The sequence below is a fragment of the Streptomyces sp. AC602_WCS936 genome (assembly GCF_019049125.1).
Classification (GTDB): Bacteria; Actinomycetota; Actinomycetes; order Streptomycetales; family Streptomycetaceae; genus Streptomyces.
Genome location: NZ_JAGMUF010000035.1, coordinates 134,272 through 179,903 on the forward strand (window position 1 = coordinate 134,272; position 45,632 = coordinate 179,903).

Annotated in this window: 41 protein-coding genes and 1 pseudogene (1 of these 42 running past the window's edge); 25 read left to right on the forward strand and 17 right to left on the reverse strand. The window is 72.5% G+C overall.

Annotated elements, in window-relative coordinates; translation table 11 throughout:
• The 8 genes from KUM03_RS13895 to KUM03_RS13930 form a co-directional block, all read left to right on the forward strand.
• On the forward strand, positions 1 to 1,070 hold the 3' portion of the coding sequence (locus tag KUM03_RS13895) for an L-aspartate oxidase (RefSeq protein WP_217247881.1). Its footprint begins 664 nt before the window's first position; only the last 1,070 of its 1,734 coding nucleotides appear in the window; its start codon lies off the left edge, out of view; the stop codon is at positions 1,068 to 1,070.
• A gap of 5 nt (positions 1,071 to 1,075) precedes the next feature.
• Entirely contained in the window at positions 1,076 to 2,056 is a 981-nt protein-coding gene (nadC, locus tag KUM03_RS13900) for a carboxylating nicotinate-nucleotide diphosphorylase (protein ID WP_217248086.1), read from the forward strand.
• Between the two features lie 5 nt (positions 2,057 to 2,061).
• Entirely contained in the window at positions 2,062 to 2,859 is a 798-nt protein-coding gene (locus KUM03_RS13905) for a type III pantothenate kinase (RefSeq protein WP_217247883.1), read from the forward strand.
• 483 nt (positions 2,860 to 3,342) lie between these two features.
• On the forward strand, positions 3,343 to 3,972 hold the full coding sequence (locus KUM03_RS13910; protein WP_254399298.1) for a hypothetical protein: 630 nt from the start codon (positions 3,343 to 3,345) through the stop codon (positions 3,970 to 3,972).
• 23 nt (positions 3,973 to 3,995) lie between these two features.
• On the forward strand, positions 3,996 to 4,175 hold the full coding sequence (locus tag KUM03_RS13915) for a hypothetical protein (RefSeq protein WP_053134922.1): 180 nt from the start codon (positions 3,996 to 3,998) through the stop codon (positions 4,173 to 4,175).
• A 175-nt stretch (positions 4,176 to 4,350) separates the two neighbouring features.
• Positions 4,351 to 4,785 (forward strand): BlaI/MecI/CopY family transcriptional regulator, encoded by a 435-nt coding sequence (locus KUM03_RS13920; protein WP_073726721.1) that lies wholly within the window; start codon positions 4,351 to 4,353, stop codon positions 4,783 to 4,785.
• Between the two features lie 9 nt (positions 4,786 to 4,794).
• Positions 4,795 to 5,304 carry an amino-acid N-acetyltransferase gene (locus KUM03_RS13925; protein ID WP_217247885.1) on the forward strand — a complete coding sequence of 170 codons (510 nt, stop codon included), beginning with the start codon at positions 4,795 to 4,797 and terminating at the stop codon, positions 5,302 to 5,304.
• Between the two features lie 280 nt (positions 5,305 to 5,584).
• Positions 5,585 to 5,920, forward strand: a complete 336-nt coding sequence (locus KUM03_RS13930; RefSeq protein ID WP_217247887.1) for an Lsr2 family protein — start codon at positions 5,585 to 5,587, stop codon at positions 5,918 to 5,920.
• A 20-nt stretch (positions 5,921 to 5,940) separates the two neighbouring features.
• Here KUM03_RS13930 and KUM03_RS13935 read toward each other — a convergent pair whose 3' ends face one another.
• Entirely contained in the window at positions 5,941 to 6,729 is a 789-nt protein-coding gene (locus KUM03_RS13935) for an SCO3374 family protein (RefSeq protein WP_217247890.1), read from the reverse strand.
• A gap of 430 nt (positions 6,730 to 7,159) precedes the next feature.
• Between KUM03_RS13935 and KUM03_RS13940 the strand changes: the two genes are divergently transcribed.
• Positions 7,160 to 9,685, forward strand: coding sequence for an ATP-dependent Clp protease ATP-binding subunit (locus KUM03_RS13940; protein ID WP_217247904.1), 2,526 nt, complete (start codon positions 7,160 to 7,162; stop codon positions 9,683 to 9,685).
• Between the two features lie 73 nt (positions 9,686 to 9,758).
• On the opposite strand, the gene KUM03_RS13945 is transcribed toward KUM03_RS13940, so the two are convergent.
• The 3 genes from KUM03_RS13945 to KUM03_RS13955 all read right to left on the reverse strand — a co-directional run bounded on the left by KUM03_RS13945 (position 9,759) and on the right by KUM03_RS13955 (position 15,802).
• A complete protein-coding gene (locus KUM03_RS13945) occupies positions 9,759 to 10,424 on the reverse strand; it encodes an HAD family acid phosphatase (RefSeq protein WP_217247912.1) in 666 nt (221 codons plus the stop codon).
• A gap of 134 nt (positions 10,425 to 10,558) precedes the next feature.
• Positions 10,559 to 13,117 (reverse strand): NACHT domain-containing NTPase, encoded by a 2,559-nt coding sequence (locus KUM03_RS13950; protein ID WP_217247932.1) that lies wholly within the window; start codon positions 13,115 to 13,117, stop codon positions 10,559 to 10,561.
• 9 nt (positions 13,118 to 13,126) lie between these two features.
• The gene (locus KUM03_RS13955; protein ID WP_217247935.1) at positions 13,127 to 15,802 is read right to left on the reverse strand and encodes an NACHT domain-containing NTPase; all 2,676 of its coding nucleotides are present in this window, start codon (positions 15,800 to 15,802) and stop codon (positions 13,127 to 13,129) included.
• A 399-nt stretch (positions 15,803 to 16,201) separates the two neighbouring features.
• Between KUM03_RS13955 and KUM03_RS13960 the strand changes: the two genes are divergently transcribed.
• Complete coding sequence (locus KUM03_RS13960; RefSeq protein ID WP_217247937.1) at positions 16,202 to 16,879, forward strand: M23 family metallopeptidase; 678 nt, start codon at positions 16,202 to 16,204, stop codon at positions 16,877 to 16,879.
• Between the two features lie 19 nt (positions 16,880 to 16,898).
• Here the strand turns inward: KUM03_RS13960 and KUM03_RS13965 are convergent, their stop codons facing one another.
• Positions 16,899 to 17,498 carry a TetR/AcrR family transcriptional regulator gene (locus KUM03_RS13965; protein WP_198941353.1) on the reverse strand — a complete coding sequence of 200 codons (600 nt, stop codon included), beginning with the start codon at positions 17,496 to 17,498 and terminating at the stop codon, positions 16,899 to 16,901.
• 146 nt (positions 17,499 to 17,644) lie between these two features.
• Between KUM03_RS13965 and KUM03_RS13970 the strand changes: the two genes are divergently transcribed.
• Positions 17,645 to 19,246, forward strand: a complete 1,602-nt coding sequence (locus tag KUM03_RS13970; RefSeq protein ID WP_217247939.1) for an MDR family MFS transporter — start codon at positions 17,645 to 17,647, stop codon at positions 19,244 to 19,246.
• Positions 19,247 to 19,315: 69 nt separating this feature from the next.
• Here the strand turns inward: KUM03_RS13970 and KUM03_RS13975 are convergent, their stop codons facing one another.
• Together KUM03_RS13975 and KUM03_RS13980 are read right to left on the reverse strand one after the other, a co-directional pair.
• A complete protein-coding gene (locus tag KUM03_RS13975; protein ID WP_217247941.1) occupies positions 19,316 to 20,083 on the reverse strand; it encodes a methyltransferase domain-containing protein in 768 nt (255 codons plus the stop codon).
• 50 nt (positions 20,084 to 20,133) lie between these two features.
• Positions 20,134 to 20,550 (reverse strand): ATP-binding protein, encoded by a 417-nt coding sequence (locus tag KUM03_RS13980; RefSeq protein WP_374225307.1) that lies wholly within the window; start codon positions 20,548 to 20,550, stop codon positions 20,134 to 20,136.
• Positions 20,551 to 20,649: 99 nt separating this feature from the next.
• On the opposite strand from KUM03_RS13980, the gene KUM03_RS13985 reads away from it, so the two are divergent.
• From KUM03_RS13985 to KUM03_RS13995, 3 genes and pseudogenes are all read left to right on the forward strand, one after another.
• On the forward strand, positions 20,650 to 21,498 hold the full coding sequence (locus tag KUM03_RS13985) for a helix-turn-helix transcriptional regulator (protein WP_217247949.1): 849 nt from the start codon (positions 20,650 to 20,652) through the stop codon (positions 21,496 to 21,498).
• Positions 21,458 to 21,727 (forward strand): DUF397 domain-containing protein, encoded by a 270-nt coding sequence (locus KUM03_RS13990; RefSeq protein ID WP_217247951.1) that lies wholly within the window; start codon positions 21,458 to 21,460, stop codon positions 21,725 to 21,727. The genes KUM03_RS13985 and KUM03_RS13990 overlap by 41 nt, the downstream gene beginning before the upstream one ends.
• Before the next feature lie 249 nt (positions 21,728 to 21,976).
• Positions 21,977 to 22,102: pseudogene (locus KUM03_RS13995) on the forward strand (VOC family protein); the annotation flags it as partial.
• Here the strand turns inward: KUM03_RS13995 and cseC are convergent.
• The 5 genes from cseC to KUM03_RS14020 all read right to left on the reverse strand — a co-directional run bounded on the left by cseC (position 22,099) and on the right by KUM03_RS14020 (position 26,653).
• Complete coding sequence (gene cseC, locus KUM03_RS14000; RefSeq protein ID WP_217247954.1) at positions 22,099 to 23,469, reverse strand: two-component system sensor histidine kinase CseC; 1,371 nt, start codon at positions 23,467 to 23,469, stop codon at positions 22,099 to 22,101. The pseudogene KUM03_RS13995 and the gene cseC sit on opposite strands and share 4 nt — an antisense overlap.
• Positions 23,470 to 23,493: 24 nt before the next feature.
• Positions 23,494 to 24,201: a two-component system response regulator CseB gene (cseB, locus tag KUM03_RS14005; protein WP_217248004.1), complete on the reverse strand. Its 708-nt coding sequence runs from the start codon at positions 24,199 to 24,201 to the stop codon at positions 23,494 to 23,496.
• A 122-nt stretch (positions 24,202 to 24,323) separates the two neighbouring features.
• Entirely contained in the window at positions 24,324 to 24,989 is a 666-nt protein-coding gene (locus tag KUM03_RS14010; RefSeq protein ID WP_217248006.1) for a hypothetical protein, read from the reverse strand.
• On the reverse strand, positions 24,977 to 25,510 hold the full coding sequence (locus tag KUM03_RS14015; RefSeq protein ID WP_043371941.1) for a SigE family RNA polymerase sigma factor: 534 nt from the start codon (positions 25,508 to 25,510) through the stop codon (positions 24,977 to 24,979). Before KUM03_RS14015 ends, KUM03_RS14010 begins: the two co-directional genes overlap by 13 nt.
• Before the next feature lie 168 nt (positions 25,511 to 25,678).
• Positions 25,679 to 26,653, reverse strand: coding sequence for an A/G-specific adenine glycosylase (locus tag KUM03_RS14020; RefSeq protein ID WP_217248008.1), 975 nt, complete (start codon positions 26,651 to 26,653; stop codon positions 25,679 to 25,681).
• Positions 26,654 to 26,772: 119 nt separating this feature from the next.
• On the opposite strand from KUM03_RS14020, the gene KUM03_RS14025 reads away from it, so the two are divergent.
• Complete coding sequence (locus tag KUM03_RS14025) at positions 26,773 to 28,515, forward strand: sensor histidine kinase (RefSeq protein ID WP_217248010.1); 1,743 nt, start codon at positions 26,773 to 26,775, stop codon at positions 28,513 to 28,515.
• On the forward strand, positions 28,512 to 29,177 hold the full coding sequence (locus KUM03_RS14030; RefSeq protein WP_217248012.1) for a response regulator transcription factor: 666 nt from the start codon (positions 28,512 to 28,514) through the stop codon (positions 29,175 to 29,177). The genes KUM03_RS14025 and KUM03_RS14030 overlap by 4 nt, the downstream gene beginning before the upstream one ends.
• A gap of 6 nt (positions 29,178 to 29,183) precedes the next feature.
• Here the strand turns inward: KUM03_RS14030 and KUM03_RS14035 are convergent, their stop codons facing one another.
• Positions 29,184 to 29,822 (reverse strand): phosphatase PAP2 family protein, encoded by a 639-nt coding sequence (locus KUM03_RS14035; protein WP_217248014.1) that lies wholly within the window; start codon positions 29,820 to 29,822, stop codon positions 29,184 to 29,186.
• A 175-nt stretch (positions 29,823 to 29,997) separates the two neighbouring features.
• On the opposite strand from KUM03_RS14035, the gene KUM03_RS14040 reads away from it, so the two are divergent.
• Positions 29,998 to 30,852 carry a hypothetical protein gene (locus tag KUM03_RS14040; protein WP_217248016.1) on the forward strand — a complete coding sequence of 285 codons (855 nt, stop codon included), beginning with the start codon at positions 29,998 to 30,000 and terminating at the stop codon, positions 30,850 to 30,852.
• Between the two features lie 31 nt (positions 30,853 to 30,883).
• Here KUM03_RS14040 and disA read toward each other — a convergent pair whose 3' ends face one another.
• Together disA and radA are read right to left on the reverse strand one after the other, a co-directional pair.
• Entirely contained in the window at positions 30,884 to 32,008 is a 1,125-nt protein-coding gene (disA, locus tag KUM03_RS14045) for a DNA integrity scanning diadenylate cyclase DisA (RefSeq protein WP_217248019.1), read from the reverse strand.
• 81 nt (positions 32,009 to 32,089) lie between these two features.
• Entirely contained in the window at positions 32,090 to 33,499 is a 1,410-nt protein-coding gene (gene radA / locus KUM03_RS14050; RefSeq protein ID WP_217248033.1) for a DNA repair protein RadA, read from the reverse strand.
• Between the two features lie 203 nt (positions 33,500 to 33,702).
• Here radA and KUM03_RS14055 point away from each other — a divergent pair, with 203 nt between their 5' ends.
• Positions 33,703 to 35,490: a hypothetical protein gene (locus KUM03_RS14055; protein WP_217248036.1), complete on the forward strand. Its 1,788-nt coding sequence runs from the start codon at positions 33,703 to 33,705 to the stop codon at positions 35,488 to 35,490.
• Between the two features lie 26 nt (positions 35,491 to 35,516).
• Here the strand turns inward: KUM03_RS14055 and KUM03_RS14060 are convergent, their stop codons facing one another.
• A complete protein-coding gene (locus KUM03_RS14060) occupies positions 35,517 to 36,347 on the reverse strand; it encodes a hypothetical protein (RefSeq protein ID WP_217248038.1) in 831 nt (276 codons plus the stop codon).
• Positions 36,348 to 36,418: 71 nt separating this feature from the next.
• On the opposite strand from KUM03_RS14060, the gene KUM03_RS14065 reads away from it, so the two are divergent.
• The 4 genes from KUM03_RS14065 (at position 36,419) to ilvD (ending at position 40,899) form a co-directional block, all read left to right on the forward strand.
• On the forward strand, positions 36,419 to 37,351 hold the full coding sequence (locus tag KUM03_RS14065) for a Ppx/GppA phosphatase family protein (protein ID WP_217248040.1): 933 nt from the start codon (positions 36,419 to 36,421) through the stop codon (positions 37,349 to 37,351).
• Between the two features lie 129 nt (positions 37,352 to 37,480).
• Positions 37,481 to 38,317 (forward strand): sugar phosphate isomerase/epimerase, encoded by an 837-nt coding sequence (locus KUM03_RS14070; protein ID WP_217248042.1) that lies wholly within the window; start codon positions 37,481 to 37,483, stop codon positions 38,315 to 38,317.
• Positions 38,314 to 38,925, forward strand: a complete 612-nt coding sequence (locus KUM03_RS14075; RefSeq protein WP_217248044.1) for a TetR family transcriptional regulator — start codon at positions 38,314 to 38,316, stop codon at positions 38,923 to 38,925. Before KUM03_RS14070 ends, KUM03_RS14075 begins: the two co-directional genes overlap by 4 nt.
• A 120-nt stretch (positions 38,926 to 39,045) precedes the next feature.
• Positions 39,046 to 40,899, forward strand: a complete 1,854-nt coding sequence (gene ilvD, locus KUM03_RS14080) for a dihydroxy-acid dehydratase (RefSeq protein ID WP_217248046.1) — start codon at positions 39,046 to 39,048, stop codon at positions 40,897 to 40,899.
• Between the two features lie 37 nt (positions 40,900 to 40,936).
• On the opposite strand, the gene KUM03_RS14085 is transcribed toward ilvD, so the two are convergent.
• Positions 40,937 to 43,204 (reverse strand): serine/threonine-protein kinase, encoded by a 2,268-nt coding sequence (locus KUM03_RS14085; RefSeq protein WP_217248048.1) that lies wholly within the window; start codon positions 43,202 to 43,204, stop codon positions 40,937 to 40,939.
• 201 nt (positions 43,205 to 43,405) lie between these two features.
• On the opposite strand from KUM03_RS14085, the gene KUM03_RS14090 reads away from it, so the two are divergent.
• From KUM03_RS14090 to KUM03_RS14100, 3 genes are all read left to right on the forward strand, one after another.
• A complete protein-coding gene (locus KUM03_RS14090) occupies positions 43,406 to 43,732 on the forward strand; it encodes an SH3 domain-containing protein (RefSeq protein ID WP_217248050.1) in 327 nt (108 codons plus the stop codon).
• Between the two features lie 152 nt (positions 43,733 to 43,884).
• Positions 43,885 to 44,550 (forward strand): DUF4232 domain-containing protein, encoded by a 666-nt coding sequence (locus tag KUM03_RS14095; protein ID WP_217248052.1) that lies wholly within the window; start codon positions 43,885 to 43,887, stop codon positions 44,548 to 44,550.
• Positions 44,551 to 44,591: 41 nt separating this feature from the next.
• Positions 44,592 to 45,095 carry an EamA/RhaT family transporter gene (locus tag KUM03_RS14100; RefSeq protein ID WP_217248054.1) on the forward strand — a complete coding sequence of 168 codons (504 nt, stop codon included), beginning with the start codon at positions 44,592 to 44,594 and terminating at the stop codon, positions 45,093 to 45,095.
• Positions 45,096 to 45,632 lie beyond the last annotated feature (537 nt).

Genomic DNA, 45,632 nt, shown 5'->3' on the forward strand with positions numbered 1-45,632 from the left:
CCGTCTCCACGGGCGACGGCGTGGCACTCGCCCTCCGCGCGGGCGCCGAGGTCAGCGACCTGGAGTTCGTCCAGTTCCACCCCACGGTCCTCTTCCTGGGACCGGACGCCGAGGGCCAGCAGCCCCTGGTCTCGGAGGCGGTACGCGGCGAGGGCGCCCACCTGGTGGACGCCGACGGCGTGCGCTTCATGCGGGGACAGCACGAACTCGCGGAACTCGCCCCCCGGGACATCGTCGCCAAGGGCATCACGCGCCGCATGCAGCAGCAGAACGCCGAGCACATGTACCTGGACGCCCGCCACTTCGGCGCCGAGATGTGGGAGAAGCGCTTCCCCACGATCCTCGCCGCCTGCCGCGCACACGGCATCGACCCGGTCACCGAGCCGATCCCGGTCGCCCCGGCCGCCCACTACGCCTCCGGCGGCGTCCGCACCGACGCCTCGGGCCGCACCACGGTCCCCGGCCTGTACGCGTGCGGCGAGGTGGCCTGCACGGGCGTGCACGGAGCCAACCGCCTGGCCTCCAACTCGCTCCTCGAAGGACTGGTCTACGCGGAGCGCATCGCCGCCGACATAGCGACGGCCCACGCGGAAGGCACCCTGCACGCGCGCGTACCGGCCGCCCTGCCGCACCGCGAACAGCCCGAGCACCCCCTCCTCCCGCCCGAGTCCCGCCTCGCCGTCCAGCGGATCATGACCGAGGGCGCCGGCGTGCTGCGCTCGGCGGAATCGCTCACCCGCGCGGCGGACCGGCTCCACCACCTCCACACCGAGGCCCGCGAGGCCCTGCACGAGCACGGCAAGACGTCCGAACCGGGTGTGGACACGTGGGAGGCCACCAACCTCCTGTGCGTGGCCCGCGTTCTGGTGGCGGCGGCGGCCCGGCGCGAGGAGACCCGCGGCTGCCACTGGCGCGAGGACCGGGCCGACCGCGACGACACGACGTGGCGCCGGCACATCGTCGTACGCCTGAACCCGGACCGCACCCTCGCCGTGCACACCACGGACACGCCAGAATTCCCCCCGACGAATCCCTCTCCCCAGCCGACGCAGCGTCCCCAGGAGCAGTGACAGCAGTGAACACCCCCGACCTTCCCCTCGCCTCCGGCGGAGGCTGCGGCGACGGCTGCGCCTGCGGCGCGGACACCGACGAAGACACCTACATGGAGTGCGGCCTCGACCCGGCCCTGGCGGCACTCCTCCTGGACTCCGGCCTCGACCCCGTCGAGATCGAGGACCTGGCGAACCTGGCGATCCAGGAGGACCTGGCGGGCGGCGTGGACGTCACGACGGTCGCGACCATCCCCGAGGACGCCGTGGCGACCGCCGACTTCACGGCCCGCGAGCCCGGCGTCGTGGCGGGCCTCAGGGTCGCCGAGGCGGTCCTCTCGGTCGTCTGCACGGACGAGTTCGAGGTGGAACGCCACGTGGAGGACGGCGACCGCGTCGCCGAAGGCGACAAGCTCCTCTCCGTCACCACCCGCACCCGCGACATCCTCACCGCCGAGCGCAGCGCGCTGAACCTCATGTGCCGCCTGTCCGGCATCGCGACCGCCACGCGCGCGTGGGCGGACGTCCTGGACGACACGAAGGCGAAGGTCCGCGACACCCGCAAGACGACTCCCGGCCTGCGCAGCCTGGAGAAGTTCGCGGTCCGCTGCGGAGGCGGCGTCAACCACCGCATGTCCCTCTCGGACGCGGCCCTGGTCAAGGACAACCACGTGATCGCGGCCGGCGGTGTGGCAGCGGCCTTCGAAGCCGTCCGCGAACGCTTCCCGGACGTCCCCATCGAGGTCGAGGTCGACACCCTGCACCAGCTCCGCGAGGTCCTCGACGCGGGCGCCGACCTGATCCTCCTGGACAACTTCACCCCGTCCGAGTGCGAGGAGGCGGTCGCCCTGGTCGGCGGCCGGGCCGCCCTGGAGGCGTCGGGCCGCCTGACCCTCGACAACGCCAAGGCGTACGCGACCACGGGCGTCGACTACCTGGCCGTGGGAGCCCTCACCCACAGCTCCCGCATCCTGGACATCGGCCTGGACCTGCGAGCGGCGGAGTAGAAGCCATGCTGCTGACGATCGACGTAGGCAACACGCACACCGTCCTGGGCCTCTTCGACGGCGAGGACATCGTCGAGCACTGGCGCATCTCCACGGACTCGCGCCGCACGGCCGACGAGCTGGCGGTCCTCCTCCAGGGCCTGATGGGCATGCACCCGCTTCTCGGCGACGAACTGGGCGACGGCATCGACGGCATCGCCATCTGCGCGACGGTCCCCTCGGTCCTGCACGAACTCCGCGAGGTGACGCGCCGCTACTACGGCGACGTCCCCGCCGTCCTCGTCGAACCGGGCGTCAAGACGGGCGTGCCCATCCTCACCGACCACCCCAAGGAGGTCGGCGCCGACCGCATCATCAACGCGGTGGCGGCCGTCGAGCTCTACGGAGGCCCGGCGATCGTCGTGGACTTCGGCACGGCGACGACCTTCGACGCGGTCAGCGCGCGTGGGGAGTACGTCGGCGGGGTCATCGCCCCCGGCATCGAGATCTCGGTCGAGGCACTCGGCGTCAAGGGTGCCCAGCTCCGCAAGATCGAGGTGGCGCGTCCCCGCAGCGTGATCGGCAAGAACACGGTCGAGGCGATGCAGTCCGGGATCGTCTACGGCTTCGCCGGCCAGGTCGACGGCGTCGTCAACCGCATGGCCCGCGAGCTGGCCGACGACCCCGACGACGTCACGGTCATCGCGACGGGCGGTCTGGCGCCGATGGTGCTGGGCGAGTCCTCGGTCATCGACGAACACGAGCCGTGGCTGACCCTGATGGGACTCCGCCTGGTGTACGAGCGGAACGTGTCCCGCCTGTAGCGGGTGACCCGGGGTGCGTGCGGGTGGGCTCCGCGCCCGGCGTCCACAGGTCACCGGCGTGGGGTGGGCGTCGGGGGTGGGTCGCGCGGCCCGGCGCTGACGGGGTGCCGCCTGCGCCCACCCGTGCCGCCCCAGCGGCACGACTGCCCGCAGCTGGGCGGGATGGCGTGGCACCCGCGCACCCGCGCACCCGCGCGGACGGTTGGCCGCGTACGGCGGGAAGGGGACGTGTCGGGGGGTGTCCGCCCGCAGCGGTTGGCGCGTCCGCGCCGTTCACCCCAGTAGCCGACCGATTCCGCGCCGTTCCGAGGACGGACACCCCCCGGCGCGGCCCCGACCCACAGACCACACACCGCGCGCTACCCGCACCCCCACCAACCAGGCACCCCGCACCACCGCCGGAGGCCTACGCAACCGAGTGGCCCCCACGCCACACCCCACCCCCTATGCCGAGTTTGTCTGATTAGCGCGTATCGTCACCGCATGCCCACGCCCTACGGACCCCGCGGCGGCATGGCGTTCGGTGCTCAGGAGCTGCGTGTGCTCCGGCGCGCCCTCGCCCTCGCCCTCAAGCCCAGCCACGTCTCGGCACAGGAGGCGCAGGACTGCCTCCACCTCGCAGAGTCGCTCGACGAGGCGATGCGGGAGAGCGCCAGGCTGCGCGCCTTCCTGGTGGCCGACCTCGCCCGGTACCGCGCCGCCCTCCCCGGCACCGCCACCGGCTACCTCGCGCTCCTGGAAGAGGCCCTGGCCGCCGGACACCGCCCGGACGCGGACGACCTGGCCGCCCTCGGCGCCCTGCGCGGCAACCCGGCCGCAGCCGCCCTCCTGGCCCGCTGCGCGCCCCCGGCGCCCCCCGCCCCCAAGGTCACCCTCCCGGCCGCGCGCACGCGCACCGGCACCCGTCTCCTCCTCGCCCTCCCCGGCGGCCGGCAGTCCGACAAGAAGCCCGAGCAGGACCCGTCCCGGAAGCCCGCACAGCAGCCCACCCCGAAGCCGGCCACCCCCAAACGCCCCGTCCCCACCCCGGGCGAGGTGTTCCCCCGCCGCAAGCCCGCCCCGCCCGAGCCGGAGTCCGAGTCCGCGTCCCGGCACCACCTCGCCGCCGGCTGAGACGGCCTGGCTACCCTGGATCCATGGACTACGTCTCCGCGCTCCTGCCCCCGGCCGTCATGGCCGTGTTCTTCATCGGCGTGATCAGGGTGATCGTGAAGACCCAGGGCGGCGCCAACAAGGCCAAGGAGGACGCGGCCGTCGACGCCGCCCTCGCGCGAGCGGAGGGCGCCCGCCAGCCGTCCGCCCACCCCGAGGCCTGACCGGCGGCGCCACCCGGATCGATCCGCCCCGGCACCACTCCGCCCCACGGGCGTACGACTCCCCGCACCCACCATGAGGAGTCGTACGCCCTTTTCGCGCCCGTTCGACACCGAACGCGCACGTACGGCACGTTCCGGCACGCCATCGCCGGGATCTCCCACTATCGTTCGAAGCGTGCCTCGCCCATTGGGAGAACTCGAAGACGCGGTCATGACGAGGGTGTGGAAGTGGAATCGCCCCGTGACCGTTCGAGAAGTCCTGGAAGATCTGCAACAGGAACGGTCCATCGCCTACACCACGGTGATGACCGTTTTGGACAATCTCCATCAGAAGGGCTGGGTGCGCCGCGAAGCGGAAGGCCGGGCCTATCGATATGAGGCGGTCTCCACCCGCGCCGCCTACGCCGCCGCGCTGATGAACGACGCATGGTCCCAGAGCGACAACCCGGCCGCCGCCCTCATCGCCTTCTTCGGCATGATGAGCGAGGAACAGCGCCAGGCACTGAGAGACGCCATCCGCATCGTGCAGGGTCCGGATACCCCGCCCGATACCCGACCGGATACTCCCGCTCCCAACCCCGGTTCGGTACCGGACGCCGGCGAGCGATAGCGTCCCCACATGCCAAAAGCCATCACCGTCCGGCGGGCCCGCACCAGCGATGTCCCGGACGTGCGCCGGCTCCTCGACGCGTACGTTCGTGACCGCATCCTGCTCGACAAAGCGATGGTGACGCTTTACGAGAGCATCCAGGAGTTCTGGGTCGCGGAACGGGACGACAACGCCGAGGTGGTCGGCTGCGGCGCCCTGCATGTCATGTGGGAAGACCTCGCGGAAGTGCGGACTCTCGCGGTGAAGCCCGGCCTGAAGGGCTTCGGCGTCGGACACCGGTTGCTGGAGAAGTTGCTGGACACGGCGCGCTGGCTCGGTGTTCGCCGCGTTTTCTGCCTGACCTTCGAAGTGGACTTCTTCGGCAAGCACGGCTTCGTCGAGATCGGGGAGACGCCCGTCGACACGGATGTCTACGCGGAGCTGCTGCGTTCCTATGACGAGGGCGTTGCGGAGTTCCTGGGTCTCGAACGAGTGAAACCGAACACCCTGGGCAACAGCCGGATGCTTCTGCATCTGTGATCGCCGGGCACCGACAGGCTGTCACGGGCTTCGACGGGCTTCGACAGGCATCCTTCGCCAGGTTTATTCCACCGCTGCACCGTGCGCGGGTTCCCTATGTCCGAAACGCGCATCTTTCCGTCCCGGAGGCGGGCAACCGGTCTCCGCCGGGGGTTTGTGTTTTCCCGGCAAAAGCGGTTTGCTTTCCGACGTACTGCAGTACTGCATATAACAAGGGACGGCGATACGGCGGACGCCGGCGGACGTCCGGTCCCTCAAGTTATCGATGAAAGGAAATCCGGTGGCACAGAAGGTTCAGGTCCTTCTTGTCGACGACCTCGACGGTGGCGAGGCAGACGAGACCGTGACGTTCGCGCTGGACGGCAAGACGTACGAGATCGATCTCACCACCTCCAACGCGGACAAGCTCCGCGGTCTTCTCGAGCCTTACGTGAAGGGCGGGCGTCGCACCGGGGGCCGTGCTTCCGGCGGGCGCGGCAAGGCGCGTGCCTCTTCGGGCGGCAGCCAGGACACCGCGGCGATCCGCGCCTGGGCGAAGGAGAACGGCTACGAGGTCAACGACCGCGGCCGTGTCCCCGCGATCATCCGCGAGGCGTACGAGAAGGCCAACGGCTGATCACCCGGCCGCGCCACACGTCACGGGCTCAGCGCCCGGGGCGGCGAGAGGCGGACCCGGTGGCATTCCGTCGCCAGGGTGTGCACCAGCCGGGCGAGATCGGGGGCGGACCCGACGCCGCCCACGGCCGACAGTGTCGGCAGCGAGGCCTCGACCTCGCACCCCTGCTCCGGGGGCCGCAGCCAGACGGCGGCCCCTCGCCGGAGCCGACCGTCGCGGTCCGGGGGACGCGGCGGCGGGAGCACCGAGCCGGAAGCAGGGGCCGGGGCAGGGGACACGCGGTCCAGGAGGCTGCCCGGACCGCCGGTGCCGCCCTGACCGCCCGCGCCGCCCTGACCGCCCGCGCCGCCCTCCCCGATACAGTCGGCCATCGGCCCCGGCGGCGCGTCGACCAGGCCACCCGCTCCGACCGCCGTCAGGTCCAGCGGCAGGGACCCCCACTCCAGCCACTCCAGCAGCCCGGGCAGCTCGTCCGCGCCGCCCGCGGCCACGAGCAGCAGCATCCGCTCACCCCGCAGGGCCACCGGGAACCCGGGCCGCCGCGGGCCGGTGCCACGGCGTCCGAGCCGTTCCAGCGCCGCGTGACCGGCCTTTGCCGGGACGTCCAGGACGTCGAAGCGGACTCCCGTACGCAGCCGGAGCGGCGCCCCGGGGGCCGTCGGCCAGCCGAGCACGCTCTCGTACCACCACCGCACCCGTTCCCAGGAGCCGGCCGCTTCGACCGGCCGGCGGGGAACGGGCACGCCGGGGGCGGCGACGGACGCATCGCGGACTGCCGGTACCGGAACCGGGGGCGGGACGCCAACCATGCCAAGTGCAACAGTCGAAAGAACCCCCGAGTTACGCTGGGTGGCGAAACGGACGCACAGAGTGCTGGAAAGGGGGGCGTGCGGGGGTGCGGGGAGGCGCAAGGTTGTTCGCCCATAGCGGAGGGAACCGGTGCGCGCGGCATGGAGTGTCAGTCCCAGCGGGTAAGACATCCCTAGTGGGAGGGGGCGACGAGCGGATCGGGCCGCCTCACGTTCGCCATCGGCGTAGTGGCGAGTGGGGTAAGTGCCTGGCCTGCGGGAACATCGTCTCGCACCATCGGGTTGTGGCAGATGTCGGCGTCTGGGGTCAGGAGGCCATCGACGGTGTCGGCAGTTGGAATGAGCGGTCCCCGCTTGCGGGACTAAGCTGCGGAAGGACAGGGAGGGGAAGTTCCCCTTACTGCCTGACCGCTCTGAGGAGCGATTAACGATGTTCGAGAGGTTCACCGACCGCGCGCGGCGGGTTGTCGTCCTGGCTCAGGAAGAAGCCCGGATGCTCAACCACAACTACATCGGCACCGAGCACATCCTCCTGGGCCTGATCCACGAGGGTGAGGGTGTCGCCGCCAAGGCCCTTGAGAGCCTCGGGATTTCGCTCGAGGCGGTCCGCCAGCAGGTGGAGGAGATCATCGGGCAGGGCCAGCAGGCCCCGTCGGGTCACATCCCCTTCACCCCCCGTGCCAAGAAGGTCCTGGAGCTGTCGCTCCGCGAGGCCCTCCAGCTGGGTCACAACTACATCGGCACGGAGCACATCCTGCTCGGCCTGATCCGTGAGGGCGAGGGCGTCGCCGCCCAGGTCCTGGTCAAGCTGGGCGCCGATCTGAACCGGGTGCGGCAGCAGGTGATCCAGCTGCTCTCCGGATACCAGGGCAAGGAGACCGCCACCGCCGGCGGTCCTGCGGAGGGCACGCCTTCCACGTCCCTGGTCCTCGACCAGTTCGGCCGGAACCTCACCCAGGCCGCTCGTGAGTCCAAGCTCGACCCGGTCATCGGGCGCGAGAAGGAGATCGAGCGGGTCATGCAGGTGCTGTCCCGCCGTACCAAGAACAACCCGGTGCTGATCGGTGAGCCCGGCGTCGGCAAGACCGCCGTCGTCGAGGGCCTCGCGCAGGCCATCGTCAAGGGCGAGGTGCCCGAGACCCTCAAGGACAAGCACCTCTACACCCTGGACCTCGGCGCGCTGGTCGCCGGCTCCCGCTACCGCGGTGACTTCGAGGAGCGCCTGAAGAAGGTGCTCAAGGAGATCCGCACCCGCGGCGACATCATCCTGTTCATCGACGAGCTGCACACGCTGGTCGGTGCGGGTGCCGCCGAGGGCGCCATCGACGCCGCGAGCATCCTCAAGCCGATGCTGGCCCGTGGTGAGCTGCAGACCATCGGTGCGACCACGCTGGACGAGTACCGCAAGCACCTGGAGAAGGACGCGGCCCTCGAGCGCCGCTTCCAGCCGATCCAGGTCGCGGAGCCGTCGCTGCCGCACACGATCGAGATCCTCAAGGGCCTGCGCGACCGGTACGAGGCGCACCACCGCGTCTCCATCACGGACGAGGCCCTGGTCCAGGCGGCCACGCTCGCCGACCGCTACATCTCGGACCGCTTCCTGCCGGACAAGGCGATCGACCTGATCGACGAGGCCGGCTCCCGGATGCGCATCCGCCGGATGACCGCGCCGCCGGACCTGCGCGAGTTCGACGAGAAGATCGCCGGCGTCCGCCGCGACAAGGAGTCCGCGATCGACTCGCAGGACTTCGAGAAGGCCGCCTCGCTGCGCGACAAGGAGAAGCAGCTCCTGGCCGCCAAGGCCAAGCGGGAGAAGGAGTGGAAGGCCGGCGACATGGACGTCGTCGCCGAGGTCGACGGCGAGCTGATCGCCGAGGTCCTCGCGACCGCCACCGGCATCCCGGTCTTCAAGCTCACGGAGGAGGAGTCGTCCCGCCTGCTGCGCATGGAGGACGAGCTCCACAAGCGGGTCATCGGCCAGGTCGACGCCGTCAAGGCGCTGTCCAAGGCGATCCGCCGTACCCGTGCCGGTCTGAAGGACCCGAAGCGTCCCGGTGGCTCGTTCATCTTCGCCGGCCCTTCCGGTGTCGGTAAGACCGAGCTGTCCAAGGCCCTCGCCGAGTTCCTCTTCGGTGACGAGGAGGCGCTGATCTCCCTCGACATGTCGGAGTTCAGCGAGAAGCACACGGTGTCGCGTCTCTTCGGTTCGCCCCCCGGCTACGTGGGCTACGAAGAGGGCGGCCAGCTGACCGAGAAGGTCCGCCGCAAGCCGTTCTCCGTCGTCCTCTTCGACGAGGTCGAGAAGGCCCACCCGGACATCTTCAACAGCCTTCTCCAGATCCTGGAGGACGGTCGCCTGACCGACTCCCAGGGCCGGGTCGTGGACTTCAAGAACACGGTCATCATCATGACGACCAACCTCGGCACCCGGGACATCTCCAAGGGCTTCAACCTCGGCTTCGCCGCCGCTGGTGACACGAAGAGCAACTACGAGCGCATGAAGAACAAGGTCCAGGACGAGCTCAAGCAGCACTTCCGGCCCGAGTTCCTCAACCGCGTCGACGACGTGGTCGTCTTCCCGCAGCTCAGCCAGGCGGACATCCTGCGGATCGTCGACCTGATGATCGACAAGGTCGACGAGCGCCTCAAGGACCGGGACATGGGCATCGAGCTGTCCCAGTCCGCCAAGGAGCTGCTCTCCAAGAGGGGCTACGACCCGGTGCTGGGCGCGCGTCCGCTGCGCCGCACGATCCAGCGCGAGGTCGAGGACACGCTGTCGGAGAAGATCCTCTTCGGCGAGCTGCGTCCCGGCCACATCGTGGTCGTGGACACCGAGGGCGAGGGCGACACGGCGACCTTCACCTTCCGGGGTGAGGAGAAGTCGGCGCTCCCCGACGTCCCGCCGATCGAGCAGGCGGCCGGCGGTGCCGGGCCGAACCTGAGCAAGGAGGCGTAGCCCTCCGGGGTGAGCCTGTGAAAGGGGCTGCTCCGGGACTTCGGTCCCGGAGCAGCCCCTTTCGCGTCAGGAGTCAGGACAGCTGGCCGTCATAGTCCGGGAGCTTGAACGTCTTCTCGGCGTGGCCGCCCGACAGGTCGGTGGCGCTGTTGCCGATGTTCGCGATGATCGTGTAGCCCTTGGACTCGATCTCGGCGCGCTGTTCCGTCTTGTACTCGGCGACGTCCCGGAACAGGTCGAGGAAGCCGCGGACGTACAGGCCGGAGGACTCGTAGCCGGCGTGGTCGAGGTTCCACTCGGTGGGCGCCTCGATGATGCCCGGGCGGGCGGTCACGAAGAACAGGGCGACGCCGTGCTCCTGGGCGTACTGGGCGGCCTCCAGGACGGGCCGGTTGGCGGGCTGCGGGTAGCTGAAGCCGAAGTCGGTCTCCAGCGAGGTGTTGTCGATGTCGAGGACGATCGCCTGCTTCTCGCCGGGCGCGGCGTCGGCGATGCGCTCCTTCAGGTAGGGCATCGCCCGGTCCATCACGGCCCGGACGTCCCGCTGCCAGGTGTCGTAGTCGACGTCGGCCGCGGCGGCGGCGACCGGGGCGGCGGAGAGCGCGGCCGGCTTCCCGTCGGGAGCGGCGACGGCGGGCGTGACCGTCACGGTGAGGGCCGCCGCGGTGACGGCCACCGTGCCGACGGCGCGCTTCCAGATGTGCCCGGCCTGTCTGGTCTGTCCGTTCTGTTCGGTCATGGGGGGTTGGGTCCTCTCATGCCTGCGCGGATGCCTGACGGCACCAAGTTGTCGCGTGCATGTTCGCCCGAACAAGTGGCGGGACGGCAACGATTGGGTTACTGAGTAGTAGTCAGTCGTGGCGGCGGCGGCCCTCAGGCCGTGATCTCCACCCCGTCCGGCACGTTCCGCACCCGCGGCAGCCGCGGGTTGACCCGCAGCACCCGCAGCCGGGGGAAGCCGGACAGCCAGGAGAGGTCCGTGTCGGGCAGCTCCGCGTTCAGCCAGAGGTGGGTCAGCTGGTCCGGTATCAGCCCCGCCAGCAGTTCCTCGGCCCGCATCACCCCGGCCACCTGGATGCGCGGACGCCCGCCCAGCCCGCGCAGCGCCGTCAGCTCGGCGGCGTCGGAGACCGGGAAGTAGAGGCCGTCGGGGTCCAGGTGGGCGATGATCTCGTCGGCGTACCGCTCGGTGTCGAAGTGCCGCCAGCCCCGCGCGAGTTCGGCGCGGACCGGCAGGGCGGACCGGGTGCGCAGCCGGACCAGGTAGTCGACGGCGGCGTCGTCCTGCACACGGGTCGCGGTGATGGCGAGCAGCAGTGCCTGCCGGTCGTCGGGGACCTGCCCGGGGTCCGGCAGCAGTTCCAGGACGATGGGGCCGACCCAGCCGAGGCCCCGGGCGGCGGGCTCCGTCGTGGGCCGCACCAGGTTCTTCGTCCGCTCGTGCACCAGTTGCTGCACCGCGGGGTCGAGTTCGGTGACGTGTTCCAGGCAGGCCGCGGCCATCAGCCGGCGGTGATTGACCTGCGGGCGGCGCAGTCCGGGCGCGGCGGCGAGCAGCCGGTCCAGGAAGTGCGCGCACTCCTCGGGGCGGGCATGGGCGGCGGCCATCCGGATGACCTCCTCCCACTCGGGCTGGTGGGCGTGGTCGACCAGGGTGGGAAAGCGGCCCCGCGCCACGATCTCCTTGGCGGCCAGATAGTCCTGGAAGGTGCGGTGGACGAAATCGACGGACTCGCCCGACCGTTCCCGCAACAGCCCGGTGCGGTGCAGCAGATGGTCGAAGATCTCCGCGCCGTCGCCCTGCGCGCGGGCGGCTGGCATGGCGGGCAGCGCCGCGTCCAGGATGCCGACCGCCCGCTCCCGGGTCAGCTCGGAGGCGTCCTCCTCCAGCATGGCGTGGGCCAGCTTCTGCAACAGCCGCTCCCTGGTGCTCTGCTGGAGCCGTACGTCATCGGCGTACAGCACGTCCCGTTCGGGGTCGCGGCGCTGGAGCAGCATCTCCAGGGCGGCGTCGTACAGCTCCTTGCGGCCGCTGGGCAGTGAGCCGGACCGGTCGCGGTTCAGGGCGCAGATCAGGCCGCACATCAGGGGGTTGGTGGCAAGCTGGCGCAGCTCGCGGTAGATGCGTACGGAGTGCAGGAGGCGCTGCTCGTACTCGTCCAGGGCGCCCCGCTCCCGCGGCCCGCGCGACCGGCTCTGCTCGTCGAGGCGGGCCGCCGAGTGCCAGTCGCGGATGAACCGCGTCACCTGCTCCCGCGACATGGGCGCGAGCGACAGCTCGACGAAGTCCTCCTCGGCCAGCCCGCCCCCCGACAGCCAGCCGTCGGACACGGCGGAGGGCCGGGAGGTGACCAGGCAGCCGTTGCCGGAGAAGACCCGCAGCAGCCGCCGCAGCCGGTCGCGCAGCTCGCCCCGCGTCTTCTCGGGCGCCTCGTCGATGCCGTCGACCAGCAGCAGCGCCCGGCCCGCGAGCAGGGTGCGCACCACCCAGCCCTCCGGCGCCCGGTCGGCGAGCGGATGCCGGACCGCGTGCAGGAAGTCGTCCGGCGCGGGGAAGCCCTCCCGGGCGAACCGGCGCACGGGCAGCACGAAGGGGACCCGGGAGCCCTCCCGGGCGGCGGCCACCGCCAGCCACTGCACCAGCGTCGTCTTGCCCGAACCGGCGCCGCCGCGCAGCAGCACCCGCTCGTGGTCCTCCAGGGCGCGGTCCGCGAGCAGCACGGTGCGCTGCTCGTCCCCGTCCGCGCCCACGCCGCCGCTGCGCTCCTCCGCCTCCAGGCTGAGGTAGGTCTCTTCCAGCGGCCAACGGTCGGGCGCGTTGGGGAAGTCCACGCCGACGATGGTCAGCCAGCCGTGGCGCCGGGCCACCCACTGGGCGTACTCGGCCTCGAACGCGACGTCCTGAGCGGACCGCTCCGGCTGCCGGGCCGCCGCCTCCGCGTCCCCGAGGTCGACCAGCTGGGCTATCCGGCTCGCCCGGCTCGGCAACTGCCGTTGCAGATGCGGCGAGCGGCGCACCAGGTGGTGCAGCACGTGCAGGCACACGGAGACCAGCAGCGCGTCGTGGAACCAGGCGGCGTCCGGCGACAGCCCCCGGTCCGCGCCCTGCACCGCGCCCCGCAGGCGCCGCGCGTAGCCCTGCGGCCCGAGCCGCACGGCGTCGGCGTCGGTGACGTCCACCTCGGCGATCGCGAGCAGCGTGCGGGCCAGGACGTCGACGACCGCGGCCAGTTCGGCGGCGGGCGCGGCGTGCCGCTCGGCGGCGAGGTGGACGAGGTCGGCGGCGGTGCGGTGGACGTCGTCCGGGCGGCCCTGCCAGGAGGTGAGGGCGGGGACCGGTTCGGGGGCGGCGGGTGGCCGGCCGGGGACGCGGAAGAGTCTGCTGACGAGGGGGGCGGCCATGCCGGAGGGGAGTCTGACGACGGATTCCATGGATGCGGGTTACCCCTGGTGGTCGTGGGACGGGGGAAGGGCCGGGTACCGGAGCCGCACTCCGGCCGGGACCTGCCGGGCCCAGGTGTCGTCCGGGTCCGTGAACAGTGAGACGGCCTCCAGGCGGGGGAAGGCCGACAGCCAGGTCAGTCCCTCGACCGGGTGCGGAGCCTCCAGGGAGAGGTGGGTGAGGCGCTCGGCGACGACGAGTTCGGTCAGGTCCTCCACCCGGTAGGCGCCCCGGACGAAGATGTGCCCCCATCCGCCCAGCGAGCGCAGGGCGCGCAGGTCGTCGGCCGTGGACACGTCCACCATCTCCTGTCGCGGCAGGTGGGCGAGGATCTCCCGCGCGTACTGGTCCCGGTCGAAGCGGTGCCAGGCCGTGGCCAGGAGGGTCCGGACGACCGGATGCGGATGCTCCCGGAAAGCCGTCAGGAAGTGCAGTGCGGCCTCGCTGCCCACCTGGACGGCCGTACTGACCACCCACGCGGCCACGACGTGGCTGACCTCCTCCGGCCCCGGCAGCAGCGTCAGCACCAGACCGCCCGCGGCCTCGGCCACCTCCCGCGCCTCGTCGTAGCCGTTCGGCGGGACGTGCGCCGCCAGCCGCTCCTCCACCCGCTTGCGCACGCCCGGCTCCACCTCCGCCGCGTAGCGGAGCCCGGCGGCGGCCACGAGGTCGGCGCGCAGCGTGCCCCGGTCCGTCAGCCGGCGCAGCATGTGCGCCGCCTCCCTGGGCCGGGCGTGGGCGAGGGCGAGCAGGATCACGTCCTGCCAGGTGTCGTTGTCCGCCTGGTTGACCAGCAGGTCGAAGTCCATCTCCTGCACCGCCAGCCGGGCGCCCAGGTAGTCCTGGAAGGTGCGGTGGAGGAAGTCGACCCTGCCCTCGGCGGGCTCGCGCAGCAGACCGGAGCGCAGCAGCAGGGTGCGGTACACCTCCCGCGCGCCGGTGCCGTCCAGGCTCAGCGCGGGCAGCGCCCGGTCCACGATGCCGAGCGCCTCGTCCAGGTCCATCTCCGACCGGCCGTTGCGGATCAGCCACCAGGCCAGCTTCTGCAGCAGCTGCACCTGGACGGCGTACGGCAGTCGTGTCCCGTCGGGGGTGTGCAGTTCGCGTTCCCGGTCCCGGCGCTCCAGGAGCATGGTCAGGGCCGCCTCGTACAGGGACCTGCGGTCCTGCGGCAGGAAGCCGCGCCGGTCGCGGTGGAGCGCGCAGAGCATGCCGCACATGAGGGGGTTGGTGGCCAGGCCGTTCAGCTCGGAGCTGGTCCGCACGGATCGCAGCAGCGCCTCGCCGACGGACTCCTCGGCGTCGGCAGCGCGGTGCCAGCGCCGTACGAACGTGTCGACCTCCGCCCGCCCCATCGGGGCGAGGCCGAGTTCGTGGAAGCCCTCCGCGGCCAGCCAGTCCTCCGGTACGGCCGAGGGGCGGGAGGTGACCAGCCACAGGTTGCCCGGGAAGGCCCGCACCAGCTCCCGCAGCCAGCGCCGGGCGGCGGCGCGGCGGTCGCCGGTGATCTCGTCGATGCCGTCCACCAGCAGTACCCCGCGCCGGGCCCGCAGCACGCGCTCGGCCCACCCCGGCGGCTGCTCCCCGGCGACGGGTGCGCCCACCGCCCGCAGGAAGTCGCCGGGAAAGGGCAGCTCCGCCCCCGGCCGGACGATGCGGCGCATGGGCAGCACGAAGGGCACCCGCCCGATGAGGTGGGTGAGCCCGTGGTCGTAGGCGCGGCTCGCCGCCGTCACCGCGAGCCACTGCACGAGGGTCGTCTTCCCGGAGCCGGCGGCACCGCGCAGGAACACCTGGTCGTGCCCGGCGAGCACCTGCTCGGCGGCGACGGACGGGACCGCCGGGACAGCCGGGACGGCCGGGACGGCCGGGACAGTCGGGACGGCCGGGACAGTCGGGACGGCCGGGACGGCCGGGACCGCCGGGTACGCCCCCTCCCGACGGCCGTCCGGCACGCCCCGCGCCCGGGTCGCCGCGAGACTCAGGTACGCCGTGTCCAGCGGCCACTCCCGCGTCCCGGCGTCCAGCCCGTAGATGGTGAGGGTGCCGTAGCGGGCGGCGATGTGGTCCGCGTAGCGCTCCTCGAAGCCGGCGTCCTCGGCCGACTGGGACGGCAGCCGTTCCAGCAGTACGTCGACGGCCCGGACCAGCCGGGCCAGCTGCTGGGTCTGGACGGTCTGCTGGCGGGCCACGTAGGTGGAGCGCTGGGTGAGGAAGTTCAGGATGTGCAGCGCGGCGGTGTGCAGCAGCCGCTCGTACAGCAGTGTTCCGCCCTCGCCCAGGCCGTACGGGGCGAGCGGTACGCCCGTGCGCAGCTCGCGGGCGAAGCGCTCCGGGCCGAGCCCGACGGCCTCGTAGTCCTCGACGGTGATCTCGCCGAGCCGGGCGAGGGTGTGTGCCAGGGCGTCCTGGACGGCGCGGGCATCGTCGGCGTCGATGGGCGGCTCACCCGGCCCGGCCGCCCGCAGCGCCCGCCGGACCAGCTCCCCGGCGACCTTGTCGACGTCTTTCGGCGTGACGCCGCGCTTCTCGCTCCGGAAGGACACCAGCGCCGATATCCGCACCGGCCGGTCGACGAGCCCGGCCCCGGGGCCGTCCCGGACGAAGAGCCTGCGGACGAGCGGAACGACCGCGCTGGACGCGACACGGGCCCCGAGTGCTGTGACGTCGACCATGTTCCGAGCCTAGGTGAACGGCCTTGTGCGGGGGGCGGGTTAAGGGTGACGGGAGTAGCCCGGGTCACATTCGAGGGGTCATCGAGCACCGCCGCCGGTGATGTGCCGCACAGGGGTTTCGGGGCGTACTACGCGGAATAGTGGTTGCCTCAAGAACTACGAAAACGGACATACCTCCGCGAACGAATGGCCGCCTTGCGGGACTCTGGCCTGGTTTTGTCCGAAAAGGGAGTTGTGTCAAGAGGTGGGAAGTATCGTGCTGAAGTACTACATGGGGTCGTAGGTCACACCTTTGTGCGCTTTGGGCTGGTCGGGTTACCAAGGTGGAGCCCGCCCGGTGAGCGCCTCGAGCGTCCCACCGGAGGGGCTTTCCTCTGCACCCGTCCCCATGAGGTTCGAATGTTCCCGCGTGTCACGTCCCGTGTTTCCCGTACGTCCGTCCGCACCCGCGCCGCGGTGATGGCCGCCGGCCTCGGTGCCTCGGTCGCACTGGGAGCCGGGGTCGCGGCCGCCACCGGCACCACGGCGGCTTCCAGCACCTCCACCGCGGCGAGCGCCGTCGAGGCCCAGGCCGCGGCGCAGGCCAAGGCGGCGAAGGCCGAGAAGGCCGCCACCAAGACCGCCACCGCCAAGAAGACGGCCACCAAGAAGAAGGCCGCCTCCTGGGTCGACCCGGTGAAGAACTACAAGCTCACCGCCAGCTTCGCCCAGAACGGCGGCATGTGGGCCAGCAAGCACAGCGGCCAGGACTTCGCCGTGCCGATCGGCACCAACGTCGTCGCCACCCACGGCGGCACCGTCGTCAAGGCCGGCGGCAACGGCGCCGGTGACGGCCCCGCCTACGGCAACGCGATCGTGATCAAGCACGGCAGCGGCACGTACTCCCAGTACGCGCACCTGTCCAAGATCAACGTGAAGGTCGGCCAGGTCGTGAAGACCGGCCAGTCCATCGCCAAGTCCGGCAACACCGGTAACTCCAGCGGCCCGCACCTGCACTTCGAGATCCGTACGACCCCGAACTACGGCTCGGCCGTGGACCCGGTCTCCTTCCTGCGCTCCAAGGGCGTGACGGTCTGAGGACCAGGGGTCCAAGGGGTCACGTACCCGTAGCACCCCGGTGCGCCTGAGTCACCAGATCGGTGGCGACCTCGAGGACGGCCGCGCGCTTGTCCTCGGGGTCGCCCGCCAGGTCGTTCAGGACGAACATCCCGGCGTGCAGCGTGAAGAGCGCACTCACACAGCGGACCTGGTCGGCCAGGTCCGCTTCGGGGTCTATCAGGATGTCCCGCAGGCCGAGCATGCGGGTCTTGAACATCTCGCCGATGCGCAGGTCCCGCACGGTCGCCTGGTTCTCCTGCATGAAGCGGAAGAGCGGGGCCGCGGCCGCCAGCGCGTCGCTGTAGCGGCGGATGATCTCCTGCTTCGTCTCCAGGGTGTGCGGCTGCTCCCGCCCCCACTCGATCAGGTCCTCCACCGGCCGGACCAGACCCTCGAAGATGCTGACCAGGATCTCTTCCTTGGTCTTGAAGTGGTAGTAGAGGGCCGCCTTGGTGACGTCCAGCCGCTCGGCGATCTCGCGCAGCGAGGTCTTCTCGTACCCCTGCTCGGCGAAGAGTGCGAGCGCCACGTCCTGGATGCGCCGGCGGGTGTCCCCGCGGCGCCGCTGCTGCTTGGTGCTGTCCATCGTGCCGCCCATCCTCCTACGCACCTCCCGCTCCGCGCACTTTCCGAAAACTTACTTGACGCCCGGCTAGTTACGCCTCTACCTTCCCGAGTGTAGTCAACTTGCCGGTCGGCAAGTAAGTGGGCGAGTGGCAGCGGTAGCTGGGGGAGTGAGAGGTCATGGCGGACGCACCGGCGGCAGGGGCCGTCGACACGGGTGGCGGCAAACAGCCGAGGAGTGTGCGGGTGGTCCTGCTCGCGCTCATGATCGCGATGATGCTCGCGATGCTGGACAACATGATCATCGGTACGGCGATGCCGACGATCGTGGGCGAGCTGGGCGGCCTGGAGCACCTCTCCTGGGTGGTCACCGCCTACACGCTCGCGACCGCGGCCTCCACCCCGCTGTGGGGCAAGCTCGGCGACCTGTACGGGCGCAAGGGCGTCTTCATGACGTCCATCGTCATCTTCCTGATCGGTTCCGCGCTCAGCGGCATGGCGCAGGACATGGGCCAGCTCATCGGCTTCCGCGCCGTCCAGGGCCTCGGCGCCGGCGGTCTGATGGTCGGCGTCATGGCCATCATCGGCGACCTCATACCGCCCCGGGAGCGCGGCAAGTACCAGGGCATGATGGCCGGCGTCATGGCGCTAGCCATGATCGGCGGACCGCTGGTCGGTGGCACCATCACCGACCACTGGGGCTGGCGCTGGTCCTTCTACATCAACATCCCGCTCGGCGCGATCGCGCTCGTCGCCGTCAGCGCGGTGCTCCACCTGCCGAAGAAGCGCAGCCAGGCCCGGATCGACTATCTCGGCGCCGCGCTGCTGACCGTCGGCATCACCGCGATCGTGCTCGTCACCACCTGGGGCGGCACCGAGTACGCCTGGACCTCCGCGCGGATCATGGAACTGATCGGCATCGGCGTCGCCGCGCTGGTCGGCTTCGTGTTCTGGCAGACCAAGGCCGCCGAGCCGATCGTGCCGCTGCACATCTTCCGCAGCCGCAACTTCACACTGATGTCGCTCATCGGCTTCATCACCGGCTTCGTGATGTTCGGCGCCACCCTCTTCCTCCCGCTGTACCAGCAGGCGGTGCAGGGCGCCTCGGCCACCAACTCCGGGCTGCTGCTCCTGCCGATGCTGGGCGCGATGCTCGTCACGTCGATGGTCGCCGGACGGATCACCACCAACACCGGCCGCTACAAGGTCTTTCCACTGGCGGGCGGCGCACTGATGACGGTGGGGCTCTTCCTCCTCTCCCTCATGGATACCGACACCAGCCGCGTCACCTCCGGGCTGTACATGGCCGTGGTCGGTCTCGGCATGGGCTGTCTGATGCAGATCACCATGCTGGTGGCGCAGAACAGCGTGGAGATGAAGGACATGGGCGTCGCGTCCTCCTCCACCACCCTCTTCCGCACCCTCGGCTCCTCCTTCGGCGTGGCGATCATGGGCGCGATCTTCAACCACCGGGTCCAGGACGTCATGTCCGAGCGGGCCGGAGCGGCCGGCTCCCAGGTGACCGAGCAGTCGGCGACGCTGACCAAGGAGGCGCTGGAACTGCTGCCGGCGACGGCCCGCGAGGCCTACCAGCACGCGGTCTCCTCCGGCACCCACGGCGCGTTCCTGCTCGGCGCCGCGGTGGCGGTCCTCGCGCTGGTCGCGGCGGTCTTCGTGAAGGAGGTCCCGCTCAAGGGCGCGGGCCCCAAGGCGGCGGACGGCCCGGCCGACGGGGACGACGACACGGCGGCGGCGAAGGCACCGGTGACCGAGGCGGTCTGAGTCCCCGCTCCGCCCGCGCCAGGGCCCCCGGGTGGTTGCGGCCACCCGGGGGCCTTCGCCGCGACCCGGTCAGACCCGGCGCGCGGTGACCAGGGCGAAGGACAGGAACTCCCCGCCGTCGGCGGTGAGCATGTCGATGACGGCCCGGTCCGCCGTGCTCGGGCCGTCCGCCCGGCGCCCGGCACCCGCCCGCGCCCACAGCAGCCAGTCCCGCCAGGCGTCCGGTTGCAGGCGCGCGGAAGTCACCTCCACCAGTTCGGTGATCCCCCACTGGAAGCGCCACCACTCGGCGGTGTGCCAGGCCATCGCCTCCCACCCGACCACGTCCTTGATGTGCGGCGGTATCGCCCCCAGCTCGCGCACCTCCCGTGTCATGGCGGGCGTCGCCATGCCCAGTTGCCCGCCGGGCCGCAGGAACCGCACGAGATACGGCAGATATCCGTCCGCCGTCCCGAAGTACTCGAACGCGTCGACGCTCACGATCGCGTCGAAGCTTCCCTCCTCGAACGGCAGGGCGTGCGCCTCCGCCCGCACGGCCGTCACCCGGTCACCGACCCCGGCCTCGGCGAAGACGGCCGCCGCCTCCTCCGGAGCGATCCACCAGTCGGCCGCGACGACCTCGGCGCCGTACTCGCGGGCGAGGAACACGGAGGTGGCGCCCTTGCCGGAGCCGAGGTCGAGTATCCGCATCCCCGGGCGCAGGTCGAGGCTCTCGGCGAGGTCCTCCAGCAGCCACAGCGGGTGGGGGCCCATGTCGAGGTCGAGCAGCCAGGCGGGGTCGTAGCGGGAGGAGCGGGGATAGCGGTCGGGGCGTACGAGAGCACTCAGATCGGTCACGTGTGTCGACCCAAGCCGATCATCCGCCCGCGCACAACCGGGTTTCGAGGTCAGCCGGTACCGCACTCGAACCACACCGTCTTGCCCCGCCCGTCGGCGTACGGCGCGACACCCCACCGGTCGGCCACCGCCTCGACGATCACGAGCCCGCGCCCGCCGTCGCCCAGCGCGTCGGCTTCCGCCGCCACCGGCAACTCCGGGCAGCCGTCGGCGACCTCCACGCGCACGCCGCCCGGGTACAGCAGGAAGCACACGCGGCAACGGCGGCCGGGCACGTGCCGTACGACGTTGGCGACCAGCTCCGTGAGCGCCAGCTCGGCGGCGTCGGCCACGTCGGGCATCCCCGAGCGGACGAGGTACAGCCGCAGTACGCGGCGCAGATGGCGGGCCGAGTGCGCGCCCATGGCGAACTCGGCGTGGTACTGACTCTCAACGTCCGCCGCCTGCGGACCGGTTACGTGATTCACGCCACAAGGCTGCGACGCGGTGCGTACGCTCGACTACGCACAGAAACGAACGCCGTGAGGCGTTGCTGTCCGTCCGCAGTTCCGGAGTGAGGTGCCGCAGTGGCCAACGTCCAGTCCCTCGACCCGACCGCTTCCCCGCTCGACTACTACGGCTGGGAACTGCGCCGCCAGCGCGAGGCGCACGGCCTCAAGCAGGGGCAGCTCGGCGAGATCATCTTCTGCACCGGCTCACTGGTCGGCCAGATCGAGACCACGAAGAAAGTTCCGACGCGGGACTTCTCCGAGCGGGTGGACGCGGCGCTGGGCACGGACGGGCTGTTCTCCCGACTGATTGGGCTGGTGCTGCGCAGCCAACTGCCCACGTGGTTCCAGCCGTACGCGGAGATGGAGGCGAAGGCGGCGTACATCTCGACGTACCAGGCGCAGTTGGTCTACGGGCTGTTGCAGACGGAGGAGTACGCGCGGGCGGTGCTCGCCACGGGCATGCCGGACGACTTGGAAGGACTGCTGGCTGCTCGGATGGAACGCCAGCGCATCCTGGAGCGTGAACAACCGCCGCTGGCCTGGGTGGTGCTGGACGAGGCGGTACTGCACCGGCCGATCGGCGGCATCGAGGTCATGCGGCGGCAACTGGCCCGGCTGTTGGAGTTCGCCGGTCACCGGTGGATGCATGTGCAGGTGCTGCCGAACGAGGCGGGGGCTCACGCGAGTCTGGACGGGGCGTTCACCACTATGCGCTTCGACGACAACCCGGACATCATCTACACGGAGGACCTCATCTCCGGCCACATGACGGCAAATTCCGAGACCATCAGGGAGGCCGCTCTCCGTTACGCTCGCTTGCAGGCCGCCGCCCTCTCCGTGGAGGATTCGGCGGAACTGATCATGCGGGTGATGGAGGAACGCTATGGACACGGCTCCCAGCCAGAGGAACAGCCAGTGGCGTAAGTCCAGTTACAGCGGAAGTACCGGCGGCGAATGCGTGGAGTGCACCGTCACCGGCGGTGCCGCCTGGCGTACCTCCTCGTACAGCGGGAACACCGGAGGCGACTGCGTCGAGGTGGCCGACAACTGCCCCACCGGCTCCGTCCCCGTGCGTGACAGCAAGAACCCGGCCGGTCCGGTCGTCACCGTCGGGGCCGGCGCCTGGCAGGCGTTCGTCGACAACCTCCACTAACCCCCCAACTGTCATCGAGCCGCTCATTCGAGCAGCTCGATGACAGTCGCCCCCGAACTGCTCACGCCCGCTCCTCCTCACCCCGCGCTGCCTGCCGGCCCGCGCACCCACCGGCCGGTGTCAGTGCCCCGTGTCAGCATCGGCGTATGGACAAGTTGCGGCAGCTCCGGCTGGCGAAGGACGCCATGGCGCGGACCGGGGAAGCGGACTGAGACCACCGCTGCCTACGGTGACAGGGCAAGCGAAACGGTGACCGAGCCGCAGGAGCGCCCGTACGGCACGGAGGCGCTCTTCCGCGACGACTCAGGCAACTGGTTCTCCTTCACCCAGCCCCGCGAGGGCGGCCTCGACACGGACCAGGACTGGGCCTGCTAGGAGTTGCCCACCCGGTCCGGCAGCATCGGATGGCTCCCGGTGTTGGTCGGCGCGTGCTCCGGCAGCCAGAGCACGGCGACCGCGCCCTCGGCCGGGACGTGCTCGGGCGCCCCGGCGGGCCGTACGTTGCGGAAGGTGAGGCGGGCGCCCAGGACCCGGGCCTGGCCGGCCGCGATGGTTAGGCCCAGCCCGTGCCCCCGCCCGGCCCGGTCCGCGGCGCCGGTACGGAAGCGGCTCGGCCCCTCGGCGAGCAGGTCCTCGGGGAAGCCCGGCCCGTGGTCGCGGACCCGGATCACCCGGCCCTCGACGCTGACCTCCACGGGCGGACGGCCGTGCCGGGCGGCGTTGGCGAGCAGGTTGAACAGCACGCGCTCCAGGCGCCGGGGGTCGGTGGTGACCTCCGACTCGTGCACCACGTGGACGGCGACGTCCGGGTCCTTGGCCGCCACCCGCCGGGTCACGAAGGCGCCCAGCATGATGTCCTGCAGCTCGGCCCGCTCGGAGGCCCCGTCGAGCCGGGCCACCTCCAGGACGTCCTCCACCAGCGTGCGCATCGCCTTCGCCCGGTCCAGCACCAGCTCGGTCGGCCGCCCCGGCGGCAGCAGCTCGGCCGCCGTCAGCAGCCCGGTCACCGGCGTACGCAGCTCGTGCGCGATGTCCGCGGTGACCCGGCGCTCGGCGTCCAGCCGCTTCTGCAGGGCGTCCGCCATCGCGTCCACCGCGCTCGCGAGGTCGTCCGTCTCGTCCCGGACGACGCCGCCGATGGCGTCCCGCACCCGCACGTCCGGCTCGCCCTTGGCTACCTCGTTCGCGGCGGCGGCGGCCTTGCGCAGCCGGCGCGAGAGCTGGCCGCCGATGAGCACGCCGAGGGCGCTGCCGCCGAGGACGACCGCGATGGAGCCGATGACCAGGGCCTGGTCCAGGTCCTTGAGGATGTCGGCGCTGCGGTCGGTGAAACCGGAGTGCAGGGACATCACGTGCCCGTCCTTGAGCGGCACGGCGGCCCAGATGTCCGTCACCCCGTCGCCCCGCTCCGAGACGTACGTCGCCCGCCGCCCGGCCTCGACCTTGCGGCGCAGCTCCGGGGGCAGGTCGGGGTCGTCGATCTTGGCGTTGGGGAAGTTCTGCCGCCCGGACAGCTCGTAGTTGCGCTGGGCGATCAGGACCCGGTCGTCCGCGAGGTCGCGGGCGTTGTCCAGCATCGAGACCCGCGCCGCGTTGTGCACGACCAGGCTCAGCGCGACCGCGACCAGCGCGCCGACCAGCGCGATCGCCGCGCTGAGCTTCCAGCGCAGCCCGCTGCGGATGCCGAGCCTGCGGATGCCTGGCGTGCGGACGCCCTGCCCGCGTCGGAAGAACCCCCGCATGTCCCTGTGTCCCGCCGTCCCCGCTCAGGCCTTCAACTTGTAGCCGAAGCCGCGGACCGTCTCGATCCGGTCCTGGCCGATCTTGGTGCGCAGCCGCTGCACGTGGACGTCGACGACGCGGGTGTCCCCGCCCCAGCCGTAGTCCCACACCCGCTCCAGCAGCTTGTCCCGGGAGAGCACCGTGCCCGGCGCCGAGGAGAACTCCAGCAGCAGCCGCATCTCGGTCGGGGTGAGCGCCACCGGCCGCCCGGACCGCCGCACCTCCATGCCCTCGGTGTCGACCTCCAGCTCGCCGAAGGTGAGCACACCCCCGGTGTCGGCTGCGCCGCCTCCCGCGTCCGCCCGGTCGCCGCCGCCCGCGTGCCCGAAGCGGCGCAGCACCGCACGGATACGGGCGACCAGCACGGCCCCGTCGAACGGCTTGGTCACGTAGTCGTCGGCGCCCGCCTCCAGGCCGAGCACCACGTCGATGGAGTCCGCCCGCGCCGACAGCATGATCACCGGCACGGTCGACTCGTCCCGGATGCGGCGGCACAGACTGACGCCGTCGAGGCCGGGGAGCATCACGTCGAGGAGCGCGATGTCGGGGCGGTCGGCCCGGAACGCCTCCAGGCCCGACAACCCGTCGGGCATCGCGGTGACCGCGAAGCCGTCCCGCTCCAGGGCGAGCTGCGTGGCCTCGCGGATGACGTCGTCGTCCTCGACGAACAGGACGTGGGTCTGGTCTGCCATCCCGGTGCTCTCAGTCCTCGTGTGCGGTCACTCGGTAGACGCGGCGAGCGCCCGCCGCGTTCCTTCCCCCGCCGGTGTTTCATGTCTTCATCGGTCCGGGCGGCCCGATCGGTTCACCCGGGTCAGTTCTCCGGTTCCGGAGCCGGGGAGGGCACGCTGCCGACCGCGTTGCTGTAGTCGTTGTGCATGCGGTACTCCTCGGTGAACCGGCCCGACGTCCAGCCGTACGTGATCACGATCTGGCTGGACGGACTCGACACCGTGTCGCCCTTCTCGTACACCTGCTTGGACACCACCAGGTCGCCGCGGTCGATCTCCGCGTAGACCGGGGGCTCCTCGGCCTGGAACACATTCTGGTACGCGCCGTCCTCCTCGCGGTACACGTAACTGCCCACCCCGACGCCGTCGGCGCACGTCAGCACGTTGACGACGACGTCCTCGGCCGATCCGCCGGTCAGCTTCCCGTACGACACATCAACGGGGTACTGGTCGCCGACGCACGGCTTCAGCTCGCGCTTGACCTCGGCGGAGACCTTCGGGTCGGTCTTCACCAGCCGCACCGCGTCCACCCGCTCGGGAACCTTCGAGGGAGAGGCCACGGGGGAGGGAGAGGCGGCGCCCTCCACCGCCTCCGCGTGGGCGGGCCCCTCGTCCCGGGCGCCGGTGCCGCCGGCCCCGCAGCCGGACAGGGAAACGCCGAGGGCGACGAACGCGGCCACCGCCGCACTCGCCGCCTGCGTGCCGTTCCTCGCCCCGCCGGGTGATCGACCGTTGGTCAGGCCGCGCAACGCTCCCGCTCCTCACGCTCCAGCGCCCGCGCGTCCAGATCGCGGGCGACCAGCTCCTCGCGGAGCCGGGCGAGCGCCCGGTGCAGCGTGCTCTTGACCGTTCCCGCCGACATGCCGAGGGCGGCGGCGGTCTCCTCCGTTGACATCTGCTCCCAGTGTCGCAGCACCACGACACTGCGCTGCTTCGGGGCGAGCACCTTCATGACGTCCATCAGCAGGGCGCGGTCCGCGTGCTGCTCGGTGGAGTCGTCCACGCAGGACTCCGGGAGCTGCTCGGTCGGCACCTCCTCCAGCTTCCGCGCCCGCCACCACTCGGTCCGCGTGTTGATCATCACCCGGCGCAGGTAGGCGTCCGCGAGCCGCTTGTCCTCGATGGTCGACCAGCGGCGGTACGTCCGCGCCAGCGCGGTCTGCAGCAGGTCCTGGGCGTCGACGGGGTCCGGGACCAGGCGCCGGGCGCTGCGCAGCAGCGCGTCCTGCCGGGTGCGGACGTACTCCTCGAACTCGAGCACCTCGCCCATGTCAACCGCCTTCCGATCCCCGTACTCCGACGGTGGTCACCGCCGGAAACGAAGTTAGGGAAGCGTTGTCACGGCGCTGTGCGAAGGAGCCTGCGGCAATCCCTCGGCTGTCCGTCGGTTGTGTAACGGAAGGAGGAACCGGACAAATCACTGCACCGCTCGACGGCGTCAGCTCAGCGGCAGCCGGTAAAGCCCGTCCGCCAGCGGTTCCACCAGGCCGTCGGAGACGAGGCCGTCCAGGGCGCGGGCACGCTGCACCGGCTCGTGCCACACCTGGTCGAGCGCTGCCTGCGGCACCGGTCCCGGCGCCTCGCGCAGCACCGCGAGCAGCCGTCCGCGCACCTGCCGGTCGGTGCCCGCGTACGTCTGCCCGCGCCGCGGCGGCCCGTCGTGCGCGGGCTTGCCGGCCAGCCGCCAGGCGCACCGGCCGGAGATCGGGCAGCGCTGACAGGACTCGTTCTTCGCCGTGCACACCAGGGCGCCCAGCTCCATCGAGGCGGCGGCCCAGCGGGCGGCGTCGCCCTCGTCGTCCGGCAGCAGCGTGCGCGCCAGCTTCCGTTCGGCGGCGGTGGTGGCGTTCGGCGGGTACTGCACCCCGGTGACCGCGCGGGCGAGGACCCGGCGGACGTTGGTGTCCAGCACGGCGTGCCGCTGGCCGTAGGCGAACGAGGCGACCGCGGCGGCCGTGTACTCGCCGATGCCGGGCAGCGCCAGCAGCTGGGCGTGGTCCGACGGTACGTCGCCGCCGTGCCGTTCCGTTATGGCCGCGGCGGCGCCGTGCAGGCGCAGGGCGCGACGCGGGTAGCCGAGCCGGCCCCAGGCCCGGACCGCCTCGCCGGGCGCCTCCGCGGCGAGGTCGGCGGGGCGCGGCCAGCGGGCCAGCCACTGTTCGTAGACGGGCAGGACGCGGTTCACCGGCGTCTGCTGGAGCATGAACTCACTGACCATCACACCCCAGGCACCGGCCTCGGGACGCCGCCACGGCAGATCGCGGGCGTGCTCGGCGAACCAGTCGACGACGGGGGAGTGCAGCGGCCCGCCGGACGGGGCGGCGGGAACGGACGTACCGGTGGCGGTGGTGGAGGCCGGGATCGCGGCGGGGTCGGAGGGGCCGTTGTGCGAGGGCTTCGTGGGCGCAGTCATGACCCTCCGATCCTGCCACGGAAGGACCGCCGCACGGGCGCAGCGCCACCCGGTGGCGGCCACGACACCTGACGATCGGCAGGGGCGCCGCCCTGCCCGCCGCTTGTAGCGTCGAGCCCATGGAAGGAACCCGCCCGGCCGACGACACGGCGCCCACCACCGACGCGTCCCCCGCCCGGTCCACGGGCCCCGCCACCGCTGCCGAGGCTGCCCCCACCACCGCTGCCGGGACCGGCGACGCCGGTCCCGGCCTCGCTCGCCTCGGCAGGGGCGTCCTCCTCTGGGCCGTCCTGGCGCTGCCCGCCGTCACCGCCGACCGGCTCGGGATGAACGAGCCGCGGCCCCTGTGGCAGCAACTGGCCGGGTTGGGGGTGCTCGCCGTGGCCGCCGCGCTCTCCCGCCGGCGGCCGCTCGTCTCCTTCACCCTCACCGCGGCCCTGGGCCTGACCGCCGCCCCGGCCCTGTTCACCGTCTCCTACGGCCCCGCCCTGGGCGTCTTCGCCCTCCTGCTGGGCCTGCGCGCACAGTGGGCCCGCCCCGCGGTGGCCGCCTTCGTGGCCGTCGGCCTCGCCGGCACGGCGCGGATCGCGCTCGTCGGAGCCGACCCGCCGCCCGAGTGGCTGGTCATGACGGGCACGCTGCTCTTCGGCTGCGTCTTCCCCTGGCTCTGCGGACGCTACTGGCGCCAGAGCCGCGCGCTGGCCGAGGCCGGCTGGCTCAGGGCGGCCCGGCTGGAGGACGAGCAGCGGCACGCCGAGGAACGGGCCAGGCTGCGCGAGCGGGCCCGGATCGCCCAGGACATGCACGACTCCCTCGGCCACGAACTGAGCCTGCTCGCCCTGCGCGCCGCCGCCCTCCAGGTCTCACCCGGCCTCACCGACGGCCACCGGGCCGCCGCGGCCGACCTGCGCGCCGCCGCCGCGGACGCCACCGACCACCTGCACCGCATCATCGGCGTACTGCGCGAGGACGACGAGCCGGCCCCGCTCGCCCCCGCCGGGGAGAGCATCGAGGAACTCGTCGCCAGAGCCGCCGAGTCGGGCCTCCCCGTACGCGTGGAGCGGCCCCGGGACACCACCGCGCCCCCGGCAGCCCCGGAGCCCGGTGGCGTCGCCGGACGCCTCCTGCACCGCGTCGTGCGCGAGGCACTCACCAACGCCGCCCGCCACGCGCCGGGCGCCCCGGTCGTCGTGGCGGTCGGGAGCCACGCCCACGGCACGACCGTCACCGTCACCAACGGACCGGCCACCGAGGAGGCGGCCCCGACCCAGGGCGGTTCGGGCCTGCTCGGGCTGCGCGCCGCCGTCACCTCGGTCGGCGGCGACTTCCGGGCCGGCCCGCACGGGGCGGGCTTCCGCGTCCGGGCGTACGTCCCCGCACAGCAGCCCACGCCCACCACCACCGTCCTGTCGCCCCCCGCCCCCACCAGCCCCTTCCCCCGCGCCCGCCGCCGCGTCGCCCTCGGCCTGGGCGCCGCCGCCGGTGCGGGCGTCGTCCTGGTCGGCGCGGCCTTCGGCTGGTACGCGTACACGGAGACGCACTCGGTGCTCACCCCGGCCGCGTACGCGGAACTGCGCCCGGGAACGCCGTACGACGAGGTCGCCCCCGTGCTGCCGGACCGCGAGGCGCACGACCCGCCCACCGACCGCGCCCCCGCACCACCACCGGGCGCCCACTGCCGCTACTACCGGGCAAGCGGCGAACTGCTCGTCTCCATCGACCACTTCCGGCTCTGCTTCGACGCACCGGGGCGGCAGGGGAAACTGATCGCCAAGGACGTGGTCCCCGGCGTCGGCCGACCGGACCAGGACCACGACGAGAACACTGAGAATGCGGCGCAGAACGGGGGACCCGCACGGTGATCCGGGTACTGCTGGCCGACGACGAGGCGATGGTGCGGGCCGGTGTGCGCGCCATCCTGGCGAGCGGCGGCGAGAGCGAGGTCGTGGCCGAGGCGGGCGACGGCCGCGAGGCGGTCGAACTCGCCCGCGCCCACCGCCCCGACGTGGCCCTCCTGGACATCCGGATGCCCCGCCTGGACGGCCTCGCGGCGGCCGAGGAGATCGCCCGGACCGTCCCCGGCACGGCCGTCGCGATGCTGACCACGTTCTCCGAACAGTCCTACGTGGCCCGCGCCCTGGCCGCCGGAGCCACCGGCTTCCTGCTCAAGTCCGGCGACCCCTACGAACTGATGGCCGGCGTACGGGCCGTGGCGGAGGGCGCGGCCTTCCTGTCCCCGAAGGTCGCCCGGTACGTCGTCGAGGACCTCGGCCGCGACGGCGGCCGCCTCGCCCGCGAGGAACGGGCACGCGCGAGCGTGGCCCGCCTCAGCCCCCGCGAGCGCGAGGTCCTCGGCCTCGTCGGCGCCGGCCTGTCCAACCCGGAGATCGCCGCCCGGCTGCACCTCGTCGAGGGCACGGTGAAGGCGTACGTGAGCGCGGTCCTGGACCGGCTGGAGGTACGCAACCGGGTCCGGGCGGCGATCGTCGCGTACGAGGCGGGACTGGTCGAGCCGGACGCCTGAGCCGCCTCAACGACGCCGGTGCGAGGCGGCGTTCACGGTGTGCGGCCCCGCCCCGGTCAGCCACCGCACCGCCGGCGCCGACGACGACCGCATCGCCCCGGCCAGCCGCGTCGCCGGGCGCGTGCCCAGACGTACGGCCGCGGCGGCGACCAGGGCGCCGAACAGCAGCCCGGCGACGACGTCGTGCGGGTAGTGCACGCCGACGAAGACCCGGGAGAAGGCCATCAGCAGGGCCAGCGGAACCGTCAGCCACACCGCCGCCCGCCGCACCAGGACCAGCGTCACCGCCGAAGCGCCCGCTATCGTCGCGTGGTTGCTCGGGAAGGACCAGTCGCCGGTCGGCGGGCACTCGGCCAGGGACGGCACCGCCCCGGCGACCGCCCGGCACGGACGCTCCTGCGCGAAGCCGGACTTGACCAGCTCGCTGCATACGTACGCCACAGCCGTGGCCACGGGTGCAAGGACCGCGATCGCGAACGCACGGGTGCCCTCGCCCCTCGACCGCCACCAGGCGACGACGAACAGCGCCCCGAACAACAGGATTCCCGCCTCCGTCCACACTTCCGCCGCGTGCTGTACCCACGTTGGGGTGTCATGGGCGAAGCCGGTGATGTCGCGGTAGAGCTCGTCGTCCTCGAAGTTCATGCTCACGGACGGTAGGCAACGGCCCGGAGCCGTCACACCCTGCGATCGACACCTGCCGCCCCTGACGATCGGCAGGGGGCCGGGGACCGTCTCCGGAATGATGATCGGTAAAAGATGCGGTCCTGAACGGCGGGTGGGACAAGGGAACGCGCCGATCTCTCGTACAGTTTGCGCCGTGGGATCTCTGCGCAATCCGGTCGGGCCGCTTCCCTCCTCCATCTACTGGCGTCGGAGGGCCGTACTGCTGTCCCTGCTCGCCCTGTTGGCACTGCTGGTCACGGTGATCGTGGTCTCCGGCGGCGGTGGCGGCGGCAAGGACCGCCAGGACGGCGCCGACGGCAAGAACCCGGCACCCTCGATCACTCCGGGACCGTCGAGTTCCGGCCCGGCGATCAGTGAAGCGCCGGGAGGGCGCGACGAGTCGGGCGGCGGGGACTCCGGCGGATCGGGCTCGGGCAGCGGGGGAGCGGGCGGCAGCGGCAGCGGCAGCGGCAGTGGCGCCGGTTCCGGCGACGCGGGCGGCGGCAACGGCACCGGAAGCGGCGCGGGCACCGGTGGCTCCGCGGGCGGCGCAGTGACGGGAGTCGGCGCGGGCGACGCACTGCCCGGCGGTTCGGGCTCGGGCCTTCCCAACTGCACCCCGGGCGCCGTGAAGTTGAGCCTGCGCAGCGTCCGCAACAGCTACACGCCGGGCCAGACCCCCACCTTCGAACTGACCGCGCGCAACACCTCCGGCGCCGACTGTCAGGTCGATCTCGGCCCGGAGCACGCGGTGCTGACGATCACGCCGGCCGAGGGCGACGACGCGTACTGGTCCTCCGACGACTGCGTGAAGGGCAAGGGCAGCCTGCGGTACCGGGTGGCCGCGGGCAGCGGCATCACCTACACCGTGAAGTGGGACCGCGAGCCGAGCGCCCCCGAGTGCGGGACCCCTCCGGCGGGATCGGCGAAGGCCGGCACGTACCTGGTGGAGGCGAAGGCCAAGGGCTTCGAAAAGGTGAGGACGTCCTTCGTCCTGAAGAACGACTGAGCCCGGCCCGCCCCGGCCCGCGACGGGAGAGCTAGACGTACCGCTCCAGGATCGACGACTCCGCCAGCCGCGACAGCCCTTCCCGCACGCTGCGCGCACGCGCCTCGCCGACGCCGTCCACCGTCTGCAGGTCGTCCACGCTCGCGGCGAGCAGCTTCTGCAGGCCTCCGAAGTGCTCCACCAGCCGGTCGATGATCGCGCCCGGCAGCCGCGGCACCTTCGCCAGCAGCCGGAACCCGCGCGGCGACACCGCGGAGTCCAGCGTCTCGGGCGACCCGGTGTACCCCAGCGCCCTCGCCACCGTGGACAGTTCGAGCAGCTCCGCGTGGCTGAGCTTGTCCAGCTCGGCGAGCGCCTCGTCGACCGTACGGGACCGCTTCGCGGTCGGTTCGGGCACGTAGTCCCGCACGACCAGCTCCCGCTCCGGCTCGACACCGGCGATCAGCTCGTCCAGCTGAAGCGCCAGCAGGCGCCCGTCCGTCCCCAGCTCGACCACGTACTCGGCGATCTCGGTCGCGATCCGGCGCACCATCTCCAGCCGCTGCGCGACCGCCGAGACGTCCCGGACGGTCACCAGGTCCTCGATCTCCAGCGCCGACAGCGTGCCCGCGACCTCGTCCAGCCGCAGCTTGTACCGCTCCAGGGTCGCCAGCGCCTGATTGGCCCGCGACAGGATGGCGGCGGAATCCTCGAGCACCCGCCGCTGCCCGTCCACGTACAGCGCGATCAGCCGCATCGACTGCGAGACCGACACGACGGGGAACCCGACCTGCTTGCTGACCCGGTCCGCCGTACGGTGCCGCGTGCCGGTCTCCTCCGTCGGAATGGTCGGATCCGGAAGAAGCTGCACCCCCGCCCGCAGGATCTTCGACAGGTCCGACGACAGCACGATGCCGCCGTCGAGCTTGCACAGCTCCCTCAGCCGCGTCGGAGTGAACTCCACATCCAGGACGAAACCGCCGGTGCACATGGACTCGACGGTCTTGTCCGAGCCCAGCACCATCAGACCGCCGGTGTTGCCGCGCAGGACCCGCTCCAGGCCGTCCCGCAGCAGCGTGCCGGGCGCCACCGCGCTCAGCGAGGCGCGCATCAGGCCATCGGCACCGGCACTCCCACCGGACTTTCCGGGAGCTGCTGCCCGGTCGTTGGCTGCCACTGCACTCCTCCGGTCGCAGGTTCTTCTGGCACTCCCGCGTCGCACACTCGGTCGTACGGACGGACGAGACCAGGGCAAAGTCTACCGGCGGTCCTCCGCCTCGCGTGGGGCCTCTCGCCGACGCGAGCGAGGAAGCACCCGCAGGGCGTCACCCATGTCCGCGACTTCCAGGACCTTCATGCCGTCGGGGACCCGCCCGGGATCGGCCGGTACCAGGGCGTGCGTGAACCCCAGGCGGTGCGCCTCGGAGAGCCTGCGCTGCACGCCCGTGACCCGTCTCACCTCACCGGCGAGACCGACCTCGCCGATCGCCACGAGGTTCTTGGGCAGCGGAGTGTCACTCGCGGCGCTGGCCAGCGCCAGCGCGATCGCCAGGTCCGCGGCCGGTTCGGACAGCTTCACACCCCCGACCGTCGCCGAGTAGATGTCCCTCTTCCCCAGGGCGCTGATCCGCCCCCGCTGCTCCAGCACGGCCAGCATCATCGACACCCGGGAGGTCTCCAGCCCGGACGTCGTACGCCGCGGGGACGGAATCTGCGAGTCGACGGTCAGCGCCTGAACCTCGGCCACCAGCGGCCGGCGTCCCTCCAGGGTGACGGTCAGGCAGGTGCCGGGCACCGGCTCGGCACGCCGCGTCAGGAACAGCCCGCTGGGGTCGGCCAGCCCCGTGATCCCCTCGTCGTGCAGCTCGAAGCAGCCGACCTCGTCCGTCGTGCCGTACCGGTTCTTGACCCCGCGCACCAGCCTCAGCCGCGCGTGGCGGTCGCCCTCGAAGTGCAGCACCACGTCCACCAGGTGCTCCAGCAGCCGGGGCCCGGCGATGGCCCCGTCCTTGGTGACGTGCCCCACCAGCAGCGTGGACATCCCGCGTTCCTTCGACGCCCGGATCAGCGCCCCCGCGACCTCCCGCACCTGCGCCATGCCCCCCGGCGCCCCGTCGATCTCGGGAGAGGCGACCGTCTGCACGGAGTCGAGAATCAGCAGCGACGGCTTCACGGCGTCCAGATGCCCCAGCACCGCCGCGAGGTCGGTCTCGGCCGCGAGATACAGGTGATCGTCGATCGCCTTGATCCGGTCGGCCCGCAGCCGCACCTGGCTCGCCGACTCCTCACCCGTGACGTACAGCGTGCGGTGCTCGTCACTGGCCGACTTGGCCGCGACGTCCAGCAGCAGCGTGGACTTCCCGACGCCGGGCTCACCCGCGACCAGCACCACGGCACCGGGCACGAGCCCGCCGCCGAGCACCCGGTCCAGCTCGGGCACGCCGGTGGGCCGCGCGGTGGCCTGCCGCCCGTCGACCTGCCCGATCGGCAGCGCGGACGTGGTCACACGCCCCGGCGTGGTCGTCCGCACGGCGGGCGCGCCGTACTCCTCGACCGTGCCCCATGCCTGGCATTCGGGACAGCGGCCGAGCCACTTGGCCGTCTGCCAGCCGCACTCGGTGCAGCGGTAGGACGGCCGTTCCTTGCTGGTCTTCGCACGGGCAGCCATGCACGAACCGTAACCGCCCCCACTGACAACGGACCTCGTGGTCCGGCGAGACGGGGTCCCCCCGAACGGGCCACCCCCCACCCCGCCCCATCCACGGAACAACAGCTTCCTGTCCCCTTATGAGGGATCGTTTCACCCGTACGGGTTAAAAGTGCCCAACGCGCCAGTTCGCGCCACCCATAGCCCCCTACGGTCGCCGAGTGATGAGCAGCAGTACGGAGACCACGACCCGCACGACCGGCGCACACCGGGCGCACCGGGAAGCGCGTGACCGCACCGCGGCGCGGACGCTGGCGGAGCGGCCGCCCGCGCGCTACGACGCCTACCTGGACGGCCTGTTCACGTACTGCCTGTCCGTGCTCTGCGACCACGACGCCGCGACCGCGGCCCTGGGCGACGCCCTCGCACTCGCCGAGCGCCGCGGCCACCGCGGCCCCGGGTCCGCCGCGGACCGCAGGGCATGGCTGTACGCCCTGGCCCGCTGGGCCTGCCTGCGCAAGCTCGCCGAGGCGAAGGCCAAGGCCAAGCAGAAACGTCCGAGCAGCCACGCGGCGGGCCGCCCCGACGCCCGCGACCAAGGCGCCGAACCGCCTCGACCCGACACTCCGCACCACGACGAGGACCACCAGCGCCACCGCCGCGAACTCGCCCTCCTCGCCTGGCCGGAGGCCGCCGGCACCACTCCGGAGCAGCGCGAGGCGCTCGAACTCGCCGTGCGGCACCACCTCGCCGCCCACGAGGTCGCCGCCGTCCTCGGCACGGACCTGGCCGCCACCCGCGAACTGCTCGCCTCCGCCGCCTGCGAGGTGGAACGCACCCGCGCCGCCCTCGCCGTGGTCGAGACCGGCACCTGCCCGGGCGTCGCCCGCCTCACCGGCGACAACCAGTACGTACTGAGCACCGCCCTCCGCCGCGAACTGGTCCGGCACGTCGACGACTGCCCCCGCTGCCGCCGCACCGCCGAACGCGCGATCCCCGGCCGCTGGCCCGGCACCAGCGTGACCCCCGCGGAGCTGCCCGTCCTGGAGGCCCCCCGCGCGGCGCTGCACATGGCCATGGCCCACGTACCGCGCGCGCGGAGCGCGGCCCCCCGCTTCGACCGGCGCGGCTTCCCGATGGACCCCAAGGACCGCGCGGCCCGCCGGGACCGCCTGCGGGCGCGCGCCGTCACCACGACCGTCGTCGCCACCGTCGTGGCGGCCCCCGTGCTCGCGCTGTGGGCCGCCTACCGCGGCACCCCGGTCGTCGAGGGCGAGGAGGGCCGCTCGGCCAGCGCCACCGAGGCGCAGGACCCCAGCGGCCTGGACGGCGAGTCCGCGGGCGGCGGCTACGGCTTCGAGAACACCGGCAACACCCACACCACCCCCGGCCCCCGTTTCGGCGAGAACGGCAAGGCCGACGTCTCCGTCGAGGTCGTCAGCGTCTCCGGCGCCGCCGAGAAGGGCGCCGGCCACCTGGAGGTGGCGGCCGGCCACGACGGCGACACCACCCTGGTCACCCTCACCGCGACCGGTGACGCACCGGTGAGCTGGTCCGCGACCACCGGGGCGTCGTGGCTCTACCTCAGCCAGTCCTCGGGCACCCTGCACCCCGGCGAGTCACTGACGATCAAGGTGTACGTGGACCACCTGCGCGAGCCGTCCGGCCACTGGCGCGCCCGCGTGACCGTCTCGCCCGCCGGTGCGGTCGTCTCCATCCAGGGCTACGGGACGGCCCCCAGCCCCTCCCACCCGGGCCCGAACCCCAGCACACCCGACGACTCCCCGCGCCCGTCGGACCCCGGCCCCGACCCGGACCCCTCCACCTCGCAGCCCCCCGACCCGACGCCCACGGACGACCCGCCGCCCACCTCACCGGACCCGGACCCGACGACCCCGACCGAAGACCCGTCGCCCACCGACGGCACGGGCGGCACGGGCGGCCCCGGCGACCCGGACGGCTCCTCACCACCCCCGAGCGACACCGGCGACCCGAGCCCGACCACTCCGTAGGGACTGTCCGACGAGCCCGCCCGGCTTCAGCGGCCGCCCGCCCCCGGATCCGCCGGATGAGGCGCCAGCAACGGCAGCTGAGACGCCAGCCGCTCCTCGCACAGCTCGACCAGCCGGTCGTACCCCGCCTTGCCCATCAGCTCGATCAGCTCCGGCCGGTAGGAGACGTACACCGGGTCCCCGGCGCCGTGCGCCGACGTCGCCGAGGTGCACCACCAGTGCAGGTCGTGCCCGCCCGGGCCCCATCCCCGGCGGTCGTACTCACCGATCGACACCTGCAGCACTCGCGTGTCGTCCGGCCGGTCGATCCACTCGTACGTCCGCCGCACCGGCAGCTGCCAGCACACGTCCGGCTTGGTCTCCAGCGGCTCCCGGCCCTCCTTGAGCGCCAGGATGTGCAGCGAGCACCCCGCACCGCCCGCGAAACCGGGCCGGTTCTGGAAGATGCACGAGCCCTGGAAGGGCCGGGTCTGCCGGGAGCCCTCGTCGTCCTCGGAGACCCATCCGTCCCGCGTGCCCTCGGCGTGGTGCTGCCAGATGTCCGGCGTGAGCCTCGCCACGTGCTCGGCGACCCGCTTCTCGTCGTCCTCGTCGGAGAAGTGGGCGCCCAGCGAGCAGCACCCGTCGTCCGCGCGGCCCGCCTGGATGCCCTGGCAGCCGCTGCCGAAGATGCAGTTCCAGCGAGAGGTCAGCCATGTCAGATCGCAGCGGAAGACCTGCTCGTCGTCCGCCGGATCCGGAAACTCCACCCACGCGCGTGCGAAGTCGAGCCCCTTCTCGTCGCCCATTTCGCGCTTCTTTTCCTGTTTGCTCCGTTTGGCCGACTTGTCGTCCTTCGCCTTCTTCGTCTTTGGCACGGCTCCAGGGTAAGTCGCCCGAGCGCGAACACGGTGCCGCCGCCCGCCCCGCCGGCAGTAGCGTTCCGTACATGAGACTCGGTGTCCTCGACGTGGGTTCGAACACGGTGCATCTGCTGGTGGTGGACGCCCACCCCGGCGCCCGCCCGCTGCCCGCGCACTCCCACAAGGCCGACCTGCGCCTCGCCCAGCTCCTCGACGAGGACGGCGCCATCGGCCCCGACGGCGTCGACCGCCTGATCGCGGTCGTCCACGACGCCCTCCGCGCCGCCGAGGACAAGGGCGTCGAGGACCTGCTGCCGTTCGCCACCTCCGCCGTGCGCGAGGCGACCAACGCCGACGACGTCCTCGCGCGCGTGCGCACCGAGACCGGCGTCGAGCTGGCGGTCCTCAGCGGCGAGGAGGAAGCACGGCTCACCTTCCTCGCCGTCCGCCGCTGGTTCGGCTGGTCCGCGGGCAAGCTGCTGGTCCTCGACATCGGCGGCGGCTCCCTGGAGATCGCCTACGGCATCGACGAGGAGCCCGACACCGCCGTGTCGCTGCCGCTCGGCGCGGGCCGGCTGACCGCCGCCCGCCTGCCCGGCGACCCGCCCCACCCGGACGACGTCAGGGCGCTGCGCCGCCACGTCCGTACGGAGATCGCCCGGACGGTCGGCGAGTTCAGCCGCTTCGGCGCCCCGGACCACGTGGTCGCCACCTCCAAGACCTTCCGGCAGCTGGCCCGCATCGCGGGCGCCGCCCGCTCCGCCGAGGGCCTGTACGTCCAGCGCGAGCTGAAACGCGCCTCCCTGGAGGCGTGGGTGCCCCGCCTCGCCGCCATGACCGCCGCCGAGCGCGCCGAGCTCCCCGGCGTCTCCGAGGGCCGCGCGAACCAGCTCCTGGCCGGCGCCCTGGTCGCGGAGGCCGCGATGGACCTCTTCCACGTGGAGAGCCTGGAAATCTGCCCGTGGGCCCTCAGGGAGGGCGTGATCCTGCGGCGCCTGGACCACATGGGCCCGGTATAGCGCGCCCCAAAGGGGCGCGGGGAACGGCGCGAGCAACCACGAACCGCCCCGCACCCGCCGTACGTCAATCACCACAACGGCGAAAGGGCACCCCGCACCCACCCAACCCCACCCCGTAACCTGGCCCCCGTGGCAAAACCAAGGGACGTAGTCCGCATCCCGGATGCGAAGGTCGCCCTGTCGACCGCCTCCGTCTACCCGGAGTCGACGGCGACGGCCTTCGAGATCGCCGCGCGCCTCGGCTACGACGGCGTCGAGGTCATGGTCTGGACGGACCCCGTCAGCCAGGACATCGACGCCCTGCGCAGACTCAGCGACTACCACCACATGCCGATCCTGGCCGTGCACGCCCCGTGCCTGCTCATCACGCAGCGCGTCTGGTCCACCGACCCCTGGACCAAGCTCCAGCGCGCCCGGTCCGCCGCCGAGCGGCTCGGCGCGTCCGCCGTCGTCGTCCACCCGCCGTTCCGGTGGCAGCGCCAGTACGCCCGGGACTTCGTCGACGGCATCTGGCGGATGGCGGACGAGACGGACGTACGGTTCGCCGTCGAGAACATGTACCCCTGGCGCTACCGCGACCGCGAGATGCAGGCGTACGCCCCCGACTGGGACGTGACCAAGGACGACTACCGCCACTTCACGATCGACCTCAGCCACGCCGCCACCTCCCGCACCGACGCCCTCGCCATGGTGGACCGCATGGGCGACCGCCTCGGCCACGTCCACCTCGCCGACGGCAAGGGCTCCGCCAAGGACGAGCACCTGGTCCCCGGCCGCGGCAGCATGCCCTGCGCCGAGGTGCTGGAGAGCCTCGCGCACACCGGCTTCGACGGTCACGTCGTCATCGAGGTCAACACCCGTCGCGCGATGTCCAGCGCCGAACGTGAGGCCGATCTCGCCGAGGCGCTGGCCTTCACGCGCCTGCACCTGGCGTCGTCGTCGGCGGCGAAGGCGCAGGGGCGGTGACCGGCACCCCGGAGGGGACCCGCCGCCGCGGCCGCCCCCCGCGCACGGAGTCCGCCGACACCCGCGCCCGCATCCTCACCGCGGCCCGCGAGGAGTTTTCCGAGCGCGGCTACGAGAAGACCTCCGTACGCGGCATCGGCAAGGCGGCGGGCGTCGACGCGGCGCTGGTGCACCACTACTTCGGCACCAAGGAGCAGGTCTTCGAGGCGGCCATCGAGGTCGCCTTCGCGCCCGCGCTCGAGGCGCCGGACGCGATCGGCGACGGCCCGCTCGACGACGTCGGCGAGCGGCTCACCAGGTTCATCATCGGCGTGTGGGAGAACCCCTCCACCCGGAAGCCGGTGCTGGCCATCGTCCGCTCCGCCGTGAACAACGAGACCGCCGCCGCCGTCTTCCGCCGCCTGATCGCCGCCCAGGTGATGCGCCGCGTCGCGGCCCGGCTGGAGCGGCCGGACGCGGAGCTGCGTGTCGAACTGGCGGCGGCGCAGCTGGTGGGGTGCGCGATGCTCCGGTACGTGATCAAGGTGGAGCCGCTGGCCTCGGCCGACCCGGAGGACCTCGTCGCCCGCCTGGCACCGGTCGTACAGGGCCACCTCACCGGTCCCTGAGGTCACATCCATTCACTGCCGACGAGACAGGCATCCCGCATTCCGGACACCTTGTCCCGACCCCTGGATGACCGGCGTACGCTCGACGGCAGTCATAACTCTCCGAAGGAGCGAGCGACGATGCCCGAACTGAGGTCCCGCACAGTCACCCACGGCCGCAACATGGCGGGCGCCCGCGCCCTTATGCGTGCCTCCGGTGTACCCGGCGCGGACATCGGGCGGAAGCCGATCATCGCCGTCGCCAACAGCTTCACGGAGTTCGTGCCGGGCCACACCCACCTGGCCCCGGTCGGCCGGATCGTCAGCGAGGCGGTCGTCGCGGCCGGCGGCATCCCCCGCGAGTTCAACACGATCGCCGTCGACGACGGCATCGCCATGGGCCACGGCGGCATGCTCTACTCCCTCCCCTCCCGCGACCTGATCGCGGACAGCGTGGAGTACATGGTCGAGGCCCACTGCGCCGACGCCCTGATCTGCATCTCCAACTGCGACAAGATCACCCCGGGCATGCTCAATGCCGCCCTGCGGCTGAACATCCCCACGGTCTTCGTCTCCGGCGGCCCGATGGAGTCCGGCCGCGCCACCCTGGTCGACGGCACGGTCCGCACGCTGGACCTGGTCGACGCGATGTCGGAGGCGGTCAACGACAAGATCTCCGACGCGGACATCCTCCGTATCGAGGAGAACGCCTGCCCGACCTGCGGCTCCTGCTCCGGCATGTTCACCGCCAACTCGATGAACTGCCTCACCGAGGCCATCGGCCTCTCCCTCCCCGGCAACGGCTCGGTCCTGGCCACCCACACCGCCCGCAAGGCGCTCTACGAGAACGCCGCCCGCACGGTCCTGGACCTGACCCGCCGCTACTACGAGCAGGACGACGACTCGGTCCTGCCCCGCAACATCGCCACCCCCGCGGCCTTCGCCAACGCCATGGCGCTGGACATCGCGATGGGCGGTTCCACCAACACGATCCTGCACCTGCTGGCCGCCGCCCAGGAGGCGGAGGTCCCCTACGGCCTCACCGAGATGGACGCCCTCTCACGCCGCGTCCCCTGCCTCGCCAAGGTCGCGCCGAACGTCGCCAAGGACCGCACGTACTACATGGAGGACGTGCACCGCGCGGGCGGCATCCCCGCCCTCCTCGGCGAACTGCACCGCGGGGGCCTGCTCAACGAGGACGTCCACTCCGTCCACAGCCCCTCCCTGGCCGACTGGCTGAAGACCTGGGACATCCGCGGCGGCTCCCCCTCCCAGGAGGCCGTCGAGCTGTGGCACGCGGCCCCCGGCTGCGTCCGCTCCGCCGAGGCCTTCTCCCAGTCCGAGCGCTGGGACTCCCTGGACGAGGACGCCGAGGGCGGCTGCATCCGCTCCGTGGAGCACGCCTACTCCAAGGACGGCGGCCTCGCGGTCCTGCGGGGCAACCTCGCCGTGGACGGCTGCGTCGTCAAGACGGCCGGTGTCGACGAGTCGATCTGGACCTTCGAGGGTCCGGCGGTCGTCTGCGAGTCGCAGGAGGAGGCCGTCCAGAAGATCCTCACCCAGCAGGTCAAGGAGGGCGACGTCGTCGTCATCCGCTACGAGGGCCCCAAGGGCGGCCCCGGCATGCAGGAGATGCTCTACCCGACCTCGTACCTGAAGGGCCGCGGCCTCGGCAAGGCCTGCGCCCTGGTCACCGACGGCCGCTTCTCCGGCGGCACGTCCGGCCTCTCCATCGGCCACGCCTCGCCCGAGGCGGCGGCCGGCGGCACCATCGCCCTCGTCGAGGACGGCGACCGTATCCGCATCGACATCCCGAACCGCTCCATCGAGCTGCTGGTCGACGACGCCGAGCTGACCCGCCGCGAGCAGGCCCTGAACGGCCGGTACGCCCCGAAGAACCGCGACCGCAAGGTCTCGGCGGCCCTGAAGGCGTACGCCGCGATGGCGACCAGCGCCGACAAGGGCGCCGTGCGCGACGTGAGCAAGCTGGGCTGACGCCCCCGACGCCCGCCTCGGGCCCCCGACCGCCTGCCTACCAGCCGGCGGGGTCCCGCCCCGCCACCCCGAACACCGTGCCGTCGGGCGCACCCGCGTAGACGTGGCCGCCCGCGAGCACGGGCCGGGGGAGCGCGGCGGGCACGCGGTCCGACTCGGCACCGAGCCGCGGCCGCGTCTGCCCCAGCAGCCGCCCCTCGCGGGCGTCGACACCGAGGAGCCGCCCGTCCGGAGCGGTCACGTACACGTGCCGCCCGTCGGACGCGGGCGCCGAGCCCCGGCTCACGCCCGTCTCCAGCCGCCACCGCTGCTTCCCCGCCGCCATGTCCACGGCCACCAGCGAACCGCCCGCACCCATCAGGTACACGGTGTCCTCGTGCACCCCGGCCTCGGCCTGCGCGACCGGCACGGGCAGCTTCACCCGCCGGACATCCCCCGTACCGGGCGTGTACCGCACCACGGCCTTCGCGTCCCCGTACACGGCACCGCCGGCGACGAGGTACACCGACCCGTCCGCCGCCCCGACGGGCGTCAGCGCCCCGGCCAGTTCCACCTCCCACCGCACGTCACCGGTGGCCGGGTCCACGGCGGTGACCCGGCTCCGCTCCCCGTCCTCCCCGACCGCGCTCACCGCGTACGCCGACGGATCTCCGGCGAAGGAGGAGAAGTACGGCACGGCCTGTCCCGGAATCCGGTGCGACCACTCGACGTCGCCCGAGGCGCTGTCCACGCCGGTGACCGTCCCGTCGGAGCGGGTGAGCAGCAGCGTGTCGCCGACCGCCCGCACTCCGTCGTACTCGGGCCCGTCCTCCTGCCACACCGGCCGGCCCGTGGCGGGATCGAGCGCCTCCAGAGTGCCGATCCGGTCGAGGGAGGGCTGCACCAGGCCGCCCGACACGACCGGCGGTTCACTGCGCACCGCCTCCTCGACCTCGTGCCGCCACAGCGTGCCGCCGTCGGCCGGATCGAGGGCGAAGACCACCCCGGGCCGCGCGCACAGCAGCACCCGCGCCGCGTACGAGCACTGCGGCATCCCTGCGCCCCGCGACTCGGGTGCCGCCTCCCACACGCCGAACCCGCCGGGCGCGCTCCGACCGGCGGGCGCCTTGCGCGCCGCTTCCGCACCGCCGAACACCTGGACCGAGGCGAGCCCGCCCAGCACGGCGAGGCTCACCGCCCCGGCCACCAGGCCCGTCCGCCGCCCCAGCCGCCGCACGGACCACCGCGCGGGCACGTCCGCCCGGCGCCGCCCCGGAGCACTCTCCGCGGGAGCCTCCCGTACGGCGGGGACCTCCCGTACGGCGGGGACCCCCCGTACGGCGGGGACCTCCCGCGCACCCGGAGCCGCCGGAGCCCCCGGAGCCGCCGGAGCCCCCGGAGCCCCCGGAGCCCCCGGAGCCCGCGGAGCCACCGCCCCCGCTTCCTCCTGAGCCGGCTGCAACCGCTGCGCCGGTATGAACACCTGCGTGTCGTACGCCGCCGCCGCCGACCGCAGCTCCCGCATCAGCTCGTCCGGCGTGGGCCGGTCGCCGGGCTCCTTCGCGAGGCACCGCAGCACCAGCGGCGCGAGCGCCTCCGGTACGCCGGTCAGGTCGGGCTCGTCGTGCACGACCTGGTAGGCCACGACGTAGGGACTGTCGGAGTCGAACGGCCCGCGTCCGGTCGCCGCGTGCACCATGAGCGACCCGAGCGCGAACACGTCCGCGGCGGGCCCGACCTCCCGGGGCCGCCGGAACTGCTCGGGCGCCATGAACGGCGGCGTCCCGATCAGCTTCCCCGTCTCCGTGCGCAGTTCACTGTCCTTCGGCCGGGAGATACCGAAGTCGATGACCTTCGGCCCGTCCTCGGCGAGCAGCACGTTGCTCGGCTTCAGGTCCCGGTGCACGACTCCGACCCGGTGGATGTCGCGCAGCGCCTCCGCGAGCCCGGCCATCAGCCGGCGCAACTGGTCCGAATCCATGGGCCCGTTCCGCTTCACCTGCTCGGAGAGCGTCGGACCGGGGATGTACAGCGTGGCCATCCAGGGCCGCCCGCCATCCGGATCGGCGTCCACGACCGGCGCCGTGAAGGCCCCGCTCACCCGCCGCGCCGCGGCCACCTCCTGCCGGAACCGCCCCCTGAACTCGGGGTCCCTGGCATACGAGGCGTGCACGACCTTCACCGCGACCCGCATCCCCGAGGTGCTCCGGGCCAGGTGCACGACGCCCATCCCGCCCGAGCCCAGACAGGACTCCAGACGGTAGTGACCGGCGTACTCCGGAAGTTCCGCTTCCGCACCCGCTCCGGCGTTCGGCTGCGGCGCCATGGAACCACCCCCGTGCTGTTCGTTCGCGCGCGCGACGCTCGGAGCCTAGTCGATGGTTCCGACGGGGCCGAGGCGGCTTGCTAGCCTCCGCGTGCGAGTCGCGAACTGCTGTTCCACGGCTCGCCTCAGGGGAATCAACGGGAATCAACGGGAATCAAAGTGACCCCACGGCACTCGTGGGGCGAACGGGGGAGGTCTTTCATGTCTGCCGACCAGCTCACGGACATCGCGGGCGAGGACGAGAACACGACCGCCGAGTCCGTCACCACGACGGCTGCTGCCGCCGGCTCCTACCCGGTGGCGCCGGGCTACCGGCTGAACGTCCGCAGCGGCCCCGGCACCGGCTACTCCGTCGTCCGGGTCCTGCCCGAGGGGTCGCGGGTGCAGATCTACTGCCAGACGTCGGGCACCCGGGTCTCGGGCCCGTACGGCACCTCGAACATCTGGGACAACATCGGCAGCGGCCAGTACGTCTCCGACGCGTACGTCCGCACCGGCAGCGACGGTTACGTGGCGCCTCGCTGCTGACCTTGTAACAGGGCTGTCCTGAGGACGTCTTAGGAGGTTGCCGAGGGGAACGGCGTGCCGGTCCGAGTGGCTCTTGCTGATCGGAAGCGCCGCTCGCACCGATGGGTACGGGCGGCGGACCGGCACGCCAACCGACTCTGAGGTAGACAACGATGCGCGTTCGCAAGCTGACCATCGCCGCCATGGCCCTCGCCGCCGGTCTCTCGCTCACGGCCTGCCAGAACGACGACGCCACCGACGGGAGCGCCGCCCCGCCGGCCGCCTCCACCGGGTCCTCCTCGACCGGGGGCTCCGCTTCGACGGGCCCGGACCAGCAGGGCGGCACGGACTCCGGGGGGACCCCCGACGCCACGGGCGCCACGGGCGGCACCGGCGGAACCGATGAGGACGGCAAGGCGGCGGCCAAGTGCCGCACCGACGAGCTGGAGATCACGGCGATCGACGCCACGATCGGCGGCGACGACAGGGGCACGGTCGCGGTGGACCTGAAGAACGGCGGCGGCCGGGACTGCTCGCTCGCGGGCCACGCGGGCGTCGACCTGAAGACGAACTCCGGCACCCTGTCCGCCGAGCGCACGGGTGAGCCGGCCCCCTCGATCGTCTTGAAGGACGGGGAGCGGACCACCTTCGGCATCACCTACCCGATCAACGACTCGGGCGGCTCCGGCGTCCGCATCACGGGGCTGGTGGTGACCCCGCCGGACGAGACGAAGTCGGTGACCCTCGACTGGCCGGGCGGTGCCACGCTGCCCGTCACGGACGGCTCCGGCACTCCGGTGCAGGTCGGTCCGCTCGGCAGCGCGGGCCAGGGCGGCTGACCGCAGCGCACGCCCCGGGAGGCGCGCGCCATAATCGACCCGTGAGCGCAGAGAACGGTAAGAACGGCAACCCGGACACCCCCGCGGGCCCCCGCCCCGAACCCCTCCGGTTCTACGGCACGACCTGGGTCCACCACGACAACGGCTACACCGCCCGTCGGGTGGGCCTCGCCGTCGGCTCCCTCGCCGCGGCGGCCGCCGCCTGCTTCGTGCTCCGCGTCGCCTACCAGGGCCTCCAGATCGCGGACATCGGCAGCTTCGTCTCGCTGCTGATGATCGTGATGTTCGCGATCTGCAGCGCGCTCGCCTTCCGCCACACCTGGTCCGCCTTCGGCACCCGCCCCGACCCCGACCGCCAGTCCTCCCTCCGCGGACTGCTGGCCATCGGCTTCGTCGGCTCCCTCCTCGCCTACTTCTTCCGCACCTTCACCGAGGCCCCGGGCGAGAAACTGCACCGCGCGGAGTACGAGAAGGCCCGCGAGGAGTACGAGAAGCGCACCACCCGCCGCTCGGGCAACCCCTCCAAGAAGCGCCGCCGCCACTGACCCCGCCCGGCCACTGACCCCGCCCGGCCACTGACGCCGCCCGGCCACTGACGCCGCCCGGCCACTGACGCCGCCCGGCCACTGACGCCGCCCGGGTGCTGACGCCGCCCACGTCGGCCCGCCGCTGAGGCCGTCAACGCCGGCCCGTTGGTGATGCTGCCTACGCCGCGGCTGCTGAGGCCGTCAACGCCGGCCCGTTGGTGATGCTGCCTACGCCGCGGCTGCTGAGGCCGTCAACGCCGGTCCGTCGCCTACGCCGGTCCGTCGCCTACGCCGCACGCCGTCAACGCCGCCCGTCGCCTACGCCGCACGCCGTCAACGCCGGGCGTCGCCTACGCCAACGCCCGCACCGCCGCCGATGACGCGTTGCCGGGCCCCGCGCGGTCGCTCGCCGCCCGCCCCGGCGTTGGGTCCGCCTGCCCCTGCCCCCGCCCGGTCGGAGCCGGCCCTGCCCCCGCCCCTGCCCGGCACCGGCCTGCGCCCGCACCTGCCCGGCCCGGCGGGGCCCGAGCCCCCGCCCTTCCCGCACCCTCCGTC

Bases quoted from the DNA above. Each gene is read 5' to 3' on its own strand.
- KUM03_RS13945 (WP_217247912.1), bottom strand. From the start codon at position 10,424: ATGACCGAACAGAACGGACAGACCAGACAGGCCGGGCACATCTGGAAG.
- KUM03_RS14035 (WP_217248014.1), bottom strand. From the start codon at position 29,822: ATGAACTTCGAGGACGACGAGCTCTACCGCGACATCACCGGCTTCGCC.
- ilvD (WP_217248046.1), top strand. From the start codon at position 39,046: ATGCCCGAACTGAGGTCCCGCACAGTCACCCACGGCCGCAACATGGCG.
- KUM03_RS13935 (WP_217247890.1), bottom strand. From the start codon at position 6,729: ATGGTTGGCGTCCCGCCCCCGGTTCCGGTACCGGCAGTCCGCGATGCG.
- KUM03_RS14055 (WP_217248036.1), top strand. From the start codon at position 33,703: ATGAGCAGCAGTACGGAGACCACGACCCGCACGACCGGCGCACACCGG.
- KUM03_RS13940 (WP_217247904.1), top strand. From the start codon at position 7,160: ATGTTCGAGAGGTTCACCGACCGCGCGCGGCGGGTTGTCGTCCTGGCT.
- cseC (WP_217247954.1), bottom strand. From the start codon at position 23,469: ATGCGGGGGTTCTTCCGACGCGGGCAGGGCGTCCGCACGCCAGGCATC.
- KUM03_RS13925 (WP_217247885.1), top strand. From the start codon at position 4,795: ATGCCAAAAGCCATCACCGTCCGGCGGGCCCGCACCAGCGATGTCCCG.
- KUM03_RS13990 (WP_217247951.1), top strand. From the start codon at position 21,458: ATGGACACGGCTCCCAGCCAGAGGAACAGCCAGTGGCGTAAGTCCAGT.
- KUM03_RS13915 (WP_053134922.1), top strand. From the start codon at position 3,996: ATGGACTACGTCTCCGCGCTCCTGCCCCCGGCCGTCATGGCCGTGTTC.
- KUM03_RS14020 (WP_217248008.1), bottom strand. From the start codon at position 26,653: ATGACTGCGCCCACGAAGCCCTCGCACAACGGCCCCTCCGACCCCGCC.
- KUM03_RS14025 (WP_217248010.1), top strand. From the start codon at position 26,773: ATGGAAGGAACCCGCCCGGCCGACGACACGGCGCCCACCACCGACGCG.
- cseB (WP_217248004.1), bottom strand. From the start codon at position 24,201: ATGGCAGACCAGACCCACGTCCTGTTCGTCGAGGACGACGACGTCATC.
- KUM03_RS13960 (WP_217247937.1), top strand. From the start codon at position 16,202: ATGTTCCCGCGTGTCACGTCCCGTGTTTCCCGTACGTCCGTCCGCACC.
- KUM03_RS13955 (WP_217247935.1), bottom strand. From the start codon at position 15,802: ATGGTCGACGTCACAGCACTCGGGGCCCGTGTCGCGTCCAGCGCGGTC.
- KUM03_RS14095 (WP_217248052.1), top strand. From the start codon at position 43,885: ATGCGCGTTCGCAAGCTGACCATCGCCGCCATGGCCCTCGCCGCCGGT.
- KUM03_RS14090 (WP_217248050.1), top strand. From the start codon at position 43,406: ATGTCTGCCGACCAGCTCACGGACATCGCGGGCGAGGACGAGAACACG.
- radA (WP_217248033.1), bottom strand. From the start codon at position 33,499: ATGGCTGCCCGTGCGAAGACCAGCAAGGAACGGCCGTCCTACCGCTGC.
- KUM03_RS14065 (WP_217248040.1), top strand. From the start codon at position 36,419: ATGAGACTCGGTGTCCTCGACGTGGGTTCGAACACGGTGCATCTGCTG.
- KUM03_RS14015 (WP_043371941.1), bottom strand. From the start codon at position 25,510: ATGGGCGAGGTGCTCGAGTTCGAGGAGTACGTCCGCACCCGGCAGGAC.
- KUM03_RS14085 (WP_217248048.1), bottom strand. From the start codon at position 43,204: ATGGCGCCGCAGCCGAACGCCGGAGCGGGTGCGGAAGCGGAACTTCCG.
- KUM03_RS13970 (WP_217247939.1), top strand. From the start codon at position 17,645: ATGGCGGACGCACCGGCGGCAGGGGCCGTCGACACGGGTGGCGGCAAA.
- KUM03_RS13910 (WP_254399298.1), top strand. From the start codon at position 3,343: ATGCCCACGCCCTACGGACCCCGCGGCGGCATGGCGTTCGGTGCTCAG.
- KUM03_RS13950 (WP_217247932.1), bottom strand. From the start codon at position 13,117: ATGGAATCCGTCGTCAGACTCCCCTCCGGCATGGCCGCCCCCCTCGTC.
- KUM03_RS13905 (WP_217247883.1), top strand. From the start codon at position 2,062: ATGCTGCTGACGATCGACGTAGGCAACACGCACACCGTCCTGGGCCTC.
- KUM03_RS13965 (WP_198941353.1), bottom strand. From the start codon at position 17,498: ATGGGCGGCACGATGGACAGCACCAAGCAGCAGCGGCGCCGCGGGGAC.